At 70.3% G+C, this 56,433-nt stretch carries 53 protein-coding genes and 1 tRNA gene (1 of these 54 only partly in view); 29 read left to right on the top strand and 25 right to left on the bottom strand.

Going from position 1 to position 56,433, the window contains the following annotated elements; all coding sequences use genetic code 11:
* The 4 genes in view from AB0C75_RS02390 to AB0C75_RS02375 are tightly spaced (at most 36 nt apart) and all read left to right on the top strand, a layout consistent with a single transcriptional unit that may run on beyond the window.
* On the top strand, window positions 1-121 hold the 3' portion of the coding sequence (locus AB0C75_RS02390; RefSeq protein ID WP_362886265.1) for a hypothetical protein. It extends 68 nt beyond the left edge of the window; 121 of the gene's 189 nt are visible here — the last part of the coding sequence; the start codon falls outside the window, past its left edge; its stop codon occupies window positions 119-121.
* Entirely contained in the window at window positions 118-756 is a 639-nt protein-coding gene (locus AB0C75_RS02385) for an aminodeoxychorismate/anthranilate synthase component II (protein ID WP_362886263.1), read from the top strand. Before AB0C75_RS02390 ends, AB0C75_RS02385 begins: the two co-directional genes overlap by 4 nt.
* Window positions 753-2,186: a class E sortase gene (locus AB0C75_RS02380; protein ID WP_362886261.1), complete on the top strand. Its 1,434-nt coding sequence runs from the start codon at window positions 753-755 to the stop codon at window positions 2,184-2,186. Before AB0C75_RS02385 ends, AB0C75_RS02380 begins: the two co-directional genes overlap by 4 nt.
* 36 nt (window positions 2,187-2,222) lie before the next feature.
* On the top strand, window positions 2,223-2,951 hold the full coding sequence (locus AB0C75_RS02375) for a class E sortase (RefSeq protein ID WP_362886259.1): 729 nt from the start codon (window positions 2,223-2,225) through the stop codon (window positions 2,949-2,951).
* A 90-nt stretch (window positions 2,952-3,041) separates the two neighbouring features.
* Here AB0C75_RS02375 and pknB read toward each other — a convergent pair whose 3' ends face one another.
* From pknB to AB0C75_RS02345, 6 genes are all read right to left on the bottom strand, one after another.
* Window positions 3,042-5,006 (bottom strand): Stk1 family PASTA domain-containing Ser/Thr kinase, encoded by a 1,965-nt coding sequence (pknB, locus tag AB0C75_RS02370; RefSeq protein WP_362886257.1) that lies wholly within the window; start codon window positions 5,004-5,006, stop codon window positions 3,042-3,044.
* A gap of 171 nt (window positions 5,007-5,177) precedes the next feature.
* Window positions 5,178-6,632, bottom strand: a complete 1,455-nt coding sequence (locus AB0C75_RS02365) for a penicillin-binding transpeptidase domain-containing protein (RefSeq protein WP_362886255.1) — start codon at window positions 6,630-6,632, stop codon at window positions 5,178-5,180.
* A complete protein-coding gene (locus AB0C75_RS02360) occupies window positions 6,629-8,029 on the bottom strand; it encodes an FtsW/RodA/SpoVE family cell cycle protein (protein WP_362886253.1) in 1,401 nt (466 codons plus the stop codon). Before AB0C75_RS02360 ends, AB0C75_RS02365 begins: the two co-directional genes overlap by 4 nt.
* A 21-nt stretch (window positions 8,030-8,050) precedes the next feature.
* Window positions 8,051-9,544, bottom strand: coding sequence for a Stp1/IreP family PP2C-type Ser/Thr phosphatase (locus AB0C75_RS02355; protein ID WP_362886251.1), 1,494 nt, complete (start codon window positions 9,542-9,544; stop codon window positions 8,051-8,053).
* Window positions 9,545-9,673: 129 nt separating this feature from the next.
* Window positions 9,674-10,195, bottom strand: a complete 522-nt coding sequence (locus AB0C75_RS02350) for an FHA domain-containing protein (RefSeq protein WP_362886249.1) — start codon at window positions 10,193-10,195, stop codon at window positions 9,674-9,676.
* 10 nt (window positions 10,196-10,205) lie between these two features.
* On the bottom strand, window positions 10,206-11,069 hold the full coding sequence (locus AB0C75_RS02345) for a DUF3662 and FHA domain-containing protein (RefSeq protein ID WP_362886248.1): 864 nt from the start codon (window positions 11,067-11,069) through the stop codon (window positions 10,206-10,208).
* Window positions 11,070-11,384: 315 nt separating this feature from the next.
* On the opposite strand from AB0C75_RS02345, the gene AB0C75_RS02340 reads away from it, so the two are divergent.
* Window positions 11,385-11,467, top strand: a tRNA-Leu gene (locus AB0C75_RS02340).
* A gap of 227 nt (window positions 11,468-11,694) precedes the next feature.
* Here AB0C75_RS02340 and AB0C75_RS02335 read toward each other — a convergent pair.
* Window positions 11,695-12,306, bottom strand: coding sequence for an NAD(P)H-dependent oxidoreductase (locus AB0C75_RS02335; RefSeq protein ID WP_362886246.1), 612 nt, complete (start codon window positions 12,304-12,306; stop codon window positions 11,695-11,697).
* A gap of 127 nt (window positions 12,307-12,433) precedes the next feature.
* On the opposite strand from AB0C75_RS02335, the gene AB0C75_RS02330 reads away from it, so the two are divergent.
* From AB0C75_RS02330 to AB0C75_RS02315, 4 genes are all read left to right on the top strand, one after another.
* Window positions 12,434-12,778, top strand: a complete 345-nt coding sequence (locus AB0C75_RS02330) for a helix-turn-helix domain-containing protein (RefSeq protein WP_362886244.1) — start codon at window positions 12,434-12,436, stop codon at window positions 12,776-12,778.
* Window positions 12,779-12,925: 147 nt separating this feature from the next.
* Window positions 12,926-14,383: a DUF2252 domain-containing protein gene (locus tag AB0C75_RS02325; RefSeq protein WP_362886242.1), complete on the top strand. Its 1,458-nt coding sequence runs from the start codon at window positions 12,926-12,928 to the stop codon at window positions 14,381-14,383.
* A gap of 57 nt (window positions 14,384-14,440) precedes the next feature.
* Window positions 14,441-15,340: a J domain-containing protein gene (locus AB0C75_RS02320; RefSeq protein WP_362886240.1), complete on the top strand. Its 900-nt coding sequence runs from the start codon at window positions 14,441-14,443 to the stop codon at window positions 15,338-15,340.
* 45 nt (window positions 15,341-15,385) lie between these two features.
* A complete protein-coding gene (locus tag AB0C75_RS02315; protein WP_362886238.1) occupies window positions 15,386-15,730 on the top strand; it encodes a rhodanese-like domain-containing protein in 345 nt (114 codons plus the stop codon).
* Window positions 15,731-15,824: 94 nt separating this feature from the next.
* Here AB0C75_RS02315 and AB0C75_RS02310 read toward each other — a convergent pair whose 3' ends face one another.
* Genes AB0C75_RS02310 through paaA form a run of 5 tightly spaced genes read right to left on the bottom strand, consistent with a single transcriptional unit; the run spans window position 15,825 to window position 19,391 of the window.
* The gene (locus tag AB0C75_RS02310) at window positions 15,825-16,886 is read right to left on the bottom strand and encodes a 2Fe-2S iron-sulfur cluster-binding protein (protein ID WP_362886237.1); all 1,062 of its coding nucleotides are present in this window, start codon (window positions 16,884-16,886) and stop codon (window positions 15,825-15,827) included.
* Window positions 16,887-17,384, bottom strand: coding sequence for a 1,2-phenylacetyl-CoA epoxidase subunit PaaD (paaD, locus tag AB0C75_RS02305; RefSeq protein ID WP_362886914.1), 498 nt, complete (start codon window positions 17,382-17,384; stop codon window positions 16,887-16,889). It lies immediately after the preceding gene.
* A complete protein-coding gene (paaC, locus tag AB0C75_RS02300) occupies window positions 17,381-18,082 on the bottom strand; it encodes a 1,2-phenylacetyl-CoA epoxidase subunit PaaC (RefSeq protein ID WP_362886235.1) in 702 nt (233 codons plus the stop codon). Before paaC ends, paaD begins: the two co-directional genes overlap by 4 nt.
* Entirely contained in the window at window positions 18,079-18,366 is a 288-nt protein-coding gene (gene paaB / locus AB0C75_RS02295) for a 1,2-phenylacetyl-CoA epoxidase subunit PaaB (protein WP_362886233.1), read from the bottom strand. The genes paaC and paaB overlap by 4 nt, the downstream gene beginning before the upstream one ends.
* The gene (gene paaA / locus AB0C75_RS02290; RefSeq protein ID WP_362886231.1) at window positions 18,363-19,391 is read right to left on the bottom strand and encodes a 1,2-phenylacetyl-CoA epoxidase subunit PaaA; all 1,029 of its coding nucleotides are present in this window, start codon (window positions 19,389-19,391) and stop codon (window positions 18,363-18,365) included. The genes paaB and paaA overlap by 4 nt, the downstream gene beginning before the upstream one ends.
* Window positions 19,392-19,479: 88 nt before the next feature.
* On the opposite strand from paaA, the gene AB0C75_RS02285 reads away from it, so the two are divergent.
* The 3 genes from AB0C75_RS02285 to AB0C75_RS02275 are packed head-to-tail and all read left to right on the top strand — an operon-like array spanning window position 19,480 to window position 22,408.
* Window positions 19,480-20,379, top strand: a complete 900-nt coding sequence (locus tag AB0C75_RS02285) for a DUF5819 family protein (protein ID WP_362886229.1) — start codon at window positions 19,480-19,482, stop codon at window positions 20,377-20,379.
* The gene (locus tag AB0C75_RS02280) at window positions 20,376-21,701 is read left to right on the top strand and encodes an HTTM domain-containing protein (RefSeq protein ID WP_362886227.1); all 1,326 of its coding nucleotides are present in this window, start codon (window positions 20,376-20,378) and stop codon (window positions 21,699-21,701) included. Before AB0C75_RS02285 ends, AB0C75_RS02280 begins: the two co-directional genes overlap by 4 nt.
* Complete coding sequence (locus AB0C75_RS02275) at window positions 21,698-22,408, top strand: TrmH family RNA methyltransferase (RefSeq protein WP_362886225.1); 711 nt, start codon at window positions 21,698-21,700, stop codon at window positions 22,406-22,408. Before AB0C75_RS02280 ends, AB0C75_RS02275 begins: the two co-directional genes overlap by 4 nt.
* Before the next feature lie 26 nt (window positions 22,409-22,434).
* On the opposite strand, the gene paaN is transcribed toward AB0C75_RS02275, so the two are convergent.
* Window positions 22,435-24,135 (bottom strand): phenylacetic acid degradation protein PaaN, encoded by a 1,701-nt coding sequence (gene paaN, locus AB0C75_RS02270; RefSeq protein ID WP_362886223.1) that lies wholly within the window; start codon window positions 24,133-24,135, stop codon window positions 22,435-22,437.
* 122 nt (window positions 24,136-24,257) lie between these two features.
* On the opposite strand from paaN, the gene AB0C75_RS02265 reads away from it, so the two are divergent.
* Window positions 24,258-24,848 (top strand): TetR/AcrR family transcriptional regulator, encoded by a 591-nt coding sequence (locus AB0C75_RS02265; protein WP_362886221.1) that lies wholly within the window; start codon window positions 24,258-24,260, stop codon window positions 24,846-24,848.
* Window positions 24,849-24,970: 122 nt separating this feature from the next.
* Complete coding sequence (locus AB0C75_RS02260; RefSeq protein ID WP_362886219.1) at window positions 24,971-25,441, top strand: GNAT family N-acetyltransferase; 471 nt, start codon at window positions 24,971-24,973, stop codon at window positions 25,439-25,441.
* A gap of 15 nt (window positions 25,442-25,456) precedes the next feature.
* On the opposite strand, the gene AB0C75_RS02255 is transcribed toward AB0C75_RS02260, so the two are convergent.
* Window positions 25,457-25,978 carry an Lrp/AsnC family transcriptional regulator gene (locus tag AB0C75_RS02255; RefSeq protein WP_362886217.1) on the bottom strand — a complete coding sequence of 174 codons (522 nt, stop codon included), beginning with the start codon at window positions 25,976-25,978 and terminating at the stop codon, window positions 25,457-25,459.
* A 210-nt stretch (window positions 25,979-26,188) separates the two neighbouring features.
* On the opposite strand from AB0C75_RS02255, the gene pdhA (AB0C75_RS02250) reads away from it, so the two are divergent.
* The 7 genes from pdhA (AB0C75_RS02250) to AB0C75_RS02220 all read left to right on the top strand — a co-directional run bounded on the left by pdhA (AB0C75_RS02250) (window position 26,189) and on the right by AB0C75_RS02220 (window position 34,596).
* A complete protein-coding gene (pdhA, locus tag AB0C75_RS02250) occupies window positions 26,189-27,352 on the top strand; it encodes a pyruvate dehydrogenase (acetyl-transferring) E1 component subunit alpha (protein WP_362886215.1) in 1,164 nt (387 codons plus the stop codon).
* Window positions 27,349-28,380, top strand: coding sequence for an alpha-ketoacid dehydrogenase subunit beta (locus AB0C75_RS02245; RefSeq protein ID WP_362886213.1), 1,032 nt, complete (start codon window positions 27,349-27,351; stop codon window positions 28,378-28,380). The genes pdhA (AB0C75_RS02250) and AB0C75_RS02245 overlap by 4 nt, the downstream gene beginning before the upstream one ends.
* Window positions 28,380-29,822, top strand: coding sequence for a dihydrolipoamide acetyltransferase family protein (locus AB0C75_RS02240; protein WP_362886211.1), 1,443 nt, complete (start codon window positions 28,380-28,382; stop codon window positions 29,820-29,822). The genes AB0C75_RS02245 and AB0C75_RS02240 overlap by 1 nt, the downstream gene beginning before the upstream one ends.
* A 51-nt stretch (window positions 29,823-29,873) precedes the next feature.
* On the top strand, window positions 29,874-30,749 hold the full coding sequence (locus tag AB0C75_RS02235) for an NTP transferase domain-containing protein (protein ID WP_362886209.1): 876 nt from the start codon (window positions 29,874-29,876) through the stop codon (window positions 30,747-30,749).
* Window positions 30,746-32,407 (top strand): molybdopterin molybdotransferase MoeA, encoded by a 1,662-nt coding sequence (locus AB0C75_RS02230; RefSeq protein WP_362886207.1) that lies wholly within the window; start codon window positions 30,746-30,748, stop codon window positions 32,405-32,407. The genes AB0C75_RS02235 and AB0C75_RS02230 overlap by 4 nt, the downstream gene beginning before the upstream one ends.
* Window positions 32,365-33,507, top strand: a complete 1,143-nt coding sequence (locus AB0C75_RS02225; protein ID WP_362886205.1) for a potassium channel family protein — start codon at window positions 32,365-32,367, stop codon at window positions 33,505-33,507. Before AB0C75_RS02230 ends, AB0C75_RS02225 begins: the two co-directional genes overlap by 43 nt.
* Window positions 33,508-33,609: 102 nt before the next feature.
* Window positions 33,610-34,596 carry an NAD(P)H-quinone oxidoreductase gene (locus tag AB0C75_RS02220; protein ID WP_362886203.1) on the top strand — a complete coding sequence of 329 codons (987 nt, stop codon included), beginning with the start codon at window positions 33,610-33,612 and terminating at the stop codon, window positions 34,594-34,596.
* Window positions 34,597-34,764: 168 nt separating this feature from the next.
* Here AB0C75_RS02220 and AB0C75_RS02215 read toward each other — a convergent pair whose 3' ends face one another.
* The 6 genes from AB0C75_RS02215 to AB0C75_RS02190 form a co-directional block, all read right to left on the bottom strand.
* The gene (locus AB0C75_RS02215) at window positions 34,765-35,313 is read right to left on the bottom strand and encodes a bacterial proteasome activator family protein (protein WP_362886201.1); all 549 of its coding nucleotides are present in this window, start codon (window positions 35,311-35,313) and stop codon (window positions 34,765-34,767) included.
* A 120-nt stretch (window positions 35,314-35,433) separates the two neighbouring features.
* Window positions 35,434-38,295: an FtsX-like permease family protein gene (locus tag AB0C75_RS02210; RefSeq protein WP_362886199.1), complete on the bottom strand. Its 2,862-nt coding sequence runs from the start codon at window positions 38,293-38,295 to the stop codon at window positions 35,434-35,436.
* Window positions 38,292-39,056, bottom strand: coding sequence for an ABC transporter ATP-binding protein (locus tag AB0C75_RS02205; protein WP_362886197.1), 765 nt, complete (start codon window positions 39,054-39,056; stop codon window positions 38,292-38,294). The genes AB0C75_RS02210 and AB0C75_RS02205 overlap by 4 nt, the downstream gene beginning before the upstream one ends.
* Window positions 39,057-39,141: 85 nt before the next feature.
* On the bottom strand, window positions 39,142-39,777 hold the full coding sequence (locus AB0C75_RS02200) for a PadR family transcriptional regulator (RefSeq protein WP_362886195.1): 636 nt from the start codon (window positions 39,775-39,777) through the stop codon (window positions 39,142-39,144).
* Between the two features lie 108 nt (window positions 39,778-39,885).
* Entirely contained in the window at window positions 39,886-40,347 is a 462-nt protein-coding gene (locus tag AB0C75_RS02195) for a hypothetical protein (RefSeq protein WP_362886193.1), read from the bottom strand.
* A gap of 159 nt (window positions 40,348-40,506) precedes the next feature.
* On the bottom strand, window positions 40,507-42,129 hold the full coding sequence (locus AB0C75_RS02190) for a protein kinase (protein WP_362886191.1): 1,623 nt from the start codon (window positions 42,127-42,129) through the stop codon (window positions 40,507-40,509).
* Between the two features lie 295 nt (window positions 42,130-42,424).
* Here AB0C75_RS02190 and AB0C75_RS02185 point away from each other — a divergent pair, with 295 nt between their 5' ends.
* Window positions 42,425-44,002 (top strand): protein kinase, encoded by a 1,578-nt coding sequence (locus tag AB0C75_RS02185; RefSeq protein WP_362886189.1) that lies wholly within the window; start codon window positions 42,425-42,427, stop codon window positions 44,000-44,002.
* A gap of 109 nt (window positions 44,003-44,111) precedes the next feature.
* Here AB0C75_RS02185 and AB0C75_RS02180 read toward each other — a convergent pair whose 3' ends face one another.
* From AB0C75_RS02180 to AB0C75_RS02170, 3 genes are all read right to left on the bottom strand, one after another.
* Window positions 44,112-45,167, bottom strand: a complete 1,056-nt coding sequence (locus AB0C75_RS02180; RefSeq protein WP_362886187.1) for a phosphotransferase — start codon at window positions 45,165-45,167, stop codon at window positions 44,112-44,114.
* A 25-nt stretch (window positions 45,168-45,192) separates the two neighbouring features.
* Complete coding sequence (locus tag AB0C75_RS02175; RefSeq protein WP_362886185.1) at window positions 45,193-45,723, bottom strand: pyridoxamine 5'-phosphate oxidase family protein; 531 nt, start codon at window positions 45,721-45,723, stop codon at window positions 45,193-45,195.
* 81 nt (window positions 45,724-45,804) lie between these two features.
* Complete coding sequence (locus AB0C75_RS02170; protein ID WP_362886183.1) at window positions 45,805-46,464, bottom strand: response regulator transcription factor; 660 nt, start codon at window positions 46,462-46,464, stop codon at window positions 45,805-45,807.
* Window positions 46,465-46,810: 346 nt separating this feature from the next.
* On the opposite strand from AB0C75_RS02170, the gene pdhA (AB0C75_RS02165) reads away from it, so the two are divergent.
* The 4 genes from pdhA (AB0C75_RS02165) (at window position 46,811) to AB0C75_RS02150 (ending at window position 51,278) form a co-directional block, all read left to right on the top strand.
* The gene (gene pdhA / locus AB0C75_RS02165) at window positions 46,811-47,971 is read left to right on the top strand and encodes a pyruvate dehydrogenase (acetyl-transferring) E1 component subunit alpha (RefSeq protein ID WP_362886181.1); all 1,161 of its coding nucleotides are present in this window, start codon (window positions 46,811-46,813) and stop codon (window positions 47,969-47,971) included.
* Window positions 47,972-47,973: 2 nt separating this feature from the next.
* On the top strand, window positions 47,974-48,954 hold the full coding sequence (locus AB0C75_RS02160; protein WP_362886179.1) for an alpha-ketoacid dehydrogenase subunit beta: 981 nt from the start codon (window positions 47,974-47,976) through the stop codon (window positions 48,952-48,954).
* A gap of 10 nt (window positions 48,955-48,964) precedes the next feature.
* A complete protein-coding gene (locus AB0C75_RS02155; RefSeq protein ID WP_362886177.1) occupies window positions 48,965-50,362 on the top strand; it encodes a dihydrolipoamide acetyltransferase family protein in 1,398 nt (465 codons plus the stop codon).
* A 241-nt stretch (window positions 50,363-50,603) separates the two neighbouring features.
* Window positions 50,604-51,278, top strand: coding sequence for a DUF4232 domain-containing protein (locus AB0C75_RS02150; protein ID WP_362886175.1), 675 nt, complete (start codon window positions 50,604-50,606; stop codon window positions 51,276-51,278).
* A gap of 72 nt (window positions 51,279-51,350) precedes the next feature.
* On the opposite strand, the gene AB0C75_RS02145 is transcribed toward AB0C75_RS02150, so the two are convergent.
* A complete protein-coding gene (locus AB0C75_RS02145; protein WP_362886174.1) occupies window positions 51,351-52,250 on the bottom strand; it encodes a D-alanyl-D-alanine carboxypeptidase in 900 nt (299 codons plus the stop codon).
* Window positions 52,251-52,445: 195 nt separating this feature from the next.
* On the opposite strand from AB0C75_RS02145, the gene AB0C75_RS02140 reads away from it, so the two are divergent.
* Window positions 52,446-53,132 (top strand): GntR family transcriptional regulator, encoded by a 687-nt coding sequence (locus tag AB0C75_RS02140; RefSeq protein ID WP_362886173.1) that lies wholly within the window; start codon window positions 52,446-52,448, stop codon window positions 53,130-53,132.
* The gene (locus AB0C75_RS02135) at window positions 53,129-54,436 is read left to right on the top strand and encodes an MFS transporter (RefSeq protein ID WP_362886171.1); all 1,308 of its coding nucleotides are present in this window, start codon (window positions 53,129-53,131) and stop codon (window positions 54,434-54,436) included. The genes AB0C75_RS02140 and AB0C75_RS02135 overlap by 4 nt, the downstream gene beginning before the upstream one ends.
* 81 nt (window positions 54,437-54,517) lie before the next feature.
* Here the strand turns inward: AB0C75_RS02135 and AB0C75_RS02130 are convergent, their stop codons facing one another.
* Window positions 54,518-55,342, bottom strand: coding sequence for a maleylpyruvate isomerase family mycothiol-dependent enzyme (locus tag AB0C75_RS02130; protein WP_362886169.1), 825 nt, complete (start codon window positions 55,340-55,342; stop codon window positions 54,518-54,520).
* A gap of 208 nt (window positions 55,343-55,550) precedes the next feature.
* On the opposite strand from AB0C75_RS02130, the gene AB0C75_RS02125 reads away from it, so the two are divergent.
* A complete protein-coding gene (locus AB0C75_RS02125; RefSeq protein WP_362886167.1) occupies window positions 55,551-56,348 on the top strand; it encodes a carbon-nitrogen family hydrolase in 798 nt (265 codons plus the stop codon).
* Window positions 56,349-56,433 lie beyond the last annotated feature (85 nt).

The following is a 56,433-nucleotide window of genomic DNA, read 5'->3' as shown; positions in this document are numbered from 1 at the left end:
CGTCCTGGCCGTTGTCTACGCGCTCTTCCAGTACGTCTTCCCCTGGGCGGAGCCTCTGCTCCCGTTCGGTGATGTGACGGTGGACGGCGATGGCACCAGCGGAGCAGGAGCCGGTCAGTGAGCGCACGCATTCTCGTCGTCGACAACTACGACAGCTTTGTCTTCAACCTCGTCCAGTACCTCTACCAGCTCGGCGCCGAGTGCGAGGTCGTGCGCAACGACCAGGTGACCACGGCGCACGCCGACGACGGCTTCGACGGCGTCCTGCTGTCCCCGGGCCCGGGCACTCCCGAGCAGGCGGGCGTCTGCGTCGAGATGGTGCACCACTGCGCGGGGGGCGGGGTGCCGGTTTTCGGCGTCTGTCTGGGGATGCAGTCGATGGCCGTCGCCTACGGAGGCGTGGTGGACCGGGCTCCGGAGCTGCTGCACGGCAAGACCTCCCCCGTGCTGCACGAGGGCAAGGGCGTGTTCGCCGGTCTTCCGTCCCCGTTCACCGCGACGCGCTATCACTCGCTCGCCGCGGAGCCCGCGACCGTCCCGCCCGAACTGGAAGTCACCGCGCGCACCGCCGACGGCATCATCATGGGTCTGCGCCATCGCGAACACGCGGTGGAGGGCGTGCAGTTCCACCCAGAATCGGTGCTCACGGAGCACGGCCACCTGATGCTCGCCAACTGGCTGGAACAGTGCGGTGACAAGGGCGCTGTCGGGAGATCGGCGGGGCTCGCACCGGTGGTGGGCAAGGCCGCCGCGTGACCTCACCCCGCCCCCACGCCGGGCAGGAAGGCCCGTACGAACAGGGAGCGTACGAACCGGACGGCACGTTCGAGGCGGCGGTCGAGCAGCTCTCGGACCCGTTGAACGATCCACTGCCCGGCCAGCACACCTCGCCCTGGTTCCGCGCGGAGAGTGCCCAGCCCCTCGGCGGCGAGGCGGGGCAGATGCCACAGGCGGCGGCTCAGGGTCCCGAGGAGCCCCCGGGTGAGTGGTACGACCCGGAGGGCTATCAGAGGGACTGGTACGGGCACCAGGGGCCGGAAACGGTCCCTGGTGCGGGCACCGTGCAGGGGACCGCCGCGCTGTCCGGCCAGGGGACGCATCCCCCGGCGCAGACGGCACCCGTCCCCGAGCCCGAGCCCGAGCCCGCGCCCGAGCCCGCGCCTGAGCCCGCACCCGCCACCGGGCCGGCCACCGCGCCCGCCACCGGGCCGGCCGCCGACGTCCTGCCGGCCACCGACGTCCTGCCGGTCCTGAACGACGAGACCGTCGCTCTGCGGACCGCCGATACACGGAACGCGTCCCAGGAGGACGGATCAGCCGCCCCCGGGCCCGCCCCCGACTCCGCCCAGGAACCCCCTCCCACGGGCGGCCGGGCGGAGCGACGGCGTGCGGCGGCGGCCAAGGGGCGTGGGAGACGGCGGGGCGAACCTCCGCGTGCCAAGGAGCCCGAGGCGTCGGTGCCCGCGGCTCCGATGTCACGGCTGGAGGCCAGGCGCGCGGCCCGCGCCGCCAAGGACAGCCCGGCCGTGGTCGCCAGCCGGGTCGTCGGCGAAGTCTTCATCACCTTCGGCGTGCTGATGCTGCTGTTCGTCACGTACCAGCTGTGGTGGACCAATGTCCGCGCGGACCAGATCGCCGGCCGGGAGACGAACAGGATCCAGGACGACTGGGCCAACGGCGCGCGCAGCCCGGGGGAGTTCGAACCCGGTAAGGGATTCGCCATCATGCACATCCCCAAGCTGGACGTGGTCGCGCCGATCGCCGAGGGCATCAGCAAGGAGAAGGTCCTCGACCGCGGCATGGTCGGTCACTACTCCGACGGCAAGCTGAAGACCGCGATGCCCTCGGCAGAGAAGGGGAACTTCGCGGTGGCGGGTCACCGCAACACCCACGGTGAGCCCTTCCGCTACATCAACAAGCTGAAGCCAGGCGATCCGATCGTGGTCGAGACGCAGGACGCCTACTACACGTACGAGATGACCACGATCCTTCCGCAGACCTCGCCGTCCAATGTGTCCGTGATCGACGAGGTGCCCACGGGTTCCGGCTTCACCGGTCCGGGCAGGTACATCACGCTCACGACATGTACGCCGGAATTCACGAGTACGTACCGAATGATCGTGTGGGGCAAAATGGTCGACGAACGGCCGCGCAGCAAGGGGAAGCCCGACGCGCTCGTCGGCTGACGCGGGCTGGACGACATCACGACAGGGACGGGTGCGGTGGCAGCGAGGACCGAGCACGAAGAGCGCACCGACGAGCCGGCGGCCCCGGTGCGCCGCAGAGGCCGGCATCCCGTCGCGACGGCGGTGAGCGTCTTCGGCGAGCTGCTGATCACCGCAGGGCTGGTGCTCGGCCTGTTCGTCGTCTACTCGCTGTGGTGGACCAATGTGCTCGCCGACCGTGAGGCCGACAAGCAGGGCGACACCGTCCGCGACCGCTGGGCGGGCGGTCCCGGAGCGCTGGACACCAGGGACGGCATCGGCTTCCTCCACGTCCCCGCCATGAAGAACGGCGAGGTGCTGGTCAAGAAGGGCACCGACACCGAGACGCTCAACAGCGGTATCGCCGGCTACTACACGGACCCCGTGAAGTCGGCCCTCCCCTCGGACACACAGGGCAACTTCGCGCTCGCCGCGCACCGTGACGGGCACGGCGCCAGGTTCCACAACATCGACAAGGTGAAGAAGGGCGACGCGGTCGTCTTCGAGACCAAGGACACCTGGTACGTCTACAAGGTCTTCGCGGAGCTGCCGCAGACGTCGAAGTTCGATGTGGACGCGATCGCGCCGGTGCCCGAGGAGGCGGGCGTGAAGAAGGCCGGCCGCTACATCACGCTGACGACGTGCACCCCCGTATACACGTCCAAGTACCGCTACATCGTGTGGGGCGAGCTGGTGCGGACCGAGAAGGCCGACAGGGACCGTACGAAGCCGGCGGAGCTGCGGTAGGCGCCACGGGAGAGCACCGGAACGCCGCAGGGCCCCGGGCACCTTCGAGGTGACCGGGGCCCTGCGGCGTTCCTACGTGCGTCGGTCCGCCTAACCTGGCTGGTGGCCGAAGAGGCTGCCGTTCCCGCCCGGCAAGGTCTGCACATTGACCGCGCTGTCCTTGTCGACCATCTGACCCGCCTGGGGCTGGAAGCCGATCACCCGTGCGTTGTCGTCGTTCTGCCCCTGCACAGTGCCCAGCTTCAGGCCCGCCTGGGCGAGTGCGTCCTTGGCTTCGGCCAGCGTCTTGTTCTGCAGGTCCGGTACCCCGACCTGCTCCGGCTCGGCCGGGCCCTTGGAGACCTTCAGGACGATCTGGACGTCCTTGGACTCCTTGCTGTTCGCCTCAGGGGTCTGCTCGATCACGGTGTCGACGGGCTCATTCGAGTCGACATCGGTCCTGGAGACGTTGATGAAGCCGACGCCCTTCAGCTGCGCCTCGGCGTCCGTGAACGACCTGCCGACCACACCCGGCACGTTCTGGGTGGCCTCCTTGGCCACGGTGATCGTGACCTCCTGGTCCTTCTCGGCCTTCGTCCCACCCTCGGGGTCCTGGGCGATGACCGTGTCCAGGGTCTTGTCGGACTCGGCCGTCTTGACGTTCACCGTGAAGCCCTTGTCCTCCAGGGCCTTGCGGGCGCTGTCCTCGGACTTCTCCAGGACGTCGGGGACCTCGACCTTGGGAGCGCCGGTGGAGACGACGACCGTCACGGTCTCGCCCTTCGCCATCTGGCTGTCCTTGTCCGGGGTCTGGCTGCAGATCCTGTCCTTCTCCTGCGTCTCGCAGGGCTCCTTGGACCCGACCTCAAGTGTGACCTCGGCGTTGTCCGCGAGTTTCTGCGCCTCCGCGACCGTGGAACCGACCATGTTCGGCACGTCGAGCTTGTCGTTGCCGCCACCGTTGGAGGTGAAGACCTCACGGCCGATCAGGATCGCGCCGATGAGCACCAGAATGCCCGCGACGACCAGGAGGATCGTCGAGGTGCTGCTCTTCTTCTGGCGCCGGCGGTCAGGGCGGTCGTCGTAGCTGCCGTCCTCCGGATTGACCGGGGGCAGCATGGACGTCTGGGCGCCGCCGGGGTCGGTGGGCCGCAGGGCCGCGGTGGGCTGGTCGTTGCCGTAGGCGTCGTACGCGCCGTAGCCCGCCGCGCCCATCGCCGCCGTGGCCGCGACCGGCTGGCCGTCGAGGCAGGCCTCGATATCGGCGCGCATCTCGTCGGCCGACTGGTAGCGGTAGTCGGGGTCCTTGGTCAGTGCCTTCAGGACGATGGCGTCCATCTCGGGCGTGATCTCGGGGTCGAAGTTGCTCGGCGGCTGCGGCTCCTCCCGCACGTGCTGGTACGCGACCGCGACCGGCGAGTCACCGACGAACGGCGGCCGGACCGCGAGCAGCTCGTAGAGCAGGCAGCCGGTGGAGTAGAGGTCGGAACGTGCGTCGACCTGCTCACCCTTGGCCTGCTCGGGCGAGAGGTACTGCGCGGTGCCGATGACCGCGGCGGTCTGAGTCATCGTCATACCGGAGTCGCCCATGGCGCGGGCGATACCGAAGTCCATGACCTTGACCTGGCCGGTGCGCGTCAGCATGACGTTGGCCGGCTTGATGTCGCGGTGGACGATCTGGGCGCGGTGCGAGTACTCCAGGGCCTGGAGGATCCCGACCGTCATTTCGAGGGTCCGCTCCGGCAGGAGTCTGCGGCCGGAGTGCAGGAGCTCTCTGAGCGTCGACCCGTCGACGTACTCCATCACGATGTACGGGATGGAGACGCCGTCGACGTAGTCCTCGCCGGTGTCGTAGACGGCGACGATCGCGGGGTGGTTGAGCGAGGCGGCCGACTGGGCCTCACGGCGGAACCGGGCCTGGAAGGACGGGTCGCGGGCGAGGTCGGCCCGCAGCGTCTTCACAGCGACGGTGCGGCCGAGCCGGGTGTCGTGCGCGAGGTAGACCTCGGCCATGCCACCACGGCCGAGCACCGAGCCCAGCTCGTACCGGCCGCCGAGGCGACGCGGCTCTTCCATAACTGATCCAGCCCTCTCCGTCAGTCCCGACCGCACCCGTGTGTGGTCCGGCGGTGCGCTGTTCGCGCATACGCTACCGGGCCCTCCCCGCGTGATCGGCCCGCACCCGTCAGCTGATATCCGACCGGTATCCCACTGTGCCGGTGTGGACAGAAGTTGTGACGGGTGTCACTACTTTCCGTCGACTACCGCCTTCATCACGCTCTTGGCGATCGGAGCCGCCAGGCCGCCTCCCGAGATGTCTTCCCGGTTGGCGTTGCCGTCCTCGACCACCACGGCGACGGCGACCGGGGAGCCGCTGTCGGTCTTGGCGTACGAGATGAACCAGGCGTACGGCTTCTCGCTGTTGCCGAGGCCGTGCTGCGCGGTACCGGTCTTGCCACCGACAGTGACGCCATCGATCTTCGCGTTGGTTCCCGTGCCGTCGTTGACCACGGTCTCCATCATCTGCTGCACCTTCTGGGCGTTCTCCGCCGAGAGCGGCTCACTGAGCTGCTCCTTCTCGTGCGTGTAGATGACGTCCAGGTTGGGTGCCTGGCGCTCGGCGACCATGTACGGCTGCATGAGCTTGCCGTCGTTGGCGATCGCGGACGTCACCATGGCCATCTGGAGCGGGGTGGCGCGGTTGGACGCCTGGCCGATACCCGCCATCGCGTTCTGCGGCTGGTTGTCCTTCGGGTAGACGCTGGAGTCGGCCCGGACCGGAGTGAAGACTTCCTTGTTGAAGCCGAACTTGTCCGCCTGCTCGATCATCTTCTTGTTGCCGAGGTCGTCGCTCACCTTGCCGAACACGGTGTTGCAGGACATCCGCAGGGCTTCCCGGAGAGAGACGTTCTCGCAGGGGATGTTGTTCTCGTTCTGCAGCAGTCTGGTCGACTGCGGGAGCCGCCAGGGCAGCGGGGAGTCCGTCTTCGCGTCGATGTCGGTGTAGAGGCCGTTCTCCAGCGCCGCGGAGGCCGTGACGACCTTGAACGTCGAGCCGGGCGGGTAGGTCTCCCGCAGCGCCCGGTTGAGCATCGGCTTGTCCTCGTCCTTGAGGAGCTTCTGCCGGGCGTCGGAGTCCTTCATGGAGTTGCCCGCGAAGACCGAGGGGTCGTACGAGGGGGTGCTGGCCAGGGCGAGGATGGCGCCGGTCTGCGGGTCGAGCGCGGCGACGGCGCCCTTCTTGTCTCCGAGACCCTCGAAGGCGGCCTTCTGGGCGGCGCCGTTGAGGGTGGTGACGATGTTCCCGCCGGTCTTCTTCTCACCGGTGAACATCGACAGGGTGCGGTCGAAGAACAGGTCGTCACTGTTGCCGGTGAGGATGCCGTCCTCGATGCTCTCCAGCTGGGAGGAGTCGAAGGCCTGCGAGGAGTAGCCGGTGACGGGCGCCCACATGGGGCCGTTCTTCCAGACGCGCTTGTACGTGAAGTCGCTGTCCGAGGTCTTCACGGACCCTGTGACGGGCTCGCCGTCGACGATGATGTTGCCGCGCTCGTGGGCGTAACGCTCGATCTGGACGCGGCGGTTGTGCTCGTTGGAGTTCAGCTCGTCGGCACGGACGTACTGGATGTAGTTCGTGCGGATCAGCAGGGCCAGGACGAGGATGCCGCAGAACATCGCGATCCTGCGGAGCGGCTTGTTCACGGGCGGACCACCTGGGTCATTTCGGCGTCCGGGGACGGTGCGGGTGCCGGTGCGGGGCGTCGGGCCGTGTCGCTGATTCTGATCAGGATCCCGATGAGCGCCCAGTTGGCGATGACGGACGAACCACCGGCCGCGAGGAACGGCATGGTCATACCCGTCAGCGGGATGAGCCCCATGACACCGCCGGCGACGACGAAGACCTGGATGGCGAAGGAGCCGGACAGGCCGATCGCCAGGAGCTTGCCGAACGGGTCGCGGGCCGCGAGGGCGGTGCGGACGCCGCGCTCGACGATCAGGCCGTAGATGAGAAGGACGGACATCATCCCGGCCAGGCCCAGCTCCTCGCCGACGGTCGCGAGGATGAAGTCGGAGTTGGCGGCGAAGCCGATCAGGTCGGAGTTGCCCTGGCCGAGGCCGGTGCCGAGCGTGCCGCCGGAGCCGAAGGCCATCAGCGACTTGGCCATCTGCTCGCTGGCGGCGATCTCGCCCCAGCCCGCGAACGGGTCGAGCCAGGCGGTGACACGGTCCTGGACGTGCGGCTCGAACGTGGCCACACCGACCGCGCCCGCGCCGGACATCAGGAGGCCGAAGACGATCCAGCTGGTGCGTTCGGTGGCGACGTACAGCATGACGACGAACATGCCGAAGAACAGCAGCGACGAGCCCAGGTCGGTCTCGAAGACCAGGATGAGGATCGAGAACGCCCACACCATGAGGATCGGCCCCAGGTCACGGCCGCGGGGCAGGTAGAGCCCCATGAAGCGGCGGCTGGCGAGGGCCAGGGCATCGCGCTTGACCATGAGATAGCCGGCGAAGAACACCGCGATGATGATCTTGGCGAACTCACCGGGCTGGATCGTGCCGATGCCGGGGATCTTGATCCAGATCTTGGCGCCGTTCACCTCTGGGAAGAACATGGGAAGGACCAGCAGGAACAGCGCGGCCAGCATGGAGATGTAGGTGTAGCGCTGCAGGATGCGGTGGTCCTTGAGGACGATCAGGACGACGACCAGCAGGGCCACGCCGGCCGCCGAGAACATCAGCTGCTTGGAGGCGGCCGGTGCGAACGTCTTGAGTGCCCGGAAGCGCTCCGACTGGTCGAGGCGCCAGATGATGGCCAGTCCCAGCCCGTTGAGCAGCGTCGCCAGCGGAAGCAGCAGTGGGTCCGCGTACGGGGCGAATCTGCGCACGGCCAGGTGCGCCACACCGCCGAGCAGCGCGAGGCCGAGCCCGTAACCGAGCATGCCCGCGGGCAGCTCGCCGTTGATGGCGAGGCCCACGTTGGCGTACGCGAACACCGAGATCAGGACGGCGAAAATGACCAGCGCCAGCTCGGTGTTACGCCTGCTCGGCGCATCGATCGCGCCGATGGTGGTGGTGTTGGTGACAACGCTCATGTGCTGAAGGCCCCCTACGGCTTACTGCTTACCGCACTGCAGGGCCAGCTTCTTCTCTTCCTCCGAGAGGCTGGGGCCGGGAGTGGGAGTCGCGTTCTTGGTCCCCTTGACGGGCGACGTGGCTGACGTGCTGTCGGAGGCGTTGCCGGTCTCGCCCTTGTTCGTGTCCTTGGCGGTATCGGTCTCCGCCTCGGCCGCGCGGCGCTGCGCGTCCTTCTTGCAGGCGGAGGCCTGTGCGTCGAGCTCGCTGATCTTCTTGCGGGCATCGGCGAGGTCACCCTGGGAGATGGTCGCCTCGACCTTCTTGCGCCAGTAGGGCGGGAGGTACTTCAGTTCGATCGTGGTGTCCTCTTCGACCTTCGAGAGGGACACCCAGGCGAGGTCCTGGCTGATGCCGCGGAACAGCGCGACGTTGTCGCCCTTCGCGCCGACGTAGAACTGCGTCTGGGTCCAGCGGTATCCGCCGTAGACGCCACCGCCGATGACGGCCAGCGCCAGCACGATGTAGATGGACCGGCTGAGCCACCTGCGTCGGCCGCGTGGCTTGACGAAGTCGTCGTCGGTGTACGAGTCGAAGGCGCCGTCCGGACCTGAGCCGTAGCCCAGGTCGTCGCCGCTGCCGGGAGGACCGAAGCCCCCGGCCGGCGGCGGCACGGGGCGGCCGAGGCCGGCCGCGCGGCCCGCCGGTGTCTCCATGGCGCTGCCGTCGTTCGCCTGGGCGGCCTGGTTCTCGGCGACCGCGCCGACGATGACCGGGGTGTCGTTGAGCTGCCCGGCCAGGGTGTCGTTGCTGTCGACGTCCAGGACGTCCGCGACGATGCAGGTGATGTTGTCGGGACCGCCGCCGCGCAGGGCGAGCTGGATGAGGTCCTGGATGGTCTCCTGCGGGCCCTGGTAGCTGGCCAGGGTCTCTTCCATCGTCTGGTGGGAGACGACGCCGGAGAGCCCGTCCGAGCAGATCAGATAGCGGTCGCCGGCGCGCACCTCCCGGACGGAGAGATCGGGCTCCACGTGGTCGCCGCTGCCCAGCGCCCGCATCAGCAGGGAGCGCTGGGGGTGGGTGGTGGCCTCTTCCTCGGTGATCCTGCCCTCGTCGACGAGACGCTGCACCCAGGTGTGGTCCTGGGTGATCTGTGTCAGGACGCCGTCCCTGAGCAGGTAGGCGCGCGAGTCGCCGACGTGGACGAGGCCGAGGCGCTGACCGGTCCAGAGCAGGGCCGTGAGCGTCGTGCCCATGCCCTCCAGCTGGGGGTCCTCCTCGACCATGACACGCAGCTGGTCGTTGGCACGCTCGACCGCCGTACCGAGCGAGGTCAGGATGTCGGAGCCCGGGACGTCGTCGTCGAGCTGGACCAGCGTGGAGATCACCTCTGAGCTGGCGACCTCGCCGGCCGCCTGGCCGCCCATGCCGTCGGCGATGGCGAGAAGGCGGGGGCCGGCGTAGCCGGAGTCCTCGTTGCCTTCCCGGATCATGCCCTTGTGCGATCCGGCGGCGAAGCGCAGGGACAAGCTCATGCGCACCTCGCCCGTCGGTTCGGGGTACAGCCGGTCTCGAGCCACACTGCCCACCCTCCGGTCGGGAGCCGGGCCGGGTCCGTCGTCAGGACCGCGGCGGCTCGCTCGCTCCGCTCGCTCATTGTCGTACTACTTCCGCAGCTCGATGACGGTCTTGCCGATGCGGATCGGCGCGCCCAGCGGAACAGGTGTCGGGGTGGTGAGCCGGGTCCGGTCGAGATAGGTGCCGTTGGTGGACCCGAGATCCTCGACGATCCACTGGCCGTCACGGTCCGGGTAGATCCTGGCATGCCTGCTGGACGCATAGTCGTCATCCAGCACGATCGTTGAATCGTGCGCCCGTCCCAGGGTGATGGTCTGGCCCTGGAGCGCGACGGTGGTGCCGGTGAGCGTGCCTTCGGAGACGACCAGCTTGGTGGGTGCTCCGCGGCGCTGACGCCCGGACTGCTGGCGCTGCTGAGGCGGCGCTGCTTGTTGCTGCTGTTGGCGGCCCTGTTGCGGGCGGGCGTCAGCGGCAGTGCGGCGTGAGCCGCGCTGCGTGACGCGCGTACCGAACAGGTCGCTGCGAATGACCTGGACGGCCACGATTACGAATAGCCACAGAACAGCCAGGAAACCTAGCCGCATGACCGTCAGGGTCAGCTCTGACATTGCCCCCGCTTCACCCTTCGGCTTGCCGGTAAACGATGGTGGTGCTGCCCACGACGATCCGCGAGCCGTCGCGGAGCGTAGCGCGGGTGGTGTGCTGCCCGTCCACCACGATGCCGTTGGTGGACCCGAGATCCTGGATGGTCGAGGGCGTTCCTGTCCGGATCTCACAGTGCCGGCGCGATACGCCGGGGTCGTCGATCCGCACGTCGGCGTCGGTGCTTCGTCCCATCACCAACGTCGGGCGGGAGATCTGATGGCGGGTGCCGTTGATCTCGATCCAGCGCCGCACCTGGGCGTCCGGCGCGGGGCCGGACGCGGCCGGCGGGCGCCAGTCGCTGGAAGGGCCTCCGGAGCGCCCGGAGCTCGGCGGCGGGGCCGCGGGCATGGGCGGGGCGGAAGCCGGCGGGTAGCCGTAGCCGCCCTGCCCCTGCGGGGCCCCGGGACGGTTCGGCTGGGCGTGGGGAGCCGGGCCGCCCTGCTGGCCGCCCTGCTGTGACGAACTCGACGCCAAGGTCCGGCTGCGCACGCGGTAGAGACCCGTGTCGAGGTCGTCCGCCTTCTCCAGGTGGACCTTGATCGGCCCCATGAAGGTGTAGCGCTGCTGCTTGGCGTAGTCACGCACGAGGCCGGACAGCTCGTCGCCCAGCTGCCCGGAGTACGGGCTGAGCCGCTCGAAGTCCGGGGTGCTGAGCTCGACGATGAAGTCGTTGGGTACGACCGTCCGCTCGCGGTTCCAGATCGATGCGTTGTTGTCGCACTCGCGCTGTAGGGCTCCCGCGATCTCGACCGGCTGCACCTCGGACTTGAAGACCTTGGCGAAGGTGCCATTGACAAGACCTTCGAGACGCTGCTCGAAACGCTTCATGACTCCCATGGGGCACCTCCTCCGGTGTCGTCGTCCCTGTACTGCTTACTGATCGTATCCACGCGTCGGGAAATCGGCTGGTTCCCCTTGTCTGCACAGTGGATGAGTGTCACCTCTCACACGGATCGTAGAGGTGACCTCCTGACAGTGTCCCGCACTCCGGGTGCACTCAGGAGGAGTGGGGCCAGGCTTTCCGCGTTCCCGGTTCCCGTCGCGTGTCCTGCGAAACAACGGATGTGAATCCACCCTGTCCAGCGTGCTAATCTTCCGGATGTCGCCAGGCGCTCACACCACTCGGTGGGAGAGTCTGAAAACACCACTCATGCGCGAGTGGCGGAACGGCAGACGCGCTGGCTTCAGGTGCCAGTGTCCTTAGGGACGTGGGGGTTCAAATCCCCCCTCGCGCACAACGGGCAGTCGCTTGCGGCTGCCGGGTTGGTTCGACAGAACCCCCGCACCGGAGAGATCCGGTGCGGGGGTTCTTCGTTTGCTGGGTTCTTCGTTGTCTGGGTTCTTCGTCGTCTGACGGTCCGCATCTGACGTTTCACGTGAAACATCGGATCCGGACCGTTATGCAAGGAACGCTGCGCGCGGGCCGACCCCTCCTGGGGGCTCCAGGGCCCCAGGAGCTACGTCAGTCCGCGAGGCGCGCTGCGAGCGCCTTGGCCTTCTCTGCCGCTTCGGTGAACGCCTGGGTGCGGGAGGCGAGGGCGAGGGGGATGAGCTCGGCCATCTCCGGCTTCGAGTGGGCCAGCGTCAACTCCGGGACGATGAAGTCGACTTCGGCGCCCAGCATGCCCGTCAGGACCTTCTCCAGGTAGTTCCGGACGAACTCGAAGTCCTCGCGCGGGGTTCCGGGGGCGTACGAACCGCCTCGGCTGGCCACCACGGTGAAGGGCGTACCGGCGACCGGGCTGTCCGGACCCGCGTTGTGGCCGACGATGATCACCTGGTCCAGCCATGCCTTCAGCGTGGACGGGATGGAGAAGTTGTACATCGGTGCGCCGATGAGCACGGCGTCCGCGGCGGCCAGCTCGGCTGCGAGTTCCCCGCGCAGGGTGTCATCGGCGCCGGCGGCTATGGCCGAGGCGTCCAGGTGGGGCAGGGGTGCGGCGGCAAGGTCGCGGTACACGACGTCGCCGTTTGGGTGCTGCTCGCGCCAGGCCGCGACGAAGGCTGCGGTCACCTCCCGGGATGTGGAGCCCTGAGGGAAGGCGGCGGAGTCGAGGTGCAGAAGCGTGGCCATGGGGTTCTCCGTAGGGGTCGGCGTGCGGCTTGGTGATCGCGATACTCGCGTTTCAGTACGTACCTATTAATAACATAGTCCCTTACTTTTCATAAGCTCCGCACGCCCGCGCAGTACTCTTGGGGGCATGGCGGATCACAGCGAGCAGTCCTGTCGGCAGGTGGATGCGAGCATCACGCGCGTCTTCGAGCTGTTCGGGAAGCGCTGGACCGGCCCGATCGTCTCGGTGCTGATGCAGCAGCCGGTGCACTTCGCGGACCTCAGGCGGGCGATTCCGGGTATCAGCGAGCGGATGCTCTCGGACCGGCTGTCGGAACTGGGTGCGGCCGGCCTCGTGGTGCGTGAGGTCGACGAGGGGCCCCCGCTGCGGGTGGCGTACCGGCTGACGGAGGCGGGGGCGGCCATGGAGCCCGCACTCACGGAGCTCGGACAGTGGGCGGACGCCTATCTGGGGGGCTCGGGAGGCTGCTGAACCCTGGCCTCCCCCGGAGGTTGTCCACAGGCCGGATCCTGGGTTGTCCACAGGGGCAGACGGCTGCGACGGAGCGGCTGTACCGTCGTCCGCAGTTGATGTTGGTCGGGACGGAACGGCTGACGAGGGCGGGGGAGGCGGCGTTCCATGGGCGAGGTCGAGGCGGCTGTGCCGGGACAGCGTGCGGCGGGGGAGAAGCGCATTCCGGTCGTTCCCGGTTTCGCGCGGCGCGTGGCCGGAGGCGCCCTGCCGTCCGGGACCGGGGCGGTGTCCCCGAAGGCGGCCGGCAAGGCGCTGAGGCTCAAGGTGCCCAGGTCCGCGCACAGCTCCCTGGTCCTGCCCGCCGGGAGGCCGGACGCGGTGCGGGCGGTCGAGGAGTCGAACCACGGCCGGGTGCCCGGCCTCACGCCGATACGGGTGGGGCGGATGGCGGAGACGCCGTTCGCGTTTCTGCGTGGCTCGGCCGGCCTGATGGCACACGACCTGATGGGCACACCGGTCACAGGGGTGGGCGCTCAGCTCTGCGGCGACGCGCACGCGGCGAATTTCGGGCTGTACGGCGACGCGCGCGGCAACCTGGTCATCGATCTCAACGACTTCGACGAGACCGTGTTCGGCCCGTGGGAGTGGGACCTCAAGCGGCTCGCCACCTCGCTGGTGCTCGCGGGCAGGATGGCCGGGGCGGACGAGGACACCTGCCGGCAGGGTGCGTACGACACGGTGGGGGCCTACCGGCGCACGATGCGTCTGTTGGCCGGGCTGCCCGCGCTCGACGCGTGGAACGCCATCGCGGACGAGGAGCTCGTCTCGCACACCGACGCACGGGACCTGCTGGGAACGCTGGAGCGGGTCTCCGCCAAGGCGCGGAACAACACCAGCGCCCGCTTCGCCGCCAGGTCCACGGAGGACTCCGAGGACGGCGGTCGGCGCTTCGTGGACGCGCCTCCGGTGCTGCGCAGGGTGCCCGACGCGGAGGCGGCAGCCGTCGCGGCGGGGCTCGAGGCCTACCTCGGGACGATCTCGGAGGACCGGCTCCCGCTGCTCGCCCGCTATGCGATCCACGATGTGGCGTTCCGGGTGGTCGGCACGGGAAGCGTGGGCACCCGGTCGTATGTGGTCCTGCTGCTCGACCACCGTGGCGAGCCACTGGTCCTCCAGGTGAAGGAGGCCCGTCCCTCCGCGCTCTCCCCCTATCTCCCGCAGGCCGGCTTCGAGGTGCCTGAGGTGGTGCACGAGGGGCGCCGGGTGGTGCTCGGACAGAAGCGGATGCAGGTCGTCAGCGACATATTGCTCGGCTGGGCCGAGGTCGACGGCCGGCCCTATCAGGTACGCCAGTTCAGGAATCGCAAGGGCAGCGTGGACCCGGCCGCGCTCGCGGCGGACCAGGTGGACGACTACGGGCGCATGACGGGCGCGCTGCTGGCCCGGGCCCATGCGCACAGCGCCGATCCCCGGCTGCTCGCCGGCTACTGCGGGAAGAACGCCGAGCTGGACACGGCGGTGGCCGAATTCGCCGTGACCTACGCGGACCGGACCGAGGCGGACCACGCGGAGCTCGTCCGGGCTGTCCGAGCCGGGCGGATAGCCGCCGAGCTCGGTGTCTGAGCGGGTCCTGCGGCCACCGTGTCTCCGTGGCGTCGGCCGTGGCCATACGCTGGACGGGTGACCCACGAAGCCGCCGGGGTGCCGACCACCCGGAACGACGAAGACCGGCAGAACCAGGACCGGCAGGACGAGCCTCCTGTGCAGGAGGAGCCCCCTGCGCAGGGGGCGCCGAAGGCTGGCCCCGACCGGCCCGAGGAGCGGCTCGCCAAAGCTGTCCGGGTGGCCGAGCAGGCGCTGATCGAGTTCGAGATCGCGGTGGAGACCTTCCGGGTCGAGGTCGAGAACTTCTCCCGGCTGCACCACCAGAAGCTCGGCCCGATGTACGCGCGGCTCGACGAGCTCGACGCGCAGATCGCGGAGGCGCGGGCCGCGAGGACGGGAGATCCGGAGGATCTGCGCAAGGCCCAGGAGGCGCGGGCGATCGTCATGCCGATGCCCGGTGTCGACGAGCTCTTCCACGACTGGATGGACTCGGACGGTCTCTCGCCCGAGGCCTCGGCCATGCTCACCGAGCAGCCCGTCCGGCCGCCGAAGCGGGTCAGGCCGAGCGAGGAGGCGCGCAAGCTCTACCGGGAGCTGGCTCGTCAGGCCCACCCGGATCTGGCACCGGACGAGACGGAGCGGGCGCGGAGGGACGAGTTCATCACCCGTGTCAACGCGGCCTACGGGCGCGGTGATGTGGCGTCGCTGAAGGAGCTGGCAGCCGAGTGGGCAGCGGGACCCCTGACGCCGGAGCGGCAGCTGAGCGAGAGCGAGGAGCTCTATGCGCGGCTGGAGTGGCTCAGCCGCCGCAAGGAGCTGCTGACGGTTCTGGCCCAGGAGCTGGAGGAGAGCGCGATCGGCTCGATGCTGAAGATGGCGCCGGACGACCCCGACCGGCTGCTGGACGACATCGGCGAGAAACTTCTGGCGGATGTGTCCCGGCGTGAGGACGAGCTGGCGGGGCTGGTGCAGTAGCGTTCCGGATGCCCCTGGCGCGTACGTACGAGAGAAGGCTTACCCATGAATTTCGCTGCACTGCCCACGGTGGATGCCGCGGCGGTCCCGTCCGACGGCTTCGTGCTGGATGTCCGGGAGAACGATGAGTGGGCGGCCGGGCATGTCGAGGGGGCGCTGCACATTCCCATGAGTGACTTCGTGGGCCGCTTCGGCGAGCTGACCGAGGCGGCTGACGACGGTCGGCGTGTGCATGTGATGTGCCGTGTCGGGGGCCGGTCCGCCCAGGTCACCCAGTATCTGGTGCAGCAGGGGCTCGACGCCGTGAACATCGACGGCGGCATGCAGGCCTGGGACGGTGCCGGGCGCCCGATGGTCACGGAGGACGGAAGCTCGGCCTTCGTCCTCTGAGGCCCCTGTGCGGACGGGTTCCGGCCCCTGTGCGGGCAAGGGTGCGCGGACGGCCCGGGGCCCGTGGGCGTTGGTCGGCGGAGGTCAGCGGTCGTCAGCGGTCGAAGTCCAGCTCGACCTCCGGGGTGATGGGGTGCGACTGGCAGGCCAGGACGAAGCCGGCCCCGGTCTCCTCGGGCTCCAGCGCGAAGTTGCGGTCCATCCGCACCTCGCCCGAGACCAGGAAGGCCCGGCAGGTCCCGCACACGCCTCCCTTGCAGGCATACGGAGCGTCCGAGCGGCTTCGCAGCACCGTGTCCAGGAGCGATTCGGCGTCCTGGACCGGCCAGCTCCCCGACCGCCCGTCGAGTGTCGCCGTGAGCCTGCTCTCCGACGGCGTGGCGACCCGGGCAGCCGCCGGCAGAGCCGTTGTCTCCTCGGCGACGTGGAAGATCTCCTGATGGATGCGTGACCGGTCGGCGCCGAGTGCCCGCAGGGCTCCGTCCGCCTCCCGGACCAGGCCGAGCGGCCCGCACAGGAACCAGCCGTCCACATCGGGCACCGAGAGCAGCGCGGGCAGCAGCCCGGTGAGACGCTCGCGGTCCAGCCGGCCCGAGGGGAGCCCGGCAGCCTGTTCCTCCCGCGACAGCGCGGTCACCAGCTGGAAGCGGTCCGGATAGCGGTCCTTGAGGTCCGCGACCTCGTCGAGGAACATCGTGGACGCGGCCGTCCTGTCGCTACGGATCAGACAGAAGCGAGCCGAGGGCTCCCGCGCCAGCAGCGTCGCCGCGATCGACAGCACCGGGGTGATGCCGCTGCCACCGACGATCGCGGCGAAGTGGCCCGGACGCGGGGTCAGGACGAAACGGCCCATCGGGGCCATCGCCTCCAACTGGTCCCCCACGGCCAGCTCCTTGAGGGCGTACGTCGAGAACGCACCGCCGTCGACCAGGCGGATACCCACCCGCAGCATGGGATCACCCGGCTGCTCGGTGGCCGGTGCGCAGATCGAGTACGACCGCCGGATCTCCTCGCCGTCCACGCGGTAGCGCACGTTCAGATGCTGGCCAGGGGTGTGGCGGAAGGTCTCACGCAGTTCGGGCGGCACGGCGAAGGTGACGGCCACCGCGTCGTCCGTGATCCGTTCGATCGCGCTGACCCGGAGTGGATGGAACATCTACAACTCCTTGAAGTGGTCGAACGGTTCACGGCAGGCCACACAGCGGCGCAGCGCCTTGCACGCCGTGGAGGAGAATCGGCTCAGCAGCTCCGTGTCCGTGGAACCGCAGTGCGGGCAGCGCACCGAGAGCGTCAGCGGGACCGGCCCGCCGGTGCCGCCCCCGGGACGCGGCGGCGCTATGCCGAACTCCGCGAGCTTGCGGCGTCCTTCATCGCTGATGTCGTCGGTCGACCAGGCCGGGGCGAGCACCGTGACCACGGACACCTCGCTGACACCGTGCTCGTGCAGCACGCGCTCGATGTCCGCGGACATGCTCGCGATGGCAGGGCACCCCGTGTACGTCGGGGTGAGCCGCACCGTGACCTTGTCCGGCCCCTCCACCCGCACACCGCGGAGCACGCCGAGCTCGTCCAGCGTGATGACCGGCAGCTCGGGGTCGGGCACGGAGCCCGCCAGCCGGTGGAGCTCCGCCTCCAGCGGGGTCTCCGTGGTCACCATGACGCCCCCGGGTGGCTGCGGTGCAGATGCTGCATCTCGGCGAGCATCCGCCCGAACGGCTCCGTGTGCAGTCCCTGCCGGCCCGCTCCTGCTGTCCAGGAACCGGACTGCGGCCCCTGAGGGACGGTCAGGGTGGCCCGCTCCACCACGGAGGTGACCGCCGCCAGCCAGCCGTCGCGCTGGGCGTCCTGGTCGACGTCCACTCCCTCGACCGGCTCGAACAGCTCTCCGGTGAACCGCCACAGGGCGTCCAGCGCGCGCTGCATGCGCTCATGGCTTTCCGCGGTGCCGTCACCGAGGCGCAGGACCCACTGCTCCGCGTGGTCCCGGTGGTAGGCGACCTCCTTGACGGCCTTGGCGGCGAGATCCGCGAACTCGCCCCGCCCGGCGGCCAGCTGTTCGTAGAGCAGGTGCTGGTGGACGGAGAAGTAGAGCTGGCGGGCGATCGTATGGGCGAAGTCGCCGTTCGGCTGCTCGACCAGCTGGACGTTGCGGAAGGCGCGCTCCTCGCGGAGGTAGGCCAGCTGATCCTCGTCGCCCACCATCGAGAGCAGCACCCTGGCCTGGCCCAGCAGATCCAGGGCGATGTTGGCCAGGGCCACCTCTTCCTCCAGCACGGGGGCGTGCCCCGCCCACTCCCCCAGCCGGTGCGAGAGCACCAGCGCGTCGTCGCCGAGGGCGAGAGCCGCGCTCACAGGTGCTTCACCCCGTCCGGGATCTCGTAGAACGTGGGGTGGCGGTAGGGCTTGTCGCCCGCCGGCTCGAAGAACGAGTCCTTCTCGTCCGGCGAGGAGGCGGTGATCGCCGTCGAGGGAACCACCCAGAGGGAGACGCCTTCCGAGCGGCGTGTGTACAGATCGCGGGCGTTGCGCAGGGCCATCTCGGCGTCCGGTGCGTGCAGGCTGCCCGCGTGCGTGTGGGACAGCCCGCGCCGGGATCGCACGAACACCTCCCAGAGGGGCCAGTCGGTCGTGCTCATGCGGCCGCCTCCACGGGCCGGGCGGTGTCTCCGGGGGTGCCGGAACGTGCCGCGTGCTTGTCCGCGTAAGCCGCTGCCGCGTCGCGGACCCAGGCGCCCTCCTCGTGGGCCGTGCGCCGCTGGGTGAGCCGCTGTTCGTTGCAGGGGCCGTTGCCCTTGAGGACCTCCTGGAACTCCGTCCAGTCGATCGCTCCGTAGTCGTGCCGGCCCAGCTGCTCGTTCCACCGGATGTCGGGGTCGGGGAGTGCGAGCCCCAGTGCCTCGGCCTGGGGGACACAGATGTCCACGAAGCGCTGCCGCAGCTCGTCGTTCGAGTGGCGTTTGATCTTCCAGGCCATCGACTGTGCCGAGTGCGCGGAGGAGTCGTCGGGCGGGCCGAACATCATCAGGGAGGGCCACCACCAGCGGTTCACCGCGTCCTGCGCCATCTCGTGCTGGGCGGGGGTGCCGCGGCTGAGGGCGAGCAGCAGCTCGTACCCCTGGCGCTGATGGAAGGACTCCTCCTTGCAGACCCGGACCATCGCGCGGGCGTAGGGCCCGTAGGAGCAGCGGCACAGCGGCACCTGGTTGGTGATGGCGGCGCCATCCACGAGCCAGCCGATCGCACCGACGTCCGCCCAGGTCAGCGTGGGGTAGTTGAAGATCGACGAATAGCGCTGCCGACCTGCGTGCAGTTTGTCGAGGAGCTCCTCGCGGCTGGTCCCGAGCGTCTCCGCCGCGCTGTACAGATAGAGGCCGTGCCCGGCCTCGTCCTGGACCTTCGCCATCAGGATCGCCTTGCGGCGCAGCGAGGGAGCCCGGCTGATCCAGTTGGCCTCGGGCTGCATGCCGATGATTTCGGAATGGGCGTGCTGGGCCATCTGGCGGATCAGCGAGGCGCGGTAGGTGTCGGGCATCCAGTCGCGCGGCTCGATCCTGTCGTCGGCAGCCACCGCGGCGTCGAATGCCGCCAGACGCTCCGCATCCGCCGCATCCGCCGTGCCTGCCGTCCCCTGCGTCGTCTGGTCCGCAGTCACTGCCGTCATCCCGGGCTCCCTACCGACCGATCGTTCGGTTCCTTGGCTTCAATGGTGAGTCGGAGGCCCGTAGGGTGTCAACCCTGTGGATAACTGAGTGGTGATCGACGGTGATCGGGGCACGATGGATGCGGACCACGGTGGGCGCACCGGAGACGGGAAGAAGCTCGCCTGGCCCGGCGTGACTGACCACCCTGGAGCGGATCGGGAAGCGCATCAGGACACGGGGCAGGATGCGGAGGCCGCGCCAGCCGAGGCCGCGCCAGCCGAGGCCGCACCGGCCGACGGACCGGCCGCCGGACCGCCCGGACGCCGTCCAGGCGGCGGCATGGCCGCGCTCTCGCTTCCGTACCAGATCGCCGCGGCGCTCGCGCTGTCCGGCATGGCACTGCTGGCCTGCGCACACATAGCCATGATCTTTCTGTACGTCGCACCGTCCAACACGCTGACGAAGCAGCACGGCGAGGTGGTCGACGACTGGGTCTTTCCGGAGTTCGAGCAGAACTGGAAGCTGTTCGCCCCCAATCCGCTCCAGCAGAACATCTCCGTGCACGTACGCGCCGAGCTGGCCGACGACGGCGCTGACGGCAGCAAGGTCACACGCTGGATGGATCTCTCGCGTGAGGACGGCCAGGCGATACGCGGCAACCTCCTCCCCAGCCACGTCGACCAGAACGAGCTGCGCCGTGCCTGGGACTTCTTCACGGGGTCCCACGACAGCGAGAACCGGCCCAACGGCCTGCGCGGCGAGCTGTCCGAGCGCTACATCCGCCGCATCGTCATGCAGCGTCTCACCGAGCGCGGCTACGGAGGCACGGTCGAGCGCATCCAGGTGCGGTCCGGTACACGCTCCGTCAGCGCCCCGGAGTGGAGCGACGAGAAGATCAGCACCCGGGCGGAGTACCGGGAGCTCCCGTGGTGGACCGTCACCTCGTCCGACCTCCCCGGGGCGGCCACGACGGATCAGGCCTCGCACGCGGCGAAGGCGGCGAAATGAGCGCCCCCGAGCCCGTATCCGAGCCTGTGCCCACCCGCGCCCCCACCCGCGCCCAGGGCGCCGGCAGCGCCGGGTCCGTCGGCCGGTCGTTCGCCCGCGCCCTCCAGCGCGTCACAGCCGCCCCCCTCGGCGCCTATCAGAGCGCCGTCGTCCGCATCGGTGTCTCCGCCACCTGGCTGCTGTTCCTGCTGCGTGAGCTGCCTCACCGCCATGAGCTGTACGGCCCCGACAGCCCGTGGAGCTGGGACATGGCGCGGCGGCTCATCGCCGAGAACGACGCCTTCACCGTCCTGATGTGGTCGGACGGCACGATCTGGTTCGAGACCGTGTACGCGCTCTCGCTGGTGTCGGCAGCGCTGCTGCTGGCCGGCTGGCGGACCCGCGCCACGTCCGTCGTGTTCATGGCCGGGGTGCTCTCCCTTCAGAACCGCAGCATCTTCATGGGGGACGGCGGCGACAACGTCATCCACCTGATGGCGCTCTACCTGGTGCTGACCCGTTGCGCGCGGGTCTGGTCCCTGGACGCGCGCCGTGCGGCGAGGGACGCCGCATCCCTCGCGGAGGGAGGCCGGCCGGGCCGTGACGTCGCGGGACCGATGCTGTGGGCGGTACTCGGCTGCGTCCTCCTGCCCGCCACCCTCATGGGAGGCCTCGGCGGCACCTGGTGGCTGCCGGCCCTGCTGTGGGTGCTGTGGCTGGGGAACGGCGCCTGGTGGGCGCTGAACCGGCGCGCGCCGGAGCATGAGCTGCGGGCCCTCCTCGACGTCGTGGCCAACCTCGCCCACAACGCCGCCCTCTTCGTGATCATGGCTGAGGTGTGCCTGGTCTACGCGACCGCCGGCTGGTACAAGATCCAGGGTTCCCGCTGGCAGGACGGCACCGCGGTCTACTATCCGCTCAAGCTGGACTACTTCACCCCGTGGGCCGGGCTCTCCGGGGTGGTCGCCTCCAGCGGCCTGGTGATCATGGTGCTGACGTACGTGACGGTCGTCGTGCAGGTGGCCTTCCCCTTCACGCTGTTCAACAGGCGCGTCAAGAACGTCCTGCTGGCCCTCATGATCGGTGAGCACGCGGGGATCTCCGTCCTGCTGGGACTGCCCTTCTTCTCCATGGCGATGATCGCGGCGGACGCCGTCTTCCTGCCGACGGCCTTCCTGGTGTGGCTGGGCCACCGGGTGTCGCGCGGCCGGCAGCGTCTCTTCTCCCGCGTGGCGGGCGGGCCCCGCCTCCCCGGGCAGCGCCGGGCGGGACCGGCCCGCCGCACGGGAGAAGAGACGGCCACGCGCGGCGGCGCCGGCGATGGCCATACGCTCGTCGGGTGACCAGCGAGACCGGCAGTACAGAAGAGCCCCGGGCGGCAGCCGAGCCCGCCCCGTCCGAGGAACCGATCCAGTACGACGACGGGTACGGCGCCGTGATCGGTGTCGGGCCGCATCCGCTGCCCTGGCCCGAGGGGGAGCGTTACGACCCCGAGCTCCTCGCCCACGGCGACCGGCGCAACGTGGGTGACGTCTACCGGTACTGGACGCGGGAGGCGATCGTCGCCGATCTCGACCTGCGGCGGCACGACTTCCATGTGGCGGTGGAGAACTGGGGCCATGACTTCAACATCGGCTCGGTGGTGCGCACCGCCAACGCCTTCCTGGCGAAGGAGATCCACATCGTGGGGCGGCGGCGCTGGAACCGTCGAGGGGCCATGGTCACCGACCGCTACCAGCACGTGCGGCACCACCCGGACACGGAGGACCTGACCGCCTGGGCGGAGGCCGAGGAGCTGCCGATCATCGGGATCGACAACCTTCCCGGGGCCGTGCCGCTGGAGCGGACGGAGCTGCCGCGCCGGTGTGTCCTGCTGTTCGGGCAGGAGGGGCCGGGGCTGACGGAGGAAGCGCGCAAGCACGCCTCGATGGTGTGCTCGATCGCGCAATTCGGCTCGACGCGTTCGATCAACGCCGGTGCGGCCGCTGCCATCGCGATGCACGCCTGGGTGCAGCGGTACGCGGATGTTCCGGATCCGCGCGACGCGTGACAGCGGCCAGGTGGCCAGGTCCTCGCTCAGGCCTGGCGGCGGACCTCCACCACCCGGAAGCGGTTGGAGACGAACGCCCCGTCGCAGAGCGCCGCGTTGGCCGCCGGGTTGCCGCCCGACCCGTGGAAGTCGGAGAAGGCCGCCGTCTGGTTGACGTACACACCGCCGGTGAGATTCAGCGAGAGCTGAGCCGATTCGTCGAAGCAGACCTCTTCCACCGCGCGTTCCACCTCAGGGGAGGTGGTGTACGCGCCGACGGTCATCGCGCCCTTCTCGCGGATCGTGCGACGCAGCAGGTCCAGCGCGTCTCCGGTCGATCCGACTGCGACCGCGAAGGAGACCGGGCCGAAGCACTCCGAGAGGTAGGCCGCCCCGTCGTCGGGCTTGGTGCCGTCGAGCTTCACCAGGACCGGCGTACGGACCACGGCGTCGGGGAAGTCGGAGTTGGTCACCCGGCGTGAGGCGAGCGCGACGTCACCCAGGGACTCGGCGCCCTCCAGCCTGGCCCTGACGTCCGGGTTCACCAGGGCGCCGAGCAGCCCGTTGGCCCGGGCGTCGTCACCGAGCAGCCCCTTCACCGCCTCGGCGATGTCCGCCACCACGTCCTCGTAGGACTTGGCGCCCGCGTCCGTCTCGATGCCTTCGCGCGGGATGAGGAGGTTCTGCGGGGTGGTGCACATCTGCCCGCTGTAGAGGGAGAGCGAGAAGGCCAGGTTGGAGAGCATGCCCCGGTAGTTGTCGGTGGAGTCGATGACGATCGTGTTGACGCCGGCCTTCTCCGTGTAGACCTGGGCCTGCCGCGCGTTGGTCTCCAGCCAGTCGCCGAAGGCGGTGGAACCCGTGTAATCGATGATCTTCACCTCGGGGCGCACCGCCAGGGTCCTGGCGATGCCCTCGCCGGGCTGTTCCGCAGCCAGGGCGACGAGATTCGGGTCGAAGCCCGCTTCGGTCAGCACATCGCGGGCCAGCAGCACGGTCAGCGCGAGCGGCAGGACCGCCCTCGGGTGCGGCTTGACCAGCACAGGATTGCCGGTCGCGAGCGAGGCGAAGAGGCCCGGGTAGCCGTTCCATGTGGGGAACGTGTTGCAGCCGATGAGCAGGGAGACGCCGCGCCCCGCCGCCGTGTACGACTTGTGCAGCCGCAGCGGGTCGCGCTTTCCCTGCGGCTTCGACCAGTCCGCGCCGGCCGGCGTGCGGGTCTGTTCCTCGTAGGCGTAGGCCACGGCCTCCAGACCGCGGTCCTGGGCATGCGGGCCGCCGGCCTGGAAGGCCATCACGAACGCCTGTCCACTGGTGTGCATCACGGCATGGGCCAGCTCGTGCGTACGCGCACTGATGCGGGCGAGGATCTCCAGGCAGACCAGGGCCCGCGTCTCGGGGCCCGCCGCGCGCCAGGAGCCCATGGCGGCGCTCATGGCGGGGAGCAGGATGTCCGGGTCGGCGTGCGGATACTCGACGCCGAGCTCCGGTCCGTACGGCGAGACCTCCGCGCCGGTCCAGCCGTCGGTGCCCGGCTGGCCGAGATCCAGCCTGGTGCCGAGCACGGCGTCGAACGCGGCCTTGCCCTCGGCGGCACCGAGGCTGCCGGGGAGACCCCCCTCGCCGTACGCCTTCGGGTGTTCGGGGTGCGGGGACCAGTAGGCGCGCGTACGGATCGCGTCGAGGGCCTGGTCGAGCGTCGGGCGGTGGATCTCGGACAGCTTCTCGGGGGAAAGCTCGGCGGCCATGACGGACCAACTCCTCGTCGAGCCGGGCAGGGATGTGCTGACGGAGTTAGAGTAACCGAACGATCGGTCGGGACAAGGCCCCCGGGAAACCTGTGGACAACTCATGGGGGAGGATCGCGGTCATGACCACGGCGAAGCGGGACACATACACCCCGGAGACACTCCTGGCCGTCGCCGTCCGTGTCTTCAACGAGCGCGGCTACGACGGCACGTCCATGGAGCACCTCTCCCAGGCGGCGGGTATCTCCAAGTCGTCCATCTACCACCACGTGGCGGGCAAGGAAGAGCTCCTGAGGCGCGCGGTGAGCCGGGCGCTCGACGGGCTCTTCGGGATTCTCGACGAGACGGGTGCCACGGAGGGGCGGGCGATGGCCCGGGTCGAATACGTCACGCGCCGCACGGTCGAGGTACTCGCGGCGGAGCTGCCGTACGTCACGCTGCTGCTGCGCGTGCGCGGCAACACGACGACGGAGCGCTGGGCGCTCGAGCGTAGGCGCGAGTTCGACCAGCGGGTGTCCGAGCTGCTCAAGGCCGCGGTGACGGAGGGGGACCTGCGCGCTGACGTGGACATACGCCTGGCGACCCGGCTGCTCTTCGGCATGGTGAACTCGCTGGTCGAGTGGTATCGGCCGCAGGTGAGCGGCTCCCCGGACGCGGAACAGCTGGCCGACACGGTCGTCCAGCTCGCGTTCGAAGGGATGCGGGCCGGCTGACCCCGCCCCTCCCGGCCGCCCCCGGTGCCGTGACCGCGTAGGTTCCGCGGGTTCCGCACTGGTCCGAGCGTCGCGGGGAACTCGGATGCCGTCGCATCGTGGGTCTGCGAGCATGCGTTGCTGTGGAGATCAACAACATTGTCGTCCGCCGTGCGGTCGACTCCGACGCAGCTGCGGTGGCCGAGGTGTGGCTGCGTTCCTTCACGGCGGCGCTTCCGAGCGTGCGCCGGGCACATACGGACGACCAGGTCCGGTCCTGGTTCCGTGCGGTGGTCGTTCCCGGGCAGGAGACATGGGTGGCGACCTTCGAAGACTCGGTCGTCGCGATGATGGTGCTGGATGGCGAAGACCTGGACCAGCTCTATCTCGATCCGGCCTGGCAGGGCCAGGGCATCGGCGGCCGGCTCGTGGATCTGGCGAAGCAGCGCCGTCCGGCCGGGCTGGCGCTGTGGACGTTCCAGGTCAACGAGTCGGCACGTCGCTTCTACGAGCGGCACGGCTTCGTCGCCGGCGAATGCACCGACGGGCACCGCAACGAGGAACGTGAGCCGGACATCCGGTACCTGTGGCGGCCTGAAGAGCAACAGCCCTGAGACTGTTCACGCCGCCTAGGCGAGCTCGGCCGGACGCTCCGGGCGCGGACCCAGGTCGGTCTCCTCGAACACCAGCAGAGTGCGGGTGGACAGGACCTCGGGTATGGCCTGGATCCTGGTGAGGACCAGCTCCCGCAGCGCCCTGTTGTCCGGGGTGTGCACCAGGAGCAGTACGTCGAAGTCGCCGCTGACCAGCGCGATGTGGGTGGCACCGGGAAGCGTCTGGAGCTGGTCGCGCACCGTGCGCCAGGAGTTCTGGACGATCTTGAGCGTGATGTAGGCGGAGGCGGCCTGTCCTGCCCGTTCGTGATTCACGCGTGCGCTGAAGCCGCGGATCACGCCGTCCTCGACGAGCCTGTTGATCCGGGCGTACGCATTGGCCCGCGAGACGTGGACGCGCTCTGCGACGGCCCGTATCGAGGCGCGGCCGTCCGTCCGGAGGATGCGCAGGATGGAGCGGTCGATGGAATCCAGAGGCCGTGCGGGCGGGGTGCGGTCCGCTCCTGCGCCCCCGTCGGCCATTTGTTCAGCTGCCATCTGCCCGCGCCTCCCTGTTGTGGACGACCTGTCCCTATCCCAGGCTGTGGAGAACCGTTTGTCCACAGGCTGGAGGTGCCTGTAGCCAAATTGCCCCCACGACCGAACAATCGGTAGGTGAGGCACACCACACCGGTGCCCTGCTCACACCCGACATTCCTGTGGATTTCGACACTCCTCGATATATCCCGATGCCAGGAGGTGCTTGTCATGACGGTTCAGGAGCTGCCCGGCGCAGCCGCCTACCGGCCCACGCCGCCCCCGGCCTGGAAGCCGCTCACCGATCCCGCGCCGCTGCTCCCGGATCCCCAGCCGTACCGCGTGCTCGGTACGGATGCGGCGGCCGGCGCGGACCCCGAGCTGCTGCTGAGGCTCTACGCCGAGCTGGTGCGCGGCCGCCGGTACAACGCGCAGGCCACCGCACTGACCAAGCAGGGCAGGCTCGCGGTGTACCCGTCGAGCACCGGGCAGGAGGCGTCCGAGATCGCGGCTGCGTTCGTGCTGGAGGAGCGGGACTGGCTCTTCCCCAGCTATCGCGACACGCTCGCCGCAGTGGCGCGTGGCCTGGACCCCGTCCAGGCGCTGACCCTGCTGAGGGGGGACCGGCACACCGGGTACGACCCGCGTGAGCACCGCATCGCCCCGCTGTGCACCCCGCTGGCCACCCAGCTGCCGCATGCCGTGGGCCTGGCGCACGCGGCGCGACTCAAGGGCGACGACGTGGTGGCGCTCGCGATGGTCGGCGACGGCGGGACGAGCGAGGGTGATTTCCACGAGGCGCTGAATTTCGCGGCCGTCTGGCGGGCCCCGGTCGTCTTTCTCGTCCAGAACAACGGCTTCGCGATCTCCGTGCCCCTGGCCAAGCAGACCGCGGCCCCGTCGCTCGCCCACAAGGCCGTGGGTTACGGGATGCCGGGACGCCTGGTCGACGGGAACGACGCGGCAGCGATGCACGAGGTGCTCGGCGAGGCGGTGGCGCGGGCCAGGCGGGGCGAGGGGCCGACGCTCGTCGAGGCGGTCACCTACCGCATGGAAGCCCATACGAACGCCGACGACGCCACGCGATACCGGGGCGACAGCGAAGTGGAGACCTGGCGCGCGCACGATCCGATCAGGCTTCTCGAACGGGAGCTGACCGGTCGCGGGCTGCTGGACGAGGACGGCATCGGGTCGGTGCGGGAGGCTGCGGAGCGTATGGCGGAGGAGCTGCGGGAGCAGATGAACGCCGATCCGGTGCTCGACCCGATGGATCTGTTCACTCATGTCTACGGCGAGCAGACCGGCCAGCTGCGGGAACAGGCGGCCCGGCTGCGCGCCGAGCTGGACGCCGAGCACGGCGCGGACGACGAGAGCGGCGCGGAGGAGGGACGATGAGCACCGCTGCCGCGACGGCCGGTGAACGGACCGGCAGGGCCAAGCCGGCCACGATGGCGCAGGCGCTCGGGCGGGCGCTGCGCGACTCGATGGCGGAGGACCCGGCGGTGCACGTACTCGGGGAGGACGTCGGCACACTCGGTGGCGTCTTCCGTGTCACCGACGGTCTGGCGAAGGAGTTCGGCGACGACCGCTGTACGGACACACCGCTGGCCGAGGCAGGGATACTCGGGGCGGCCGTGGGCATGGCGATGTACGGGCTGCGGCCCGTGGTGGAGATGCAGTTCGACGCCTTCGCGTATCCGGCGTTCGAGCAGCTGGTCGGCCATGTCGCCAAGATGCGCAACCGGACGTCGGGCGCCATGCCGCTGCCGATCACGGTGCGTGTGCCGTACGGAGGCGGGATCGGCGGGGTCGAGCACCACAGCGACTCCTCGGAGGCGTACTACATGGCGACGCCCGGTCTGCACGTCGTCGTGCCGGCCACGGTCGACGACGCGTACGGGCTGCTGAGGGAGTCGATCGCCTCCGACGACCCGGTGGTCTTCCTGGAGCCGAAGAGGCTCTACTGGTCCAAGGCCGACTGGTCGCCCGAAGCCCCTGCCGCGGTCGAGCCGATCGGCAGGGCCGTGATCCGGCGGCCCGGCCGCAGCGCCACCCTGATCACCTACGGGCCGTCTCTCCCGGTGTGTCTGGAGGCGGCCGAGGCGGCCACGGCCGAGGGCTGGGACCTCGAGGTGGTCGATCTGCGCTCGCTGGTGCCCTTCGACGACGGGACTGTCGCCGCGTCGGTGCGCCGCACGGGCCGTGCGGTGGTCGTGCATGAGTCGTCCGGCTTCGGTGGACCCGGCGGTGAGATCGCGGCGCGGATCACCGAGCGGTGTTTCCATCATCTGGAGGCGCCGGTCCTGCGCGTCGCCGGATTCGACATTCCCTATCCGCCGCCGATGCAGGAGCGGCACCATCTGCCGGGTGTGGACCGGGTACTCGACGCGGTCGCACGTCTTCAGTGGGAGGCCGAGAGCTGATGGCGCAGGTGCTCGAATTCAAGCTGCCGGACCTGGGTGAGGGGCTGACCGAGGCGGAGATCGTCCGCTGGCTGGTGGAGGTCGGCGATGTCGTCGCCATCGACCAGCCGGTCGTCGAGGTCGAGACGGCCAAGGCCATGGTGGAGGTCCCCTGCCCCTACGGGGGCGTGGTGACGGCACGGTTCGGCGAGGAGGGCGGGGAACTCCCGGTCGGTGCGCCGCTGCTGACGGTGGCGGTCGGATCCGCGGAGTCCGCGGACGGCCACGAGGCGTCCGGCGGACCCTCGGGCAACGGCAACGGCAACGGCAACGGCAACGGCAACGGCAACGGGGCCGGGGGCGGGTCCGGAGCGTCGGGCAACGTGCTGGTCGGATACGGCACGGGCGCACCGGCCGCGCGGCGGCGACGCGTCAGGCCCGCCCAGGTCTCCTCGGCGCCCCACGCCCCGGCGGCGCCCCCGGCAGCCCGTCCGGCTCAGGCCACGGTCCACGCCTCGGTGCAGGACATCCCTGCCACGCCGGGAGGGGCCGGGCCGGAGGGCCCCGTTGCCGTCGTCTCTCCCCTGGTCCGGAAGCTGGCGCGCCGGCACGGACTCGACCTCCGGCAGATCGTGGGTACGGGACGGGACGGGCTGATTCTGCGCACCGATGTGGAGTCCGCCATCAGAGCCCTGGACGAAGAAGCCCCCGTCGGCGCATCCCGGGTGTCCCGGCCGGAGTCGGGGCCGGAGCCGGAGTCGTCGGGCGAGCGGATCGCGCTGCGCGGGGTCAGGGGCGCGGTCGCCGAGAAGCTGTCGCGCAGCCGGCGGGAGATTCCCGACGCCACATGCTGGGTCGATGCCGATGCCACCGAGCTGGTGGCGGCCCGAGCCGCGATGAACGCCGCCGGCGGTTCGGCCGCGGGGCCCAAGGTGTCGGTGCTCGCTCTGCTGGCCCGCATCTGTACGGCGGCGCTGGCGAGGTTCCCCGAGCTCAACTCGACGGTGGACACCGAGGCGCGGGAGATCGTGCGGCTCTCCGGCGTCCATCTGGGCTTCGCCGCCCAGACGGAGCGCGGCCTGGTCGTCCCGGTCGTCCGGGACGCGCACACGAGGAACACGGAGTCGATCGGCGCGGAGATCGCCCGACTGACGGAGGCCGCCAGGGAGGGGAAGCTGACCCCGGCGCAGCTCACAGGAGGGACCTTCACGCTGAACAACTACGGGGTGTTCGGCGTCGACGGCTCGACTCCCATCATCAACCACCCCGAGGCGGCCATGCTCGGCGTCGGCCGCATCGTGCCCAAGCCCTGGGTGCACAAGGGCGAGCTGGCGGTCCGCCAGGTCGTCCAGCTCTCGCTCACCTTCGATCACCGGGTCTGCGACGGCGGCACGGCCGGTGGCTTCCTGCGCCATGTCGCCGACTGCGTGGAACAGCCGGCGGTGCTGCTGCGCGCGCTGTGATTTCGGCCCCCGGGGGGCCGCCGGGCGCGGGCGGCCCGCATACTCGGGGGCATGACCGCGTACGACGCCATCGTCCTCGCCGGAGGCGCTGCGAAGCGCCTCGGAGGGGCCGACAAACCAGGGCTCCATGTGGGCGGCCGTGCCCTCCTCGACCGGGTGCTGGCCGTCTGTGCCGACGCGGGGTCCACCGTGGTGGTGGGCGGGCGCAGGCCCACCGTGCGCCCCGTTACCTGGACACGTGAAGTGCCCCAGGGCGGCGGCCCCTTGGCGGCCCTGGGCGCTGGTGTGCGGCACACGGACGCGGAGAGAGTTCTGGTGCTCTCCGCGGATCTGCCGTTCCTGGGGGAGTCGACGGTCCGCTCGCTGCTGGCCGCCGCGGAGCCGGACATCCATGAGGGCGCCCTGTGCACCGACGAGGACGGCCGGGACCAGCCGCTGGTCGCGGTCTACCGGACCGAGCCGCTGCGCCGTGAGCTCGGCCTTCTCGCCACCGAACACGGGGGCCTCGCCGGCCTCCCCCTGCGGTTGCTGACCACCGAACTGGATCTGGCCCGGGTCCAGGCGGGCCCGCTGGCCTCTTTCGACTGCGACACCTGGGAAGACATTGCCGCTGCCCGGGCGCGGATCAGGGAGCATGGGACCGTGCTGGACGAATGGATCACCGCAGTCAAGAACGAACTGGGCATCGAGCTCGACGTCGACACCGGCGTCCTGCTGGACCTCGCCCGCGATGCCGCGCACGGCGTGGCCCGGCCCGCCGCGCCGCTGACCACCTTCCTGGTGGGGTACGCGGCGGCGATGGCGAGCAGCGGCAAGAGCCCGGAGGCCGCGGCTGACGCGGTGGCCGAGGCCTCCCGCAAGGCCGTCGCCCTCGCGCTCCGGTGGGAGGAGGAGACGGCGGCGGGAAGCGGGTCCGGCACGCCATGACCGCCCACGGAGGTGACGCGGGAGGGTCCGGTGCACGGGCGGCCGCTGCCCAGGCATCCGGCGCGCGGACGGCCACGGAGCGCGCGGCCGCTGAACGGGCGGCCGTGGAGCGCGCGGCCGCGGAGGAACGGGCCGTCGAGCAGGCACTGGCTCTCGTCGGCGCCCGGCCCCCGGGGCGGCCGGACTCGGGCTCCCCGGGCGCGGGCCCGCCCAGAGCCTCAGGCCTGCCGGGCACGGGCGCATCCGGCGGCGTCTTCAGGGACCCGGACACCTCCAGGGACATGGGCGCCGCCAGGGACCCCGGCTTCTCCGACGACTCCGGCTCCTCAAACGACTCCGGCTTCCTCATCGCCCCCGGCTCCTCCAGCGCCCCTGGCTCCTCCAGCCGTCAGGCTCCGCAGTCGGCCCACGGGTCCTCGCCCTCCTCCCCCCACGCCCACCGGTCCACGGCCACCGCCTGGGCCGGGGCGCGTGCACTGGCGGAGCGCCTCGGGCGCGGCGCCCCCCTGGCAGTCCACCGCCTCCCCCTGGACCGGGCTCTCGGCCATGTCCTGGCCGAAGCCGTGGTCGCACTCACCGATCTGCCGTCGTTCGACACCTCGGCCATGGATGGCTGGGCCGTCGCCGGGCCGGGCCCCTGGACCGTACGCGGAGGAGAAGGGCTGCTCGCCGGGCGTGCGTCCACGGAGCCGCTCCCCGACGGGCACGCCCTGCGGATCGCCACAGGCGCACGGCTGCCGGCCGACGCCACCGCTGTGATCCGCAGCGAGCACGCGCACTGCGACGAGGCGAAGGGGCTGCTGCACGCCACCCGCGACGTCCTGCAGGGCCAGGACATCCGGCCCCGGGGTCAGGAATGCAGGTCCGGCGATGAACTCCTGCCCGTGGCCACCGTCGTGACCCCGCCCGTCCTCGGGCTGGCGGCTGCCGCAGGGTACGACGCGCTCGTCGTCATGCCGAGGCCCCGCGTGGACGTCTTCGTCCTCGGCGATGAACTCCTCACGGCGGGGCTTCCACGCGACGGGCTGATCCGGGACGCGCTGGGTCCCATGCTCGCTCCCTGGCTGCGTTCTCTGGGCGCGGAAGTCGCCGAGCCCAGGAGGCTCGGCGATGACGCCGACGCTCTCCGCCAGGCCATCGTCTCCTCCGATGCCGATCTGATCCTCACCACGGGCGGTACGGCCTCAGGACCGGTGGACCACGTCCACCGCGTCCTCGCGGGGATCGGGGCCGAGCTGCTGATCGACGGGGTGGCCGTGCGTCCGGGCCACCCGATGCTTCTTGCGCAACTCGCGGGGGGCGGCCCCTGCCTGATCGGCCTGCCCGGAAACCCCCTCGCCGCGGTGTCCGGACTGCTGACGCTGGCCGAGCCCCTGCTCCGGGGAATCGCCGGCCGGCATGCTCAGGACCGCTACAGCGCGCCCGTACGCGAAGAGGTGCACGGGCACCCGCAGGACACCCGGCTGATTCCCGTCGTCCATCGCGACGAGAACGTCGTACCCCTGCACTACAACGGCCCGGCCATGCTCCGTGGCATCGCCGCCGCGGACGGGCTGGCCGTGGTCCCGCCCGGCGGGGTGAAGTCCGGCACCGAGGTCGAGATCCTCGATCTGCCGTGGGCTTCGGCAGCGCCGTGGACAGAAGGGTGTTTCACGTGAAACTTCCCGGCCATGATGCGATGGCCCGGCGGGCGGACGAACATGTGGTCCCGACCCGGGTCCTTCTGCCCCGGCGGGAGGTCGACCGACCGCTCCTCCAGGTGGCCAAGCGGCTGGCCATGGCTCTCACGGTGCTGGCCATCACGGTCTTCATCGTCTGGGCCGACCGGGACGGCTACCACGACAACGCGGACAGCAAGGTCGACTTCCTCGACGCCGTCTACTACGCGACGGTGACCCTGTCGACGACCGGTTACGGCGACATCGTCCCGTACAGCGACCCGGCTCGGCTGGTCAACGTGCTGCTGGTGACCCCGCTGCGCGTGCTCTTCCTGATCATCCTGGTCGGCACCACTCTCGAGGTCCTGACGGAGCGGACCCGGGAGGACTTCCGGCTGAATCGTTGGAGAACCAACTTGCGTGAACACACCGTGGTCGTCGGCTTCGGAACGAAGGGCCGCTCGGCCATCCAGACCCTCTGTGCCACCGGTCTGAAGAAGGAACAGATCGTGATCGTCGACCCTGCGGGCAAGGTGATCGAAGCAGCCAACGCCGAAGGGTTCGTGGGCGTACTGGGCGATGCGACGCGCAGCGATGTGCTGCTGCGGGCCGAGGTCCAGAAGGCGCGTCAGATCATCATCGCGACCCAGCGCGACGACACCGCCGTCCTGGTCGCCCTGACCGCCCGCCAGCTCAACCGGGGCGCGAAGATCGTGGCCGCTGTGCGCGAGGAGGAGAACGCGCCGCTGCTGCGGCAGTCCGGCGCCGACGCCGTGATCACCAGCGCGAGCGCGGCAGGCCGTCTGCTCGGACTCTCCGTCCTCAGCCCCACCGCGGGCACGGTGATGGAGGACCTCATCCAGCAGGGCAGCGGGCTGGATCTCATCGAACGGCCGGTGATAAAGGCCGAGGTGGGCAAGAGCGTCCGGGAGACGGACGACCTGGTGGTCACCGTTCTGCGGGGTCACCGGCTGCTGGGTTACGACGATCCGGCGGCCAGCCCCCTGCAGTTGACGGACCGGGTGATCACGATCGTGCGTGCCTCGCCGCCCCGTACACCGCCGACAGGCCATCCGCAGCAGCCCAACCAACGACCCTGAGGGCCCCCGGCAGGGGCCGGACCGGAGTCGAAGTCAGGGGCCGGGCGCGGCGCAGGCACGTCCGCCCCGGCCCGGGACTCTGCACGGAGTAGCCTCGCGGCCATGTATGCGATCACGATCCCCGAACCCGGCGGCCCCGAAGCGCTCGTATGGGCCGAGGTGCCCGATCCCGTACCAGGCGAGGGCGAAGTCCTCGTCGAGGTCGTGTCCAGCGCGGTCAACCGGGCCGACGTCCTGCAGCGGCAGGGCTTCTACAACCCCCCGGCCGGCGCCTCCGCCTACCCCGGCCTGGAGTGCGCGGGCCGCATCGCGGCGCTCGGCCCGGGAGTGACCGGATGGTCCGTGGGCGACGAGGTGTGCGGGTTGCTCGCGGGGGGCGGATACGCGGAGAAGGTGGCTGTGCCGACCGGACAGCTGCTGCCCGTGCCCGACGGCGTGGACCTGGCCGAGGCGGCGGCGCTGCCCGAGGTGGCCGCGACGGTCTGGTCGAACGTCTTCATGGTGGCCCACCTGCGCCCCGGTGAGACCCTCCTGGTCCACGGCGGGTCCAGCGGTATCGGCACGATGGCGATCCAGCTCGCCAAGGCCGTCGGCGCGCGCGTCGCTGTGACGGCGGGAGGGCCCGAGAAGCTGGCGCGCTGCCAGGAGCTCGGCGCCGACATCCTCATCGACTACCGCGAGCAGGACTTCGTCGAGGAGCTGCGGCAGGCGACGGACGGTGCGGGAGCGGATGTGATCCTCGACATCGTCGGGGCGAAGTATCTGGACCGGAACGTGCGGGCCCTGGCGGTGAACGGCCGTCTCGCCATCATCGGTCTCCAGGGCGGTGCCAAGGGCGAGCTGAACCTGAGCGCCCTGCTGAGCAAGCGGGCCGCCGTCACGGCGACGTCCCTGCGCGCGCGGCCCCTCGCGGAGAAGGCCGCGATCATCGCGGCGGTACGTGAGCATGTGTGGCCGCTGCTCGCCGACGGCGTCGTACGGCCGGTCGTGGACCGCACGATGCCGATGTCGGACGCGGCGGAGGCCCACCGGCTGATGGAGTCCAGCAGCCACATCGGCAAGATCCTCCTGGCCGCGCCGAAGGCCTGACGCGAGCAGGCCTTCCTGACACGCGCAGCACGGCCTTCCTGGCCCGAGCAGGCCTTCCTGACACGCGCGCGAGCGGTACCGAAACCCGCACGGGGCCCGGCACACACCATGTGTGCCGGGCCCCGTCGGTGCGTACCGCGGTCGTGCGGACTCAGGCCACGAACCGTCCTAGAGGTACGGGCCGGAGCGAGCCGGACCGTGCGGATCGATGCCGCCTTCCTCCTCCTCGTGGCCGGCGCCCGGAGGAAGGGCGCGGCGCATCTGCTCCAGCTGGGTACGGGCCGCCATCTGCTGGGCGAACAGTGCCGTCTGGATGCCATGGAAGAGGCCCTCGAGCCAGCCGACCAGCTGGGCCTGCGCGATCCGCAGCTCGGCCTCGGACGGCACGGACTCCTCGGTGAACGGCAGCGACAGCCGCTCCAGCTCCTCGACGAGCTCCGGCGCGAGACCGTCCTCGAGCTCCTTCACCGAGCTCGCGTGGATCTCCTTCAGCCTGACCCGGCTCGCCTCGTCGAGAGGAGCAGCCCTGACCTCCTCCAGCAGCTGCTTGATCATGCTGCCGACGCGCATGACCTTCGCGGGCTGCTCGACCATGTCCGTGACCGGGATCTCGCGGGACTCGTCGTCACCGCTGCCTCCGCCGATAGCCATTCCGTCCTGCCCCACCACGAGGACTTGGGGGTGCTCCTGCGACCGTTCATTCCTCGGCATTTCCATGCTGCCATTGTCGCCCACACCTGCCCCGCGACGCGGTGGTGCCCCCGAAAAGTGAAGATCCACTCTCTCGGGGGCACCGGATCGCCGCCTCACGTCACGGGGACGGTTCCCCGAGGACGATCACCCCGCGCGCCGCGCCAGGGCGGTGCGTGACCCGGCGAACGCGGCGGCCAGCAGCCCTGCCAGCACCGGCACGACCACGGCCAGCAGCCCGACGGTCTCCCACGGCATCACGATGGGTGTGTACGCCGAGTCCATGGGCTGCTCACGCATCGCCTCCATCGCCTCCCGCAGATCGACCAGACGCAGGGCCACCGCGGGCACGATGCCCGCGACCGTGCCGAGCAGCACGCCCGTGAGCGCGACGACCACGCACTGGAATCCGGAGAGTGAACGCCGCACGCCGGGCGGCGCCCCCACCGCGCTGAGTGTGGTGAGGTCGGCCTCCGCGTCCGCCTTGGCAAGACCGGTGGTGATGGCGGCCGCGCCCAGGGTGACCACACCCGCGAACAGGGCGAGGATCAGCAGGATCACATCCTCGTCGCCGCTCTCCACCGGGCTTTCCGCCTGGAGGTAGATCCCGCTCCCGGCCTGGGTGAAGGCGGCCGACACCGCCTGCTCCTCGGCGTCCGTCGGCGGATGCGCGACGGTGTAGACCGTGCCGTACGCCGCGCTGTGCAGGCCGAGCCGGTCCGCGGTGTCCTGCGGAAGGATCATCCGGATCCCGGGGGTGGCGGCGTACCTGTCGGGCGCGACATAGACGTCCAGCCGGTCCGTGGTGGCCTTGGCCTTGCCCGGGTGGAGCTTGCGGTTCTTCTTGTCGCGCTCGTTGTACGTGTGCACGGCCTTGAGCGTGACCTGGTCGTTCTGCGCGTACGCAGAGTTGAGCAGCACGGGAGTCCCGGCAGCCAGGGCTTTGGCCGCCGCCGGGTCGTCGAGCTTCACGTACGACCTGAGCAGTGCGGCGTCCCCTACGACGATGTGACTGTCACCCGTGTAGAGCGCGCCCGCCGTGAGGTACTCGTCGACGCACGCGGGGGAGCTCATGAGCTTCTTGTGCGCGTCGGCGGAGAGGCTCGCGGCGAGCTTCTTGGCGCCCGGCCCCTGAAGGGGGCAGTCATGGCCCTTGCCGGTGGGCTTGACCAGTTCGAGGGTGCCGCAGCCGTTCTCCTCCTCGTAGTAGACCGAGCAGTCGGAGCCGGCCCAGGTCCGCCCGATGTCGGCGCGGCCGCCGCTGACGGCCAGATTCCGCTCTGCGGCTGCCCGTGCCAGGGGGAGCTGGTCGACGCTGGTCGCCTCGTCGGCCACGAGCGCCACGGTGCCCGGGGTGAGGGGGCGCATATGGTCGTAGTCATGCTCCGCCAGGACGCTGGAGGTGTACGTGGCGATGGCGACGGTCCCCGCTACGGCCGCCATGACGGCGGCGACCGCCGGGGCCGTACGGCCCCGGTTGCGCGCGGCGTCACGCAGAGCCATGCGCGGGGAGAGCGGCAGCCGGGCGCCGAGCCGCCCGAGGAGGCCGACGATCACCGGGATGCAGGCGAGCAGCCCGAGCTCGGCGACCACGGAGCCGCCGGAGACGAACTGGGTGTTCCCGGTCGTGCCGCCGTAGACGGCGACCGCCACGCCGAGCGCGAGCGCCACGCTGCCCACGACGGGGAGGAGGCGGGAGCTCCGGCGTGTTCCGCGGCGGCCGGTGAGCGATTCGAGCACCGACTGCCTGCCGGCCACGATCGCCGGCGCCAGGGCCGCCAGAACGCCGGTGACGAGGCCGATGACGGCGATGGCCAGGAGTTCCCAGGGGCGGATGTCGAGCGCGCCGAAGCGGCTTCCGGTCCAGCCCTCGATCATCGGACGGAACACCACGGTGAGACCGATCCCGGCGGCGACACCGGCCACGGCTCCGATCCCGCCGAGCACCAGGCCTCCGGACAGCACGACGGCGCGTACGTGGCTGCGGCTGCCGCCACAGGTGCCGACCAGGCCGAGCTGCCGGCGTGAGCGCCGGGCGCCGACGGCGAACGCGGGGCCCGCCAGCAGGACGATCTCCAGGACCGCCATGGCGACGAGGGTCGCCACCGCGGCGCTCAGCTCGGACGAGCTTTCACCGAGGGGGATGTCCTGGTACGCGAGCAGCGGGACATCGGAGGCCGGGGGCGGATCGAGAGCGACCTGGCGGGACAGCACCAGGACGCCCTTCTTGTTCGCCGTGAGCACGTCCGACCAGGGGATACCGGCACCGGCGGGCCCCTGGACGAGCCAGGTCATGTCGCCGGGATACGGAGGGACGATCTTCTTGTCCTGGCCCGCCGCCGCCTTCCACGGGGCGATCACGGCACCCGGGTCGGCGTACAGCGCACTCTTGCCCAGCTCGCCCGGCAGCTCGACGCTGCCGGTGATCGTGTACGTCTGCTCGGGGCCGCGCAGCGTCGTGCGGGAGCCGACACCGAGTCCGGCGGACTTCAGGAAGTGCTCGGTCGCGACGATCTCCCCCTCGCCGTCCGGGTACGCCCCGTCGACCAGGTCGAGCCGGCCTCTGACCGCCGGATCCGAGGTGCGCAGCTCCACGATCTCGGTGTTGGCGACACCGTGCCGGGTGCTGACGACGGCGGGTACGGACTGTTCGGTGAGGTACCGCGAACCCTTGGGGAACGAGCCCGGCACATCGACGGGGGCGCGCTGGTCCTCGGCCGGGACCTCTGCCTCGTCGTCAGGGGTGCTCCAGATGTCGGAGTCGGGCATCTGCTCGATGGGGACGGGGCCGATGCCGGCCGAGCTGTACACGGCGTCCGCGGACCCCATCTCGGCCGTCAGATCCTCGGCGACGGTGGGCGTGGAACTGCGGTACGTCACATCGGCGGCCGTGACACCGAGGACCGGCAGGGCGATCATCGCGACGACGAGTGCGCTGCGGCCCTTGGACCGCAGAGCGTCGCGCCGGGCGATCCGGAGGGCGGCGCGCCACCCGGTGAAGACGCTCACTCGGCACCTTCCGAGGCGAGCAGGGATTCGGCTCCGGTCGCCAGCGTCTGGTCCACTATCGACCCGTCCCGCAGGAAGACCACCCGGTCCGCCCAGGCCGCGTACCTGGGCTCGTGCGTCACCATCACTCCGGCAGCGCCCTCGTCGCAGCGGTTGCGGAGCAGGGCGAGCACCGTCTCGCCGGTCTCCGAGTCGAGCGCCCCGGTGGGCTCGTCGGCGAGCACGAGGCGGCGGTCACCCACGAGGGCGCGGGCGATGGCGACGCGCTGCTGCTGGCCGCCGGACATCTCGTCCGGGAAGCGGTCGGCGACCTCCGTGAGGCCCATCTCCTCCAGGGAGGCCATGGCCTCCTTGCGGGCCTTGCGTACGGGCACGCCGTCCAGTTCGCGCGGCAGGGCGATGTTCTCCGCCGCGGTGAGGGCCGGGATCAGGTTGTAGTCCTGGAAGACGTAGCCGACGCTACGGCGCCGCAGGCGGGCGACGCCCTTGCGGCCGAGCGCGGAGATGTCCTGGCCCTCGATGACGACCTGGCCGCTGCTCGCGGTGTCGAGGCCTCCCGCCAGGGTCAGGAGCGTGGACTTGCCGGAGCCGGAGGGGCCCATCACGGCGACGAGTTCACCGGTGTGGACCGAGAGATTGATGCCGCGCAGGGCGTGCACCTCGGCGACACCGGAGCCATGGGTCCGGGTCAGGGCCCTCAGTTCGAGGACGGGTGCGTCCACGGAGAGGCCGACGGGCGGGGCGGGGACGGACGTGGACATGGTGAGCTGTTCCCCCTGAGAACGGTACGGATCTGAAGCTGGTGCGGACACGGAAAGCGGTCGGTGGCCCGACGCGGGCCGGCGGTCAGCGGCCCGCGGACGGCCGGGAGGCCGCGGGGCGTGTGGTCCCACGGCTCGTGGACGTGGCGGTGCGGGCGGCGGTGCGGGCGGCGGGCTCGGTCGCGGCGGCCGAGGCCAGGCGCACCAGGCGGGACTCGCAGTGGTCGAGCCAGCGGGCCTCCGCCTCGGCCTGGAAGATCAGCTGCTCCACCACAAGCAGCCAGGCGACCTCGTCGCGGTCGGCCGGTACGTCGGCGAGTGCCTGGGCCTTGAGCCGGGTGTAGTCCTGCATCGCCTTCAGCGTGTGGCTCCGCTGGGACTGGATGACGGCGCGGATGTCGACTCCGGGCGCCCCGACCGCCATCGCGAGCTTGATCGCCAGCTCGTCGCGGGGCGGACTGCTGCGGTCGACAGGGGTCTCGAACCAGCTCCTCAGCTCGGCGCGCCCGTCCTCGGTGATCGAGTAGAGCGCGTGACCCGCGTCGTCCTCGCCGTCCTGGGCGACCATGCCGTCGCGTTCCAGACGGCTGAGCGTCGTGTAGACCTGCCCGACGTTCAGCGGCCAGGTGGAGCCGGTGCGGGACTCGAATTCGGTGCGGAGCTGGGAGCCGTACCGAGGCCCCCGCTCCAGGAGGGCCAGCAGCCCGTGACGAATCGACATACTGAGTATGTATACCCAGTATGCTGCTCGACGCAAGCCTCCCCGGCCCGGGGCGGAGGTTCAGTGGGGAGGTACGGGCGGGGACCTCGACGGCCTGTCGGGCCGGGGTCAGTTCGCCCGGCGCATGCGGAGCGCCAGAAAGGCCAGACCCAGCCCGACCAGGGCGATTCCGCTGCCCAGTGACACGTCCCGCACCTGCTTCAGGCCGGGTGCGTCCACCGCCTGACGTTGCCGCGCCGTCTCGCCGGGATCGGGGAACGCCTCGGGCGGCGGCGTGAACGCCGGCACCTTCGCGGGGTCGGGGTCGGGCGGCACCTCGTCAGCCGCCGCCTTCGAGTGCCCGGCCTCCAGGGGGGAGAGCGACCGTCCAGGCCGCGCCCGGCCCTCCCCCGCCTGCCGCCCGGCCAGGGGTGAATCCTCGGCGGAAGGGCTCGTGTTGGGGTGAGAGGTGGATGCGGCGGCTCCGTCGTCCGCGTGCGCCAGGACCGGGGGGCCGAGCGCCACCCCGACCGCCATCACCAGACAGGCGACGCACCGTGACGACCGTGAAGCCGGGAGTCCTGGAGGCATGAGATCAGCGTCACATGACCGGAGACCTCCGGCATCCCGAGCGCGTCCGGAAGGAGCACCTCAACCGGTCGGGCGGCCAGTCGGTCAGGCGGTCGCACGATCAGGCGGTCCAGCCGGTCAGGCGGTCCAGCCGATCAGGTGGTCCGGTCGGTCAGCCGATCAGGCCGGGTCACCCGTCGAGATACGCAGCTCGAAGTGCGCGCCCTGCTCGGCCACGGCTGAGCCCACGGTCGGGAACTGGTCGACGATCTGGTCCTCGGCGTAGGTGTTGCCCTCCACCTCGATGACCTTGACGGTCCAGCCGGCCGCGGCGGCACAGGACTTCGCCGAGATGATGTCCTTGTAGACGAAGTTCGGTGCCTGGACCTTCGCCGGGTCGTTGGTGTCCTCGGTGGCGTCGGTGCACTTCGTGGTCTCCATCGTCCGGTTCCGCTCCGGCGCCTTGTGCTCGCCGGCGGCTTCGCTGGAGCCCGGGTCGCCGTCCTTGCCGTCCGCCGGGTCGTCGCCCTTCATGTTGAGGAAGACCAGCAGGCCGCCGATCGCGACCAGGGCGACCACGACCGACCCCACGACGACCGGCATGTTGCGCCGGGACCCGCCGCCACCGGAGCCCGCTACCGTCTGCGGGGACATGGCGTACGGCGGCGGGGTCTGGTGCGCCAGGTGCGCCTGCGTCCCGTAGGGCTGGGCGGCCTGCGGGTAGCCGTAACCAGGCGTGGGGGTGGGGGCCGGGGTCGGTGCGCCGTAGGGACCCGGCTGGGGGTGCGGCTGGTACGGCGTCTGCACGCTGTGCGGCGCCGGAGTGCTCTGGTCGACGGGCGGGAAGACCGCCGAGCCCACGCCCGAGCCGCTGTTGCCCGCAGGGGCGCCGCCGCCGATGATCACCGGGGCGCCTGCGGGGCCGCTCGCGCTCAGCACGCGGGTGATCTCGTCCTGCATCGCCGCGGCGCTGGGGAAGCGCTCGTTCGGGTTCTTCTTCAGCGCCCGGGCGACGAGGGCGTCCATCGCGGGGGTGATCGACCGGTTGACGCTCGAAGGGGCGCCCGGCTCCTCCTGCACATGCGCGTACGCGATGGCGAGCGCGGAGTCCGCGTCGAACGGAATGCGGCCCGTGAGCAGCTGGAAGAGCATGATGCCGACCGAGTACAGGTCGGAGCGCGCGTCGACCCCGCGGCCGAGCGCCTGCTCGGGGGAGAGGTACTGCGGGGTGCCGACGACCATGCCGGTCTGGGTCATGGAGGTGACGCCCGACTGCATGGCACGGGCGATGCCGAAGTCCATGACCTTGACGACGCCGCGCTTGGTCATCATGACGTTGCCGGGCTTGATGTCGCGGTGGACCAGGCCCATCTCGTGGCTGGTCTCCAGGGCGGCCAGTACATCGGCCGTCACCTTGAGCGCCTTCTCGGCCGGCATCGCGCCGTACTGCTGGATGTCCGCCTGGAGCACGGAGCCGAGCGGCTGCCCCTCGACGTACTCCATGACGATGTACGGCATCAGGGCGCCGCCGAGCTCGTCCTCACCCGTGTCGAACACCGAGACGATGTTGGTGTGCTGAAGCTTGGCGACGGCCTGCGCCTCACGCCGGAACCGCTCGCGGAAGGACTGCTCGCGCCCCAGCTCGGTGTGCAGCGTCTTGATGGCGACCTGTCGGTCGAGGGCCGTGTCATAGGCGAGATAGACGGACGCCATGCCGCCCTCGCCGAGCAGGTCACGCAGTTGATAGCGGCCACCGGCCACAGAACCGCCCGCGTAACGTCCCTGTGCGCCGTCGTGGCTCATGACTTGCCATCCCCCTCGGCGCCCGACGGACGCGATCATCCCTATGACGGGCCAAGTCTGCCCGAGGGGTACGACACGTCAAGCCGGGTGCCCGTTCCGTGACCCTACGCACAGGAAGCGTCTCGGAAGCGTTACAGGACGCGCATGGAATTTGCGTGGACGGCGCGCGAGCCGATTGGATGGCCGGTCACTCTGTGGACCGGCGTGTCGGACAGAGGCTGTAGCGTGACGTGGCAATGCAGCAAGGCACCGTGAGCACCCGCGGACGCGCGGACAGATACGACGGCGAGGACTGATGGCACCCGATTCCGAAGCAAACGGCGGCGGAGTCTCGGATGGCACCGACTCCTGGGGTGTCGGCGGTGTGGTCGGGGACGGCCGTTACCGCATGACCCACCGGCTCGGTCGCGGTGGCATGGCCGAGGTGTACGCCGCGGAGGACGTCCGCCTCGGGCGCACGGTGGCGGTGAAGCTGCTCCGTTCCGATCTTGCCGAGGACCCGGTCTCCAAGGCCCGTTTCACGCGTGAGGCACAGTCGGTCGCCGGGCTCAACCACCATGCGATCGTCGCCGTGTACGACTCGGGCGAGGACGTCGTGGGCGGGGCGACCGTGCCGTACATCGTGATGGAGCTCGTCGAGGGCAACACCATCCGCGATCTGCTGCTGGAGGCGGAGGCCCCGCCGCCGGAGCAGGCGCTGATCATCGTCTCGGGCGTCCTCGAGGCCCTGGCGTACTCCCACCAGCACGGCATCGTGCACCGCGACATCAAGCCGGCGAACGTGATCATCACGCACTCCGGCGCGGTCAAGGTGATGGACTTCGGCATCGCCCGTGCGCTGCACGGCGCCCAGTCGACGATGACCCAGACCGGCATGGTCATGGGCACGCCCCAGTACCTCTCCCCCGAGCAGGCGCTCGGCAAGGCCGTCGATCACCGCTCCGACCTCTACGCCACCGGCTGCCTCCTCTACGAACTCCTCGCCCTGCGGCCCCCGTTCACCGGCGAGACCCCGCTTTCCGTCGTCTACCAGCACGTCCAGGACATGCCGGTGCCACCCTCCCAGACCGGGGAGGTCCCGCCGGAGCTGGACGGGCTCGTGATGCGCTCCCTCGCGAAGGACCCGGACGACCGGTTCCAGAGTGCCGAGGAGATGCGCGGACTCGTCCAGTACAGCCTGCAGATGCTGCAGGTCCAGGGCGGGCACACGGGCACCTGGAACACCGGCCCGGTCGACGCGCAGGACCGTGGCCACACGGCGGCGATGAACATGGGCGGCACCGCGGCCATGGGGCATCCCGTCCACGGGACCACCTCGCAGGGCCCGATCCTGCCGCCCATGAACCCCGACGACGGGGCGTACGCGGGCGGCGGCCGGCGCGGTGGCGGCGGTCGCGGCAAGATGCTGCTGTTCGTCCTGCTCGCGCTGATCGCGATCGGTGCGGGCGTCGCGTTCGCCCTCCAGGCGGCGAAGGGCGACGGTGACAAGGTGAAGACCCCGACCACGCCCTCCACCTCGGTCTCCCCCTCCCCGACCACGCCCTCACCGGAGCCGTCGGACGAGGAGACGGAGGAGACCGAGGATCCGGGCAACTCGTCGGGTGGTCAGACGTGGCCCACCGAGGAGTCGACGTGGACCCCGCCGGCCGAGCCGACCCGGCCGACCCAGGAACCGACGGTGACACCCACCGAGTCCGACCCGGGCACGGCCGAGGGCGGCGGCACCGAGGACGGCGGGACCGGTGACAACGGTGGTGCCACCGAAGGCGGCACCGACGACGGCGGCGCGGGCGGCGACGACGAGGGGAACACGACGGACGGGACCGTGGCCGGCAGCGTGGAGGGCGCCGCAGCGGCGGGCACCAGCGGGTGACCGCCGGCACGACGTGACGGCGGGCCCCACCGGGCCTTTGACCCAGGCCGTGACGGCGGGCCGCCTCCCCGGGCCGTGACGGCGGGTCTACCCCGTGATGCCGCGGGCCTCACCCCGTGAAGGCCTCGCTGACCGCCTCGTACTCGCGCGTCCACCACACCGCCAGGGCCGACACCGCAGGGAACTGTGGGTCGGCCCTGCGGTCGTTCAGGCGGTAGCGCCAGCGCAGTATCCAGAAGTCGTTGAGGCGCTCCCACCACACCCGGTGCACCGCAGCCGCCAGCTCGGCCGCCCCGGCGCCCGCCGAGCGCCGGTAGGCGCGGGCGTACGCCCGCACCTTCTCCAGCGCCAGCTCGCCGTCCGGCCGTACGAAGAAGATCGCCGCAGCCCGTACGGCCTCCTCGGCGCGCGGCTGCACGCCGAGCCGGTCCCAGTCCACGATCGCGACGGGGTCGGCTCCGCGGTAGAGCAGATTCAGCGGGTGGAAGTCGCCGTGCACCCATCCGCCGGCGGAGTTTTCGGGGGTGGGCGGGCGGCGGTGCGCGTGCTGCTCCAGCAGGGCACGGCGCTCGACGAGCCGGTGCACGGCCAGCTCGTCGAACGCGTCCCGATGCCCCATCCGCCGCGCGGCCGTCAGCAACTCGTCGATCAGCGTGAACGTGTCGGCGGGATCGGGGCTCTGTCCCCCTGCCGGAGGTGGCGGGTCCGCCTCCATGACCTGCTCCAGGCCCATGTGCACGGCTCCGAGCAGCGCCCCGAGCCGGCGCGACTGGGCGGTCGTCAGCTGCGCACCGTCCCGGTGGAGGCCGTCCACCCACCGGTGCAGCGCGTAGCGCCGACCGCCGATCACCGTGACCGTGTCACCCTGTGTGTCCGCGAGGGGCGGGGCCACCGGGACACCGAGGGAGTGCAGCTGCTGGGTCGCACGGTGCTGCCGGACGATCGTGGCGTGATCTCCACTGGAGTCGTCGAGGTGGTGCTTGTCCAGGTGGTGCTTGAGGAAGTACGAGCCGCGGGTGGTGGACACGCGGTATCCGTGGTTGAGCAGGCCCTTGCCGATGGGTTCGCACGTGAGGGGTTCACCGGCGTCCGGGTAGCGGCGCAGGACCTCGCCGACCGGAGGGACAGGCGGGTGGGTCACATATGAGCGCAGCACGTGCCACATGTTAGGTGACACTGAGTGGCTGGTTTTACGGACTTGCGTCGTAGGTCAGAGTGTGCATATGGGTGAGGTGCGGATCGAGCCGCAGATACACCGGATCGAAGCGTTCGCCGTTCACGTCGGCGGGGCCCGCCCCGAAGCGTTCACGCTGGTCGGAGCCCGGATGCACGATCTCGGCCGGGCCGGTGAACTGCACCGACCAGAGCTCCTCCGCACCGCCGGACGCAGGGGAGTTGAAGTTGTCCGCCCCGTAGGCGATGACGCTCCCGTCGCAGGACTCGTGGAAGCCGAGCCCCCTGTGCATCCGCAGGACGACGCGACCCTCGATCACCAGGTGCCGGGCCATCGCCAGAAAGGGCAGTGCGCGCATGCTCATGGCCAGCCTGCCGTAGCGGACACTGCTGAGCAGCTCGATGGCCCGGGGCTTGTCCGCGGCGGAGGAGGCCGACGAGGCGGACGGGTGGGAGGGGCCGGTCGGGCCGGAGCCGGTCGCGCGGGACGTGCCGGTCGGGGCACAGGAGCCGACGGTTCCGGTGTCGGAGGGGCGGGAGGAAAGCATGTCCCCACTCTCCGCCACAGGTAGGAGGCGTGTAAGAGTCCGCGGCCCCCGGCGGTCAGGACCAAAGTCCCTGACCGCCCCTCAGCGCTTTTCGGCCTGGCGCCTCGCCACGTACGCCGCCGCCTGGGAACGCCGCTCCATACCCAGCTTGGAGAGCAGGCTGGAGACGTAGTTCTTGATGGTCTTCTCCGCGAGGTGCAGCCGCTCACCGATCACCCGGTTGGTCAGCCCCTCGCCGATCAGGTCGAGGATCCTGCGCTCCTGGTCGGTCAGCCCGGCGAGACGGTCGTCGCCCTTGCCGTCCTTGCCCTCGCGCAGCCGTTCGAGGACGCGGGCGGTGGCCGCCGGGTCCAGGAGGGACTTTCCGGCCGCCACATCGCGTACGGCGCTGAGCAGCTCGTTGCCCCGGATGGCCTTGAGCACGTATCCCGAGGCGCCTGCCATGATCGCGTCGAAGAGTGCCTCGTCATCGGCGTACGAGGTGAGCATCAGGCATTTGATGTCCTCGTTCTTCGAGCGGACCTCGCGGCAGACCTCCACCCCGCTGCCATCCGGCAGCCGTACGTCCAGGACGGCGACGTCGGGCCGGGTCGCCGGGATCCGTGCGAGCGCGTCCGCGGCCGTGCCCGCTTCGCCGACGACCTCGATGTCCTCCTCGGAGGACAGCAGCTCATGAACTCCGCGCCGGACGACTTCGTGATCGTCGAGCAGGAATACCGTGATTTTTCCTTCTTCGCGCACATTCGAAGTCTCACACACTCCTTTGTCGTCCGCCCTTCCCTGAGGCTGTCCACCGGGATAACGTGCCGTTGTTCCGGCTGCCTGCCAGGCTGTTATCAACGCTGTGACCAGCGGGAGTTCGCGATTTTCGGGATTTACTTGGAAATCCAAGCAAAATCGCAGGTCACAAGGTGTTTCGCAGTTATGCGACGCACTGGGTAACGTGCTTATGACAGGACGCTCGCCGGGGCACCTGTCACGCCTGTTCCCGGCCGAGTAGCACCCACCCCGTGCACGGGTCCGGACACAGGCGAGCCGCACTGGTTCCCGGCCATCCCGGGGGCCGGACCGACGGAGGAGCACGCACGTGACCGTGGAGAGCACTGCCGCGCGTAAACCGCGACGCAGCAGCAAGCGGACCAGCGCCGCGAAGACGACCGCGAAGACGCCGGAGGGTTCAGACCCTCAGCTGGTCCAGCTGCTGACGCCCGAGGGTGAGCGCGTCGAGCATCCGGACTTCGAGATCGACCTGAGTGCGGACGAGCTCCGCGGCCTCTACCGGGACATGGTCCTGACACGCCGCTTCGACGCCGAGGCCACCGCTCTGCAGCGCCAGGGCGAGCTGGGCCTGTGGGCCTCGCTGCTGGGCCAGGAGGCCGCGCAGATCGGCTCCGGCCGGGCACTGCGCGACGACGACTACGTCTTCCCGACCTACCGGGAGCACGGCGTCGCCTGGTGCCGGGGCGTGGACCCGACCAATCTGCTCGGGATGTTCCGCGGCGTGAACCACGGCGGCTGGGACCCGAACACCAACAACTTCCACCTGTACACGATCGTCATCGGCTCGCAGACCCTGCACGCCACCGGCTACGCCATGGGTGTCGCCAAGGACGGCGCGGACTCGGCGGTCATCGCGTACTTCGGTGACGGCGCGTCCAGCCAGGGCGACGTGGCGGAGTCCTTCACCTTCTCCGCCGTCTACAACGCCCCCGTCGTGTTCTTCTGCCAGAACAACCAGTGGGCGATCTCCGAGCCGACCGAGAAGCAGACGCGAGTACCGCTCTACCAGCGCGCGCAAGGCTTCGGTTTCCCTGGGGTCAGGGTCGACGGCAACGACGTCCTCGCCTGTCTGGCCGTCACCAAATCGGCGCTGGAGCGGGCCAGGAGGGGCGAGGGGCCCACCCTCGTCGAGGCGTTCACCTACCGGATGGGTGCCCACACCACCTCCGACGACCCGACCAAGTACCGGGCGGACGAGGAGCGTGCGGCATGGGAGGCGAAGGACCCGCTCCTGCGCCTGCGCACCTACCTGGAGAAGCAGGACCTCGCCGACGCGGCGTACTTCACCGCGCTGGACGAGGAGAGCGAGATCCTCGGCAAGCGGGTACGCGAAGCGGTACGGGCCATGCCCGACCCGGAGCGGCTGGCCATCTTCGACCACGCCTACGCCGACGGCAGCCCGCTCGTCGACGAGGAGCGTGCCCAGTTCGCCGCCTACCAGGCATCGTTCGCCGAGGAGGGCAACTAGCCATGGCCGCCCAGAAACTGTCCCTCGCCAAGGCGCTCAACGAGTCGCTGCGCAAGGCCCTGGAGACCGACCCCAAGATCCTGATCATGGGTGAGGACGTCGGCAAGCTCGGCGGGGTCTTCCGCATCACGGACGGGCTCCAGAAGGACTTCGGCGAGGACCGTGTCATCGACACCCCGCTCGCCGAGTCCGGCATCGTCGGTACGGCGATCGGCCTGGCCCTGCGCGGCTACCGCCCGATCGTCGAGATCCAGTTCGACGGCTTCGTCTTCCCCGCGTACGACCAGATCGTCACGCAGCTCGCCAAGATGCACGCCCGCGCGCTCGGCAAGATCAAGATGCCGATCGTCATCCGTATCCCGTACGGCGGCGGCATCGGCGCCGTCGAGCACCACAGCGAGTCGCCCGAAGCGCTGTTCGCGCATGTGGCGGGACTGAAGGTCGTCTCGCCGTCCAACGCGAGCGACGGCTACTGGATGATGCAGCAGGCCGTCCAGAGCGACGATCCGATCATCTTCTTCGAGCCCAAGCGGCGTTACTGGGACAAGGGGGAGCTCGACACCGAGTCCATCCCCGGCCCGCTCCACAAGGCCGCCGTGGCCCGTGAGGGCTCGGACCTCACGCTCGTCGCGTACGGCCCGATGGTGAAGGTCTGCCTGGAGGCGGCCGCCGCGGCGCAGGAGGAGGGCAAGTCGATCGAGGTCCTGGACCTCCGGTCGATGTCCCCGATCGACTTCGACGCCGTACAGACCTCGGTCGAGAAGACCGGCCGGCTCGTGGTGGTCCACGAGGCCCCGGTGTTCTACGGCTCGGGTGCGGAGATCGCGGCGCGGATCACCGAGCGCTGCTTCTACCATCTCGAGGCGCCGGTGCTGCGGGTCGGCGGTTACCACGTCCCCTACCCGCCGGCCCGGCTGGAGGACGAGTACCTGCCAGGGCTCGACCGGGTTCTCGATGCCGTCGACCGCTCGCTGGCGTACTGAGGAGAGGGTCGTGACGACGATGACCGAAACGTCTGCTCGTTTGCGCGAGTTCAAGATGCCCGACGTGGGCGAAGGACTGACCGAGGCGGAGATCCTCAAGTGGTTCGTCCAGCCCGGCGACACCGTCACCGACGGCCAGGTGGTGTGCGAGGTCGAGACGGCCAAGGCCGCCGTGGAGCTGCCGATCCCGTTCGACGGGGTGGTGCACGAGCTGCGCTTCCCCGAGGGCTCGACCGTCGACGTCGGCGAGGTGATCATCGCGGTGGACGTGGCGCCGGGGAGCGGTGAAGCCCCGGCAGCGCAGGACACGGCCGCGGAAGCCGCACCGGAGGCAGAGGCCGAAGCCGAGGTGCCCCAGGGCCGTCAGCCGGTGCTCGTCGGCTACGGCGTGGCCGAGAGCTCCACGAAGCGCCGTGCCCGCAAGGGTGCCGAGGTCCCGGGCCCGGCCGCCGCCGCGGCCCAGGCCGAGCTCAACGGCCACCGGGCGAAGGCGGAGAGCCGTCCGCTCGCCAAGCCGCCGGTGCGCAAGCTGGCGAAGGACCTGGGGATCGACCTCGCCACGGTCACGCCGACCGGTGAGGGCGGGATCATCACCCGCGAGGACATCCACGCGGCCGCCGCGCCCGAGGCCCCCGCCGAAGCCCCCGCACGGGCGGACGAGGCGGACCTGGTCCCCGTCCCCGTGGCGGCGCCGGTGGACGGGGCGGGCCGGGAGACCCGCATCCCGGTCAAGGGCGTACGCAAGGCCATCGCGCAGGCCATGGTCGGCAGCGCCTTCACCGCGCCGCACGTCACGGAGTTCGTGACCGTCGACGTGACGCGCACGATGAAGCTGGTCGCCGAGCTCAAGGAGGACAAGGACATGGCGGGGGTGCGGGTCAACCCGCTCCTGATCATCGCCAAGGCCCTCCTGGTCGCGATCAAGCGGAACCCGGGGATCAACGCCGCCTGGGACGAGGCCAACCAGGAGATCGTGCAGAAGCACTACGTCAACCTGGGTATCGCGGCCGCCACCCCGCGCGGCCTGATCGTGCCGAACATCAAGGACGCGCACGACAGGACGCTGCCGCAGCTGGGCGAGGCGCTGGGCGAGCTGGTCACCACCGCACGGGAGGGGAAGACGTCCCCCGCCGCGATGGCCGGCGGCACGGTGACCATCACCAACGTCGGCGTCTTCGGCGTCGACACCGGTACGCCGATCCTGAATCCGGGTGAGTCCGCGATCCTCGCGGTCGGGGCCATCAAGCTCCAGCCGTGGGTCCACAAGGGCAAGGTGAAGCCCCGCCAGGTGACCACGCTGGCGCTCTCGTTCGACCACAGGCTGGTCGACGGTGAGCTCGGTTCCAAGGTGCTCGCGGACATCGCGGCGGTCCTTGAGCAGCCGAAGCGTCTGATCACCTGGGCGTAGGTGTGTGCGATGGGCCCGCGTGAAGGCTGCGCGGGCCCATCGGCATGTCCGGGGGCCCGGAGAAGGAAGGGCCGGTCCCGCGCTTGTGTAACAGCCATGCATTGGGCGTAACAGCCATGCATTAGGCGGTGGCCAGGTGGAACGGCTGAGCGCTCCGGACCGCTCCTGTTGATCAGATGCGTTCGCTCGTACCGATCCGATCCGAGCGGCCGGCACTGTCAACCGATGTGAGGAAGAAACGATGCGCGCTCGCAAGATCACCTTCGCTGCCCTGGTCGTTGCTGCGGGTCTGTCGCTCACCGCCTGCCAGGAGGACGACGGCCCCCTGGGACAGCCCGACCAGTCGTCCGCGTCGGCGTCCGCCGAGTCCACCTCCGGCGGAGGGTCGGACTCGGGCGGTTCGGACCAGGACGGCGGGAAGGGCTCCGCCGCTCCCGATGAGGTGTCGACTTCCGGCGGGACCGGGGGCGGTTCGGACGCCAAGGCCGGGCAGTGCACCACCGACGAGCTGGAGGTCACGGCAGTCAACACCTTCATCGACGGCGACCCCGATGGCAGCATCGCGGTGGCGCTGAAGAACGGCGGCGGCTCCGACTGTGTGATCTCCGGGTTCGCGGGTGTCGACCTGAAGACCAACGCGGGGACGATCTCCGCCACGCGTAAGGGCAAGGCCGACGCCCCGTACACCCTCAAGAACGGCAAGGAGATCGACTTCTACGTCAGCTACCCGCTCAACAAGACGGGCGGTTCCGGCGTCAGCATCACGGGTCTTGTGGTGACCCCGCCGAACCAGACGAAGTCGGTCACCCTCGACTGGCCGGGCGAGAGCTCGCTGCCCGCGGGGGACGGCGGCAACGGTGACCAGGTGCTGGTCGGCCCGGTCGGCAGCGCCGGCCAGGGCGGGAGCGGCAACTGATCCGCGTTGCCGGACACGGAGGAGGGGCCCCGCACGCCGTACGGGGCCCCTCCTCCGTCACGTCGGACCGGGCTACTTCTTGAAGGCGTAGTCCAGGAGCTTCTTCGCGTCCGAGGTGCGGTTCGCCGCCGAGGAGGAGGTCAGGACCGTGCCGATGACCGTCCTGCCCTTACGGGTCGCGGCGAAGACCAGGCAGTACTTGGCCGAGGGGCCCGAGCCTGTCTTCACGCCGATCGCGCCGCTGTAACCGCCCAGCAGCGGGTTGGTGTTCGACCACGACATGTAGCGGTAGCCGCCGGACTTGGTCGTGACCTTCTGCTTCGTCGACTTCGTCTTCACGACCGTGCGGAACGTGGAGTTCTTCATCGCGCTCGCGGCGATCTTCGTCAGGTCGCGCGGCGTGGAGTAGTTCGATCCGCTGCCGATGCCGTCGAACGAGTCGAAGTGGGTGTTCTTCAGGCCGAGGCTCTTCGCGGAGGCGTTCATCTTGCCGATGAAGGACTTCACCCGGGCCGCACGCGTGGAGCCTGAGCCGAACTTGTCGGCCAGCGCGTACGCGGCGTCGCAGCCCGAGGGCAGCATCAGGCCGTACAGGAGCTGGCGGACCGTGACCTTGTCGCCGACGATCAGCCGGGCCGACGAGGCGGTGTTCTTGACGATGTAGTCGCTGTACGCCTTCTGGATCTTGACCTTGGAATCAAGGTTCAGATTCTTCTGTGCCAGCACCACCTTGGCGGTCATGACCTTCGTCGTGGAGCCGGTGGAGCGACGGGTGTCCGCGGCCTTGCCGTAGAGCGTCTTCGCTGTCCCGCTGTCCATCACGAAACCGCCCTTGGCGGTGATCTTGGGCTTCGGCGGTGCCGCTGCCCGGGCCGTGGAGGCGAACGCGCCGCCCGCGAGTACCGCCCCTGCGGTCAGGGTGACCGTGGCCGCGACGGAGGCGCGGCGGATACCCGTGATGCCATGTTTCAACGTAAGTGCTCCAAATATCCCTGAAGAGGGCGCCGCACGGAAGCGCCGCCCTGGTCATGAGACTCATGAGGGTCCCGAAGGGCTGTACACCCGTAAGAGTGACAGTGTGCTGCGGGAGCGCCCGTGGAGGGGTGGCCGGGTCCGGATCGCGGACAGGGAAAGCGGACGTACGCATCTTGTATCTATGCTGTGTGCATGCCCGCCTCACCCACCGCATCGCCCCTGGCCCGCAAGACGGCCGCTCCCAAGCCGCCACCCGCGGCCGAGCGCGTCTACACCCACATCAAGGAGGCGGTCCTCGACCGCCGTTACGAGGGCGGCACGCTCCTCACCGAAGGCGACCTGGCCGAGGCCGTCGGCGTATCCCGCACCCCGGTGCGCGAAGCGCTGCTCCGCCTGGAGGTCGAAGGGCTGATCAAGCTCTACCCGAAGAAGGGCGCGCTGGTGCTCGCGGTCTCCGCGCAGGAGATCTCCGACGTGGTGGAGACCCGGCTGCTCGTGGAGGAGTTCGCCGCGCGCAAGGCCGTGCCCGCGCCGCAGCAGCTCATCGCCAGGCTCGAACAGCTCCTGGAGGAGCAGCGGGAGCTCGCCGAGGCGGGCGATCTGGCCGCGGTCTCCGTCAAGGACCGCTGCTTCCACGCCGAGATCGTGAAGAACGCGGGCAACGAGATCCTCTCCCGTCTCTACGACCAGCTCCGTGACCGGCAGTTGCGGATGGGTGTCGCCGTGATGGAGGCGCATCCCGGCCGGATCGCCGCCAACATCACCGAGCACGGTGAGCTGCTGGAGGCCATCAGGTCCGGCGACGCCGACGGTGCGGCGCAGGTCGTACGCCGCCATGTCGGCCGGGTCAGGGTGCTGGTCCGGGGGGACGACCGATGACCTCCGCGGCTCCCACCCTCTCCCTGCCGGGGGACCCGCCCGGGGGCCGGCGTGCCGTGTGGGTCTGGGGCATCGGCGTCGCCGTCTACTTCGTCGCCATCATCTTCCGTACGAGCCTGGGCGTCGCCGGAATCGACGCCGCCGACCGGTTCCATGTCAACGCCTCCGCGCTGTCGACGTTCTCCATCCTCCAGCTGCTCGTCTACGCCGGCATGCAGATACCCGTCGGCCTCCTGGTCGACCGGCTCGGCACCAAGAAGGTCCTCACCATCGGGGTGGTGCTCTTCACGCTGGGGCAGCTGAGCTTCGCGCTCTCGCCCTCGTACGGCATGGCGCTCGCCTCCCGCGCGCTGCTCGGCTGCGGCGACGCGATGACGTTCATCAGTGTGCTGCGGCTCGGTGCCCGCTGGTTCCCGGCCCGCCGCGGACCGGTGGTCGGGCAGGTGGCCGGGCTGTTCGGGATGGCGGGCAACCTCGTCTCGACCCTCGTCATCGCCCGCGCGCTGCACGGCTACGGCTGGACCGCGACCTTCGTCGGCAGCTCGCTGGCGGGCGTGGTGGTGCTCGTCCCGCTGCTGCTGTTCCTCAAGGACCACCCCGAGGGACACGAGCCGCCGCCCGCCGAGCACGCCGGAGCGGCGTACGTACGGAAGCAGATCGCCGCCGCCTGGCGGGAGCCGGGCACGCGCCTCGGTATGTGGGTGCACTTCACCACGCAGTTCCCCGGCATGGTCTTCCTGCTGCTGTGGGGCATGCCGTTCCTTGTCGAGGCGCAGGGACTGAGCAGGGGCACCGCGGGTGAACTGCTCACCCTGGTGGTGCTCTCCAACATGGTGGTGGGGCTCGTCTACGGGCAGGTCATCGCCCGCCATCACGCCGCCCGCGCCCCGCTGGCGCTGGGCACGGTCGCGATGACGGCGCTGCTCTGGGGGACCACGATCTTCTACCCGGGGGACCACGCGCCGATGTGGCTGCTGATCACCCTGTGCGTGGTGCTCGGTGCCTGCGGCCCGGCCTCGATGATCGGCTTCGACTTCGGCCGGCCGGCCAATCCGCCGGAACGCCAGGGCACCGCTGCCGGCATCGTCAACATGGGTGGCTTCATCGCCTCGATGACGACCCTGTTCGCGGTCGGTGTCCTGCTGGACGCGACGGGCGACAACTTCCGCATCGCGTTCGCCTCGGTCTTCGTCCTGGAGGCGCTCGGAGTCGTACAGATCCTGCGGCTGTACGCCGGCGCGACGCACAGGGAACGCGACCACCACGTCATCAGCCGGGTCGAAGCCGTGCACGTGCCCGCCTGACGGCGCCCCGGCGGCGCGCCCGTGCCGATACCTGTCGGCGGACCGGTCCCCGCCGACGGACGGGCGCCGCCGGGCCGGGGGCTACGGGGTCACGGCGAAGTGGCGCAGGATCTCGGCCGCCAGGTCCTGGTCGCCCTCGGCCTTGATCCGGTCCTCCACGGCCTGCGCCCTGACCCGGCCGCAGGCCAGCCGGTAGTACGTCTCCCAGTCCATCGCCAGGGTCACCACGGGGCCGAGCGAAGGTGCACCGTCGACCGAACCGCGGCCCTCGCCGTCGACCCTGACGGTGCGCAGGAACTCCAGCGGACCGTGCACATCGAAGACCACGGCCGAATCGTGCGGTGCCCCCGCGTCCTTGGCGACCACCTTCGCCAGTCCGGCCAGCAGCGTGTCCCGGACGACCACGGCGCCCGGGGAATCCAGATTGCCGGGCTGCCCCAGCGTCGTACGCAGATCCTGCTCGTGCACCCAGACGTCGAAGGCCCGCATGCGCAGGGACAGTTCCAGCGTCTGCTCGGCGCCGAGGGGCGCCCGCACCATGGTCTCGGGGTCACGTGACTCGTTGCGCAGCTGACGCATGCGCCGGATGAGCGTGTACTCCAGCTCCGCGGTCATCTCCGGTGCGGTGTGGTGGCGCCGTACGTCGACCTGCATCTCCGTGTAGCGCTGGTGGTCGTTCCGCACGTGGTACAGATCGCGCGGCAGCGTGTGGATCGGACGGGGGTCACCGAGCTGCTCGCACTCCATGCCGATGATGTGCGAGACGATGTCGCGCACCGACCAGCCCGGGCAGGGTGTCCGGCGATTCCACTCCCCCTCTGCGAGCGGCTTGACCAGCTCGGCTATCGACTCGATGGACTGGGTCCAGGCATCGGCATAGGTCTGGAGGCTGGGATGGACGGTCACGGGACCCCTCGTGCGGTTCTGCGGTGCATGGGCTGGCGAGCAGGGAAGTGCCTGACGTGATGGCCGGCACCGACGGTGCTGTCTGCGGACTGCGGGCTGCGTGGGAGGCTCGCCCGCTAAGTTACGCTGCGAGCAGGCACCCCGGCAGTGCTTTCGTGTGACGATCGTAGGCCCGCGTTGACGGCTCCCATGCCAGGACGGTGGTAGTGTGCTCGCCTCCCTCATCCAGATCGCAGTAAACCCGGATGAATCGGTCAATTCTCGTAGAGAGCGCGCGGCTTCACTGGTCGTGGGACAACGGGAAGCGGATCTGGTCGTCCTCCCCGAGCTCTGGCCGGTCGGTGCCTTCGCGCATGACGCGTTCGCCGATGAGGCCGAGCCCCTGCAAGGCCCCACGCACGACACCATGGCGAAGGCCGCGGCCGAGGCGGGCGTCTGGCTGCACGCAGGGTCCTTCGTGGAGCGCGCCGAGGACGGCACCCTCTACAACACCTCGCTGGTGTTCTCCCCCGAGGGTGAGCGAGCCGCCTCGTACCGCAAGATCCACCGCTTCGGCTTCGACAAGGGCGAGGCCGTGTTGATGGGGGCCGGTGAGGAGCTGGTCACCGTCGCTCTGCCGGAGACCACGCTCGGCCTCGCGACCTGCTACGACCTGCGCTTCCCCGAGCTGTTCCGGGGGCTTGTCGACGCGGGGGCCGAGACCCTGGTCGTCCCGGCCGGCTGGCCGGAGCGCCGCCGCTCGCACTGGACGCTGCTCGCCCAGGCCCGCGCGGTCGAGAACCAGGCGTATGTCCTGGCCGTCGGGTCGTCGGGTACTCACGCGGGGATCGAGCAGGCCGGTCACAGCATCGTCGTCGACCCCTGGGGCGAGGTGCTCGCCGAGGCCGGGGCCGACGAGGAGGTGCTCACCGTGGAGTTCGATCCGGCGAAGGCCACGACCACCCGGGAGCAGTTCCCGGCGCTCAAGGACCGCCGGCTGGGTCTCGCGCCGAGGCGTCTGGGCTGACCCGCGCGCAACGGATCAGGGCGGTGGGGCCGGGTGTCGGGTTAAAGAGGCCCCCCCCCGGTGAAATAAGGATGTCGGTGTGTAA

Source organism: Streptomyces sp. NPDC048565, from assembly GCF_040650935.1.
In the GTDB taxonomy this organism is placed as follows: Bacteria; Actinomycetota; Actinomycetes; order Streptomycetales; family Streptomycetaceae; genus Streptomyces.
Note: the sequence above shows the minus strand (reverse complement) of the source record. Positions and strands in the feature narration are given on the sequence as shown.

Coding starts and splice junctions, on each gene's coding strand:
- pknB (WP_362886257.1), bottom strand. CDS start 5,006: ATGGAAGAGCCGCGTCGCCTCGGCGGCCGGTACGAGCTGGGCTCGGTG.
- AB0C75_RS02360 (WP_362886253.1), bottom strand. CDS start 8,029: ATGAGCGTTGTCACCAACACCACCACCATCGGCGCGATCGATGCGCCG.
- AB0C75_RS02355 (WP_362886251.1), bottom strand. CDS start 9,544: ATGAGCTTGTCCCTGCGCTTCGCCGCCGGATCGCACAAGGGCATGATC.
- AB0C75_RS02350 (WP_362886249.1), bottom strand. CDS start 10,195: ATGTCAGAGCTGACCCTGACGGTCATGCGGCTAGGTTTCCTGGCTGTT.
- AB0C75_RS02345 (WP_362886248.1), bottom strand. CDS start 11,069: ATGGGAGTCATGAAGCGTTTCGAGCAGCGTCTCGAAGGTCTTGTCAAT.
- AB0C75_RS02335 (WP_362886246.1), bottom strand. CDS start 12,306: ATGGCCACGCTTCTGCACCTCGACTCCGCCGCCTTCCCTCAGGGCTCC.
- AB0C75_RS02330 (WP_362886244.1), top strand. CDS start 12,434: ATGGCGGATCACAGCGAGCAGTCCTGTCGGCAGGTGGATGCGAGCATC.
- AB0C75_RS02325 (WP_362886242.1), top strand. CDS start 12,926: ATGGGCGAGGTCGAGGCGGCTGTGCCGGGACAGCGTGCGGCGGGGGAG.
- AB0C75_RS02315 (WP_362886238.1), top strand. CDS start 15,386: ATGAATTTCGCTGCACTGCCCACGGTGGATGCCGCGGCGGTCCCGTCC.
- AB0C75_RS02310 (WP_362886237.1), bottom strand. CDS start 16,886: ATGTTCCATCCACTCCGGGTCAGCGCGATCGAACGGATCACGGACGAC.
- paaB (WP_362886233.1), bottom strand. CDS start 18,366: ATGAGCACGACCGACTGGCCCCTCTGGGAGGTGTTCGTGCGATCCCGG.
- paaA (WP_362886231.1), bottom strand. CDS start 19,391: ATGACGGCAGTGACTGCGGACCAGACGACGCAGGGGACGGCAGGCACG.
- AB0C75_RS02280 (WP_362886227.1), top strand. CDS start 20,376: ATGAGCGCCCCCGAGCCCGTATCCGAGCCTGTGCCCACCCGCGCCCCC.
- paaN (WP_362886223.1), bottom strand. CDS start 24,135: ATGGCCGCCGAGCTTTCCCCCGAGAAGCTGTCCGAGATCCACCGCCCG.
- AB0C75_RS02265 (WP_362886221.1), top strand. CDS start 24,258: ATGACCACGGCGAAGCGGGACACATACACCCCGGAGACACTCCTGGCC.
- AB0C75_RS02255 (WP_362886217.1), bottom strand. CDS start 25,978: ATGGCAGCTGAACAAATGGCCGACGGGGGCGCAGGAGCGGACCGCACC.
- pdhA (WP_362886215.1), top strand. CDS start 26,189: ATGACGGTTCAGGAGCTGCCCGGCGCAGCCGCCTACCGGCCCACGCCG.
- AB0C75_RS02245 (WP_362886213.1), top strand. CDS start 27,349: ATGAGCACCGCTGCCGCGACGGCCGGTGAACGGACCGGCAGGGCCAAG.
- AB0C75_RS02240 (WP_362886211.1), top strand. CDS start 28,380: ATGGCGCAGGTGCTCGAATTCAAGCTGCCGGACCTGGGTGAGGGGCTG.
- AB0C75_RS02235 (WP_362886209.1), top strand. CDS start 29,874: ATGACCGCGTACGACGCCATCGTCCTCGCCGGAGGCGCTGCGAAGCGC.
- AB0C75_RS02230 (WP_362886207.1), top strand. CDS start 30,746: ATGACCGCCCACGGAGGTGACGCGGGAGGGTCCGGTGCACGGGCGGCC.
- AB0C75_RS02220 (WP_362886203.1), top strand. CDS start 33,610: ATGTATGCGATCACGATCCCCGAACCCGGCGGCCCCGAAGCGCTCGTA.
- AB0C75_RS02215 (WP_362886201.1), bottom strand. CDS start 35,313: ATGGAAATGCCGAGGAATGAACGGTCGCAGGAGCACCCCCAAGTCCTC.
- AB0C75_RS02205 (WP_362886197.1), bottom strand. CDS start 39,056: ATGTCCACGTCCGTCCCCGCCCCGCCCGTCGGCCTCTCCGTGGACGCA.
- AB0C75_RS02200 (WP_362886195.1), bottom strand. CDS start 39,777: ATGTCGATTCGTCACGGGCTGCTGGCCCTCCTGGAGCGGGGGCCTCGG.
- AB0C75_RS02195 (WP_362886193.1), bottom strand. CDS start 40,347: ATGCCTCCAGGACTCCCGGCTTCACGGTCGTCACGGTGCGTCGCCTGT.
- AB0C75_RS02190 (WP_362886191.1), bottom strand. CDS start 42,129: ATGAGCCACGACGGCGCACAGGGACGTTACGCGGGCGGTTCTGTGGCC.
- AB0C75_RS02185 (WP_362886189.1), top strand. CDS start 42,425: ATGGCACCCGATTCCGAAGCAAACGGCGGCGGAGTCTCGGATGGCACC.
- AB0C75_RS02180 (WP_362886187.1), bottom strand. CDS start 45,167: ATGTGGCACGTGCTGCGCTCATATGTGACCCACCCGCCTGTCCCTCCG.
- AB0C75_RS02175 (WP_362886185.1), bottom strand. CDS start 45,723: ATGCTTTCCTCCCGCCCCTCCGACACCGGAACCGTCGGCTCCTGTGCC.
- AB0C75_RS02160 (WP_362886179.1), top strand. CDS start 47,974: ATGGCCGCCCAGAAACTGTCCCTCGCCAAGGCGCTCAACGAGTCGCTG.
- AB0C75_RS02150 (WP_362886175.1), top strand. CDS start 50,604: ATGCGCGCTCGCAAGATCACCTTCGCTGCCCTGGTCGTTGCTGCGGGT.
- AB0C75_RS02140 (WP_362886173.1), top strand. CDS start 52,446: ATGCCCGCCTCACCCACCGCATCGCCCCTGGCCCGCAAGACGGCCGCT.
- AB0C75_RS02135 (WP_362886171.1), top strand. CDS start 53,129: ATGACCTCCGCGGCTCCCACCCTCTCCCTGCCGGGGGACCCGCCCGGG.